General features: G+C 41.8%; 51 protein-coding genes, 3 tRNA genes and 3 rRNA genes (2 of these 57 running past the window's edge). 27 read left to right on the forward strand and 30 right to left on the reverse strand.

Going from position 1 to position 57,671, the window contains the following annotated elements; translation table 11 throughout:
- Nucleotides 1-1,127, forward strand: partial view of an endonuclease gene (locus EVU92_RS03365; protein WP_130050014.1) — the 3' portion only. The gene continues 514 nt to the left of window position 1, outside the view; the window shows 1,127 of its 1,641 coding nt (coding positions 515-1,641); its start codon lies beyond the left edge, outside the window; its stop codon occupies nt 1,125-1,127.
- A gap of 60 nt (nt 1,128-1,187) precedes the next feature.
- On the opposite strand, the gene EVU92_RS03370 is transcribed toward EVU92_RS03365, so the two are convergent.
- The 8 genes from EVU92_RS03370 to nudE form a co-directional block, all read right to left on the reverse strand.
- Nucleotides 1,188-1,502: a hypothetical protein gene (locus EVU92_RS03370; RefSeq protein ID WP_130050015.1), complete on the reverse strand. Its 315-nt coding sequence runs from the start codon at nt 1,500-1,502 to the stop codon at nt 1,188-1,190.
- A gap of 67 nt (nt 1,503-1,569) precedes the next feature.
- Nucleotides 1,570-2,178: a hypothetical protein gene (locus EVU92_RS03375; protein ID WP_130050016.1), complete on the reverse strand. Its 609-nt coding sequence runs from the start codon at nt 2,176-2,178 to the stop codon at nt 1,570-1,572.
- A 145-nt stretch (nt 2,179-2,323) separates the two neighbouring features.
- The gene (locus EVU92_RS03380) at nt 2,324-2,497 is read right to left on the reverse strand and encodes an alpha/beta hydrolase (protein WP_130050017.1); all 174 of its coding nucleotides are present in this window, start codon (nt 2,495-2,497) and stop codon (nt 2,324-2,326) included.
- 461 nt (nt 2,498-2,958) lie between these two features.
- A tRNA-Met gene (locus tag EVU92_RS03385) sits at nt 2,959-3,035 on the reverse strand.
- 63 nt (nt 3,036-3,098) lie between these two features.
- A tRNA-Met gene (locus EVU92_RS03390) sits at nt 3,099-3,175 on the reverse strand.
- Between the two features lie 63 nt (nt 3,176-3,238).
- Nucleotides 3,239-3,315, reverse strand: a tRNA-Met gene (locus tag EVU92_RS03395).
- A gap of 138 nt (nt 3,316-3,453) precedes the next feature.
- Nucleotides 3,454-4,251, reverse strand: coding sequence for a 3'(2'),5'-bisphosphate nucleotidase CysQ (cysQ, locus tag EVU92_RS03400; protein WP_130050018.1), 798 nt, complete (start codon nt 4,249-4,251; stop codon nt 3,454-3,456).
- Nucleotides 4,244-4,816, reverse strand: coding sequence for an ADP compounds hydrolase NudE (gene nudE, locus EVU92_RS03405; RefSeq protein WP_205987937.1), 573 nt, complete (start codon nt 4,814-4,816; stop codon nt 4,244-4,246). Before nudE ends, cysQ begins: the two co-directional genes overlap by 8 nt.
- A gap of 61 nt (nt 4,817-4,877) precedes the next feature.
- Here nudE and yrfG point away from each other — a divergent pair, with 61 nt between their 5' ends.
- Nucleotides 4,878-5,537: a GMP/IMP nucleotidase gene (yrfG, locus tag EVU92_RS03410; RefSeq protein WP_130050020.1), complete on the forward strand. Its 660-nt coding sequence runs from the start codon at nt 4,878-4,880 to the stop codon at nt 5,535-5,537.
- 12 nt (nt 5,538-5,549) lie between these two features.
- On the opposite strand, the gene EVU92_RS03415 is transcribed toward yrfG, so the two are convergent.
- On the reverse strand, nt 5,550-6,170 hold the full coding sequence (locus EVU92_RS03415; RefSeq protein ID WP_055199370.1) for a dUTP diphosphatase: 621 nt from the start codon (nt 6,168-6,170) through the stop codon (nt 5,550-5,552).
- A 111-nt stretch (nt 6,171-6,281) separates the two neighbouring features.
- Between EVU92_RS03415 and EVU92_RS03420 the strand changes: the two genes are divergently transcribed.
- Nucleotides 6,282-6,911 carry a peroxiredoxin-like family protein gene (locus tag EVU92_RS03420; protein WP_130050021.1) on the forward strand — a complete coding sequence of 210 codons (630 nt, stop codon included), beginning with the start codon at nt 6,282-6,284 and terminating at the stop codon, nt 6,909-6,911.
- Nucleotides 6,912-6,943: 32 nt separating this feature from the next.
- Here EVU92_RS03420 and EVU92_RS03425 read toward each other — a convergent pair whose 3' ends face one another.
- Nucleotides 6,944-7,312 (reverse strand): YacL family protein, encoded by a 369-nt coding sequence (locus EVU92_RS03425; protein WP_130050022.1) that lies wholly within the window; start codon nt 7,310-7,312, stop codon nt 6,944-6,946.
- Nucleotides 7,313-7,433: 121 nt separating this feature from the next.
- The gene (locus EVU92_RS03430) at nt 7,434-7,658 is read right to left on the reverse strand and encodes a hypothetical protein (protein ID WP_054554878.1); all 225 of its coding nucleotides are present in this window, start codon (nt 7,656-7,658) and stop codon (nt 7,434-7,436) included.
- Between the two features lie 258 nt (nt 7,659-7,916).
- Between EVU92_RS03430 and uvrD the strand changes: the two genes are divergently transcribed.
- The 4 genes from uvrD to EVU92_RS03450 all read left to right on the forward strand — a co-directional run bounded on the left by uvrD (nt 7,917) and on the right by EVU92_RS03450 (nt 14,132).
- The gene (uvrD, locus tag EVU92_RS03435; protein WP_054563945.1) at nt 7,917-10,082 is read left to right on the forward strand and encodes a DNA helicase II; all 2,166 of its coding nucleotides are present in this window, start codon (nt 7,917-7,919) and stop codon (nt 10,080-10,082) included.
- Nucleotides 10,060-12,129, forward strand: a complete 2,070-nt coding sequence (locus EVU92_RS03440; protein ID WP_130050023.1) for a GNAT family N-acetyltransferase — start codon at nt 10,060-10,062, stop codon at nt 12,127-12,129. The genes uvrD and EVU92_RS03440 overlap by 23 nt, the downstream gene beginning before the upstream one ends.
- The gene (locus tag EVU92_RS03445) at nt 12,092-13,216 is read left to right on the forward strand and encodes an ABC transporter substrate-binding protein (RefSeq protein WP_130050024.1); all 1,125 of its coding nucleotides are present in this window, start codon (nt 12,092-12,094) and stop codon (nt 13,214-13,216) included. Before EVU92_RS03440 ends, EVU92_RS03445 begins: the two co-directional genes overlap by 38 nt.
- A gap of 67 nt (nt 13,217-13,283) precedes the next feature.
- Nucleotides 13,284-14,132 carry a CZB domain-containing protein gene (locus EVU92_RS03450; protein ID WP_130050025.1) on the forward strand — a complete coding sequence of 283 codons (849 nt, stop codon included), beginning with the start codon at nt 13,284-13,286 and terminating at the stop codon, nt 14,130-14,132.
- Nucleotides 14,133-14,400: 268 nt separating this feature from the next.
- Here EVU92_RS03450 and rrf read toward each other — a convergent pair.
- The 5 genes from rrf to rhlB form a co-directional block, all read right to left on the reverse strand.
- Nucleotides 14,401-14,515, reverse strand: a 5S ribosomal RNA gene (rrf, locus tag EVU92_RS03455).
- A 124-nt stretch (nt 14,516-14,639) separates the two neighbouring features.
- Nucleotides 14,640-17,522, reverse strand: a 23S ribosomal RNA gene (locus EVU92_RS03460).
- A 278-nt stretch (nt 17,523-17,800) separates the two neighbouring features.
- Nucleotides 17,801-19,341, reverse strand: a 16S ribosomal RNA gene (locus tag EVU92_RS03465).
- The 16S, 23S and 5S rRNA genes sit together here, the layout of an rRNA operon.
- A gap of 519 nt (nt 19,342-19,860) precedes the next feature.
- On the reverse strand, nt 19,861-21,354 hold the full coding sequence (gene gppA / locus EVU92_RS03470; RefSeq protein ID WP_130050026.1) for a guanosine-5'-triphosphate,3'-diphosphate diphosphatase: 1,494 nt from the start codon (nt 21,352-21,354) through the stop codon (nt 19,861-19,863).
- Between the two features lie 45 nt (nt 21,355-21,399).
- Nucleotides 21,400-22,677 (reverse strand): ATP-dependent RNA helicase RhlB, encoded by a 1,278-nt coding sequence (gene rhlB / locus EVU92_RS03475; RefSeq protein WP_130050027.1) that lies wholly within the window; start codon nt 22,675-22,677, stop codon nt 21,400-21,402.
- Nucleotides 22,678-22,767: 90 nt separating this feature from the next.
- Here rhlB and trxA point away from each other — a divergent pair, with 90 nt between their 5' ends.
- The 3 genes from trxA to EVU92_RS03490 all read left to right on the forward strand — a co-directional run bounded on the left by trxA (nt 22,768) and on the right by EVU92_RS03490 (nt 25,948).
- Nucleotides 22,768-23,094 (forward strand): thioredoxin TrxA, encoded by a 327-nt coding sequence (gene trxA, locus EVU92_RS03480; protein ID WP_054554679.1) that lies wholly within the window; start codon nt 22,768-22,770, stop codon nt 23,092-23,094.
- Between the two features lie 181 nt (nt 23,095-23,275).
- Nucleotides 23,276-24,535 carry a transcription termination factor Rho gene (rho, locus tag EVU92_RS03485; RefSeq protein ID WP_062566226.1) on the forward strand — a complete coding sequence of 420 codons (1,260 nt, stop codon included), beginning with the start codon at nt 23,276-23,278 and terminating at the stop codon, nt 24,533-24,535.
- A 162-nt stretch (nt 24,536-24,697) separates the two neighbouring features.
- Nucleotides 24,698-25,948, forward strand: coding sequence for a methyl-accepting chemotaxis protein (locus EVU92_RS03490; protein ID WP_130050028.1), 1,251 nt, complete (start codon nt 24,698-24,700; stop codon nt 25,946-25,948).
- Here the strand turns inward: EVU92_RS03490 and EVU92_RS03495 are convergent.
- Nucleotides 25,921-28,755, reverse strand: a complete 2,835-nt coding sequence (locus EVU92_RS03495; protein ID WP_130050029.1) for a tetratricopeptide repeat protein — start codon at nt 28,753-28,755, stop codon at nt 25,921-25,923. The two genes, EVU92_RS03490 and EVU92_RS03495, sit on opposite strands and share 28 nt — an antisense overlap.
- A 158-nt stretch (nt 28,756-28,913) precedes the next feature.
- On the opposite strand from EVU92_RS03495, the gene EVU92_RS03500 reads away from it, so the two are divergent.
- Entirely contained in the window at nt 28,914-29,495 is a 582-nt protein-coding gene (locus EVU92_RS03500) for a DNA-J related domain-containing protein (RefSeq protein WP_130050030.1), read from the forward strand.
- A 9-nt stretch (nt 29,496-29,504) separates the two neighbouring features.
- Here the strand turns inward: EVU92_RS03500 and dbpA are convergent, their stop codons facing one another.
- Entirely contained in the window at nt 29,505-30,893 is a 1,389-nt protein-coding gene (dbpA, locus tag EVU92_RS03505; RefSeq protein ID WP_130050031.1) for an ATP-dependent RNA helicase DbpA, read from the reverse strand.
- Nucleotides 30,894-31,080: 187 nt separating this feature from the next.
- On the opposite strand from dbpA, the gene EVU92_RS03510 reads away from it, so the two are divergent.
- The gene (locus EVU92_RS03510) at nt 31,081-32,037 is read left to right on the forward strand and encodes a tetratricopeptide repeat protein (RefSeq protein ID WP_130050032.1); all 957 of its coding nucleotides are present in this window, start codon (nt 31,081-31,083) and stop codon (nt 32,035-32,037) included.
- Nucleotides 32,038-32,352: 315 nt separating this feature from the next.
- Here EVU92_RS03510 and EVU92_RS03515 read toward each other — a convergent pair whose 3' ends face one another.
- Nucleotides 32,353-34,311, reverse strand: coding sequence for a S9 family peptidase (locus tag EVU92_RS03515; protein ID WP_130050033.1), 1,959 nt, complete (start codon nt 34,309-34,311; stop codon nt 32,353-32,355).
- A gap of 108 nt (nt 34,312-34,419) precedes the next feature.
- Nucleotides 34,420-35,325, reverse strand: a complete 906-nt coding sequence (locus EVU92_RS03520) for a DUF808 domain-containing protein (RefSeq protein ID WP_130050034.1) — start codon at nt 35,323-35,325, stop codon at nt 34,420-34,422.
- A 113-nt stretch (nt 35,326-35,438) separates the two neighbouring features.
- On the opposite strand from EVU92_RS03520, the gene EVU92_RS03525 reads away from it, so the two are divergent.
- The 4 genes from EVU92_RS03525 (at nt 35,439) to EVU92_RS03540 (ending at nt 38,641) form a co-directional block, all read left to right on the forward strand.
- Entirely contained in the window at nt 35,439-35,729 is a 291-nt protein-coding gene (locus EVU92_RS03525) for an MliC family protein (protein ID WP_130050035.1), read from the forward strand.
- 82 nt (nt 35,730-35,811) lie between these two features.
- Nucleotides 35,812-37,278, forward strand: coding sequence for a 4-hydroxy-3-polyprenylbenzoate decarboxylase (gene ubiD, locus EVU92_RS03530; protein ID WP_130050036.1), 1,467 nt, complete (start codon nt 35,812-35,814; stop codon nt 37,276-37,278).
- 87 nt (nt 37,279-37,365) lie between these two features.
- Nucleotides 37,366-38,079: an NAD(P)H-flavin reductase gene (gene fre / locus EVU92_RS03535; RefSeq protein ID WP_130050037.1), complete on the forward strand. Its 714-nt coding sequence runs from the start codon at nt 37,366-37,368 to the stop codon at nt 38,077-38,079.
- 145 nt (nt 38,080-38,224) lie between these two features.
- Entirely contained in the window at nt 38,225-38,641 is a 417-nt protein-coding gene (locus tag EVU92_RS03540) for a CBS domain-containing protein (protein WP_054563674.1), read from the forward strand.
- A gap of 9 nt (nt 38,642-38,650) precedes the next feature.
- On the opposite strand, the gene add is transcribed toward EVU92_RS03540, so the two are convergent.
- The 8 genes from add to cyaY form a co-directional block, all read right to left on the reverse strand.
- A complete protein-coding gene (add, locus tag EVU92_RS03545) occupies nt 38,651-39,652 on the reverse strand; it encodes an adenosine deaminase (protein ID WP_130050038.1) in 1,002 nt (333 codons plus the stop codon).
- Between the two features lie 103 nt (nt 39,653-39,755).
- Complete coding sequence (locus tag EVU92_RS03550) at nt 39,756-42,452, reverse strand: ATP-binding protein (RefSeq protein WP_130050039.1); 2,697 nt, start codon at nt 42,450-42,452, stop codon at nt 39,756-39,758.
- 30 nt (nt 42,453-42,482) lie between these two features.
- Entirely contained in the window at nt 42,483-43,592 is a 1,110-nt protein-coding gene (locus tag EVU92_RS03555) for a heme biosynthesis HemY N-terminal domain-containing protein (protein WP_130050040.1), read from the reverse strand.
- Entirely contained in the window at nt 43,589-45,409 is a 1,821-nt protein-coding gene (locus EVU92_RS03560) for a uroporphyrinogen-III synthase (protein WP_130050041.1), read from the reverse strand. The genes EVU92_RS03555 and EVU92_RS03560 overlap by 4 nt, the downstream gene beginning before the upstream one ends.
- 1 nt (nt 45,410) lies before the next feature.
- Nucleotides 45,411-46,349, reverse strand: a complete 939-nt coding sequence (gene hemC / locus EVU92_RS03565) for a hydroxymethylbilane synthase (RefSeq protein WP_130050042.1) — start codon at nt 46,347-46,349, stop codon at nt 45,411-45,413.
- 36 nt (nt 46,350-46,385) lie between these two features.
- Nucleotides 46,386-47,276, reverse strand: coding sequence for a DUF2914 domain-containing protein (locus EVU92_RS03570; protein ID WP_130050043.1), 891 nt, complete (start codon nt 47,274-47,276; stop codon nt 46,386-46,388).
- A 21-nt stretch (nt 47,277-47,297) separates the two neighbouring features.
- A complete protein-coding gene (locus EVU92_RS03575; RefSeq protein WP_130050044.1) occupies nt 47,298-47,954 on the reverse strand; it encodes an alpha/beta fold hydrolase in 657 nt (218 codons plus the stop codon).
- Nucleotides 47,951-48,274 carry an iron donor protein CyaY gene (gene cyaY, locus EVU92_RS03580; RefSeq protein ID WP_036974421.1) on the reverse strand — a complete coding sequence of 108 codons (324 nt, stop codon included), beginning with the start codon at nt 48,272-48,274 and terminating at the stop codon, nt 47,951-47,953. The genes EVU92_RS03575 and cyaY overlap by 4 nt, the downstream gene beginning before the upstream one ends.
- Nucleotides 48,275-48,422: 148 nt before the next feature.
- Between cyaY and EVU92_RS03585 the strand changes: the two genes are divergently transcribed.
- From EVU92_RS03585 to EVU92_RS03620, 8 genes are all read left to right on the forward strand, one after another.
- Nucleotides 48,423-48,602: a lipoprotein gene (locus EVU92_RS03585; RefSeq protein ID WP_130050045.1), complete on the forward strand. Its 180-nt coding sequence runs from the start codon at nt 48,423-48,425 to the stop codon at nt 48,600-48,602.
- Nucleotides 48,603-49,856 carry a diaminopimelate decarboxylase gene (lysA, locus tag EVU92_RS03590; RefSeq protein WP_130050046.1) on the forward strand — a complete coding sequence of 418 codons (1,254 nt, stop codon included), beginning with the start codon at nt 48,603-48,605 and terminating at the stop codon, nt 49,854-49,856.
- Nucleotides 49,857-49,920: 64 nt separating this feature from the next.
- The gene (dapF, locus tag EVU92_RS03595) at nt 49,921-50,751 is read left to right on the forward strand and encodes a diaminopimelate epimerase (protein WP_130050047.1); all 831 of its coding nucleotides are present in this window, start codon (nt 49,921-49,923) and stop codon (nt 50,749-50,751) included.
- Nucleotides 50,748-51,359, forward strand: a complete 612-nt coding sequence (locus tag EVU92_RS03600; RefSeq protein ID WP_130050048.1) for a DUF484 family protein — start codon at nt 50,748-50,750, stop codon at nt 51,357-51,359. The genes dapF and EVU92_RS03600 overlap by 4 nt, the downstream gene beginning before the upstream one ends.
- Entirely contained in the window at nt 51,356-52,309 is a 954-nt protein-coding gene (locus tag EVU92_RS03605) for a tyrosine recombinase XerC (RefSeq protein WP_130050049.1), read from the forward strand. Before EVU92_RS03600 ends, EVU92_RS03605 begins: the two co-directional genes overlap by 4 nt.
- Nucleotides 52,310-52,321: 12 nt before the next feature.
- Nucleotides 52,322-53,032, forward strand: coding sequence for an HAD-IA family hydrolase (locus tag EVU92_RS03610; protein ID WP_130050050.1), 711 nt, complete (start codon nt 52,322-52,324; stop codon nt 53,030-53,032).
- Between the two features lie 68 nt (nt 53,033-53,100).
- On the forward strand, nt 53,101-54,213 hold the full coding sequence (locus tag EVU92_RS03615) for a retropepsin-like aspartic protease (RefSeq protein ID WP_130050051.1): 1,113 nt from the start codon (nt 53,101-53,103) through the stop codon (nt 54,211-54,213).
- Nucleotides 54,214-54,222: 9 nt separating this feature from the next.
- Nucleotides 54,223-54,582 carry a HopJ type III effector protein gene (locus EVU92_RS03620; protein WP_130050052.1) on the forward strand — a complete coding sequence of 120 codons (360 nt, stop codon included), beginning with the start codon at nt 54,223-54,225 and terminating at the stop codon, nt 54,580-54,582.
- Nucleotides 54,583-54,596: 14 nt separating this feature from the next.
- Here the strand turns inward: EVU92_RS03620 and EVU92_RS03625 are convergent, their stop codons facing one another.
- Nucleotides 54,597-55,004, reverse strand: coding sequence for a GNAT family N-acetyltransferase (locus tag EVU92_RS03625; protein WP_130050053.1), 408 nt, complete (start codon nt 55,002-55,004; stop codon nt 54,597-54,599).
- Nucleotides 55,005-55,051: 47 nt separating this feature from the next.
- On the reverse strand, nt 55,052-55,357 hold the full coding sequence (locus EVU92_RS03630) for a DUF6482 family protein (protein WP_063700650.1): 306 nt from the start codon (nt 55,355-55,357) through the stop codon (nt 55,052-55,054).
- Nucleotides 55,358-55,438: 81 nt separating this feature from the next.
- On the opposite strand from EVU92_RS03630, the gene EVU92_RS03635 reads away from it, so the two are divergent.
- The 3 genes from EVU92_RS03635 to EVU92_RS03645 form a co-directional block, all read left to right on the forward strand.
- Nucleotides 55,439-56,125: a pseudouridine synthase gene (locus tag EVU92_RS03635; RefSeq protein ID WP_130052216.1), complete on the forward strand. Its 687-nt coding sequence runs from the start codon at nt 55,439-55,441 to the stop codon at nt 56,123-56,125.
- Between the two features lie 69 nt (nt 56,126-56,194).
- Nucleotides 56,195-56,569, forward strand: a complete 375-nt coding sequence (locus EVU92_RS03640) for a BlaI/MecI/CopY family transcriptional regulator (protein WP_054554650.1) — start codon at nt 56,195-56,197, stop codon at nt 56,567-56,569.
- A 9-nt stretch (nt 56,570-56,578) separates the two neighbouring features.
- On the forward strand, nt 56,579-57,671 hold the 5' portion of the coding sequence (locus EVU92_RS03645) for a M56 family metallopeptidase (protein ID WP_130050054.1). 113 nt of this gene lie beyond the right edge of the window; only the first 1,093 of its 1,206 coding nucleotides appear in the window; it begins with the start codon at nt 56,579-56,581; its stop codon lies off the right edge, out of view.

Raw genomic sequence — 57,671 nt, forward strand, 5'->3', positions numbered from 1 at the left:
CTCCTATGGGCAGCTGCGCAGATAACCAAGTATCTTTGACCCTCACTACCGATAACTATGGGGAAGAAACCAGCTGGCAAATCACTAATAGCCAAGGTAGTGCAGTGGCAGCAGGCGGCAGCTATGCAGCAAATACTCAGTACAGTGAGCAAGCATGTTTAACTGATGGTGACTATACCTTTACTATTTTTGATAGTTATGGTGATGGCATATGTTGCTCTTACGGTAACGGTAGCTATAGCCTTTCGTCAGGTCAAACAGTACTTGCTAGTGGTGCAAGCTTCCAAAGCTCAGAAGCTACGCCGTTTAGTTTAGGTGATAGCTCAGGCGGCGGTGACGGTGGTGGTACGACACCAACTGAGCCAACTGGATACTATGTTACAACGCAAGGCCTTAGTGGTTATGCACTGAAAACAGAGTTATACAACATCATTAAAGGTCACAACTCGCAGGGCTATTCAGCAATTTGGAGTTTTTACGATGTTGCTTCACGCGATAAGTATTTTGAAAATGACAACTCAATTTTAGACCGTTATTCAGAAAACCCGGCAGGCCAAGACAGCTACAACTATGTTGCTGTGAGCGATCAATGTGGTACATACAACAGCGAAGCAGATTGCTATAACCGTGAGCATTCTTTCCCGAAAAGTTGGTTTGGTGGAACAGTTGAACCAATGAATTCAGACGTACATCACATTTTTGCCACTGATGGTTATGTCAACTCAAAACGTAGTAACTACCCATTTGGTGAAGTAGCTAGTGCAAGCTATACCTCTAGTAACGGCAGCAAATTAGGCAGCGCTGCTAGCTCATTAAATTACTCAGGAACGGTTTTTGAACCTATTGATGAATTTAAAGGTGACTTTGCAAGAGCGTATTTCTATATGGCAACACGCTATGAAAACGTGATTGGCTCATGGCAAAACAACACAACCTACAGTAACGCTGTACTGAATGGTTCATCAAATCAGGTATTTGAGAGCTGGGTCGTTGCTATGTTATTAAAATGGCATAATGAGGATCCTGTTAGCCAATTAGAGCTTGACCGTAACCAAGCTGCTTATGAACATCAAGGTAACCGCAACCCATTTGTGGATCACCCAGAATTTGTAGAAATGATTTGGTAACTTCGTTAAGCCAAGGCGCTTAGTTTCGGCTAAGTGCCTTTTTAAACGACAAAACATGACCTAACCCTCGAATACGTTTAACTGCTCGACGAGACGAATGTCATGTAACAAATGGTTATGCCTTACCGACAAAGTGTTTTCTGGTGTTGGCTGTATTTTGTAACCGAGGTGCTGTAAAACCAGTGTAAATAGCGCTTTCTGCTGGTAACCCATAGGTTGCCCATTTAATTGAAACTCTTCGATTACATTCTGCGCATAACTAGAATTATTTTGTAATGACTGCCAAATGTGCTTTTGCACTTGATAAACCTGTATCACTGACGTGTGATAGCAATTGATCTGTAGGCTTAATAAATAGTTTTCTAGTGAGCTCATAGGGATATCCATAACAAAAAAAATCACTTTAAAAGCTCAAGTTAAGTTGAGGTAAAGTGTTTTGTTATTATTTTTTACCCCATTTATTCATAATTTGTTTAAATAGTTTTGCTTCTTTATCTTCACAGGGTCTTGGGGATCCGCTTGGCACTCCAGATTTACCAAACACCGAATTAAGGTCAATGTCATAGCACTGACCATTAAGCATCTCGGTACGCTTGCTGCCATCGCCACTTTGCCAAACGACGGTTGCTTTATCAGAGACGGTTAATTGCGCAGGCACTGTAACCCTGCCTACAGACGAATTATTATGTGCGGCTTCAACCTGTCCAAATGCAGAGGCACTAGTAGCGCTATTTTCAAAATTAAGCTGTGGAATTGGCGCATAAGGGTTGAGCTTTTTAAAGGGTATCGCAGCTGTTTTTGAGTTTTCAGTGCTCACTTGTCTCTGCTCACTAACCAAGCTTTCAAGTGCTTTAGCATCTTTTACCTGTTCAGAGCCATTCTTCGGTATACCTTCTTTTTGCGGCACAGCCTTAGCCTCATCTGGCATTATTTGTGGCTGTTCTGGTGAAGGTTTTTCTTGGGTTTTCTTAACACTCGGTAACGCAGTTAAATCAACACTCACATAAGCGTTGATTACTTTTGGTGGCTCGGCAACTGAAGGCCGTTTCACAAATTTGCCATGTTGAATAAATAGCAGCAATAACAAAACATGCAGCGTAATTGAAATGATCCATGCTTTATAATTCCTTTTTAACACCCAAGCGCTCCGTTTTTGTTTATAAGAGTGACAAATGAACGAATAAGTTCATCGGAAATTAAACGGTAAGCGGTAAGCGGTAAGCGGTAAGCGGTAAGCGGTAAGCGGTAAGCGGTAAGCGGTAAGCGGTAAGCGGTAAGCGGTAAGCGGTAAGCGGTAAGCGGTAAGCGGTAAGCGGTAAAAAACTAACTAATAACAAACTTGAGTCAAGTGTTCTCTGTCTAAAACCCACCCATTCGATCTGCTTAAAGCTTAGGGCTTAGGGCTTAAAACTTTTTCAAGCATAAAAAACACGCTTTCGCGTGCCTGATTACTATAAATTTTAATTTCAGTTGCTTGCAGGAGCTGTGGCTAATGAGAGCGAACCGACGACCTTCGGCTCATGGCACCTAAATTTTAGGCATAAAAAAACACGCTTTCGCGTGCCTGATTACTATAAATTTTAATTTCAGTTGGTTGCGGGAGCTGTGGCTAATGAGAGCGAACCGACGACCTTCGGCGCATGGCTCCTAAATATCAGGCATAAAAAAACACGCTTTCGCGTGCCTGATTACTATAAATTTTAATTTCAGTTGCTTGCGGGAGCTGTGGCTAATGAGAGCGAACCGACGACCTTCGGCTCATGGCTCCTAAATTTCAGGCATAAAAAAACACGCTTTCGCGTGCCTGATTACTATAAATTTTAATTTCAGTTGGTTGCGGGAGCCGGATTTGAACCGACGACCTTCGGGTTATGAGCCCGACGAGCTACCAGGCTGCTCCATCCCGCGCCTGAAATTGTAGATTTATTTAAAGTTGCTTTACATGACAACTTGGCTTCCAATTCAGAAAATTGGTTGCGGGAGCCGGATTTGAACCGACGACCTTCGGGTTATGAGCCCGACGAGCTACCAGGCTGCTCCATCCCGCGCCTGTAATTATTAAGTTTATTTTACTTCTCACTTAATTTAAGAAGTCAGCCAATTCAGAAAATTGGTTGCGGGAGCCGGATTTGAACCGACGACCTTCGGGTTATGAGCCCGACGAGCTACCAGGCTGCTCCATCCCGCGCCTGTAATCTCTAAGTAACGTTAACATGTTAACCATGCCTTGTTCCGAAGAGAGCGCTATAATATAGCAATTAAATTAGAAATCAAGCGTTATAATTGAAATAGAGCCTCAACCGAACAAAAAGCACACAAAACTACACTAAAATCCGCGCTGATGAGGACTAATCATTTTTTGCCATTCCCAATCAGGGTGCCCCATGACGATAAAGTCTGGATTCTCGGTACTTTCACGTTGATTATAAGTGAGTGGGTTAAATTCAGCATCCGTAATACATCCTCCGGCTTCTTCAACAATCACTTGCGAAGCGCCGGTATCCCACTCACCTGTTGGCCCTATTCGTAAAAAACAATCGGCTTTACCTTCTGCTATGATACAAGCTTTTAGTGAACATGAGCCTAATGCCACAGTCGCAAACTGAGTATTTAGATACTGGCTTACAGCTTCAATTTTTTGTCTGCGGCTTACAGCTAAGGTTAAATTATCGGGTGTTGCTACTGAAATTTGCTGATCTTGGCCATTTTCACGTTTAAATGCACCATTTTGGTAACTTGCAAAATAAGTTATTTGTTTCGCTGGCCAATGAATAACGCCAAGAACTGGACGATTATTTTCAACTAAAGCGATATTTACTGCAAAATCACCACTTTCGAGAATAAACTCACCCGTACCATCCATTGGATCAAGTAACCAATAACGATGCCAATCTTTTCTGTCTGCAAGTGCTGGAATGGGTGTTTCTTCTGACATAATTGGAATATCAGGTGCTATAGCCTTTAAACCTGCCATTAATACATCGTTAGATGCTAAATCGGCCTTGGTGACCGGAGTATGATCTGACTTTTGCTCAGCACCAATATCATCCTGCTGATAAATTGCCATAATGGCATCGCCCGCTTGCTCAGCTAACCGAATGCACGGTTCTAAAAAATCATTCATTGCCCGCTCCCGACTCTAAGTACTTTGTTAATAATAGCAAAGCTGCGACACTTCGTGCTTCAGTAAAGTCTTCTTGTTGCAATAATGATTGCCAATCACTCATTGGCCATTTCACCACAACAAGCGGTTCTGGCTCATCACCAGGCAAGGTTTCAGGGTAAAGATCTTCGGCATACAAAATATGCATAGTGGCATTAAAGTAACTAGGTGCCATACTGACTTTTTTAAGTTCAGCGAAATGCTTAGCACCAAAGCCAACCTCTTCTTTGAGCTCGCGGTCGGCAGCTTGCTCAGGTGTTTCACCTGGGTCAATTAAACCTTTTGGAAAACCCAACTGATAATCATTGGTACCCGCACAATACTCTCGCACTAATAACAGTTCGTTATCGGCCGTTACAGGTACAATCATAACGGCACCTCTGCCACCGCCACGAATTCTTTCGTATTGCCTTTGCTCGTCATTTGAGAACTTCAATTCGAGAGATTCAACAGTAAATAGTCGGCTTTTAGCGACAACTTCATTAGACAAAATTTGCGGTGGTGTAGGATGCTTTTTCTGTGTCATTGGCATTAATTTGCTATCATGGCAGTTATGCTCATCATAAATCTTTTAAAGTGAATTGCCTATGTTAAATTGGTCAAAAATCGATACTGTGTTGTTAGATATGGATGGCACCCTACTCGATTTGCATTTTGATAATTACTTTTGGCTTACTGTTATTCCCGAGCAATATGCGCATAAACATAAAATCAGTTTAGACGAAGCAAAAGCTGACATTTTGCACCGTTATCAACAAGTTCACGGACAAATTAATTGGTACTGCTTAGATTATTGGCAACAGCAACTTGACTTACCAATTATGGCGTTAAAACGTGACATTCAACATTTAATCAGAATTCGTGAAGATGTTCCGCCATTTCTAACGGAACTAAGAAAAGCAGGCAAGCAATTGATCATGCTCACTAACGCACACCCAGATTGTGCCATGTTAAAGTTTGAACTAACTGCGATTGATAACTACTTAGATGGCGTGATCTCAACTCACCAATATGGCGTGAGTAAAGAGCATCAACCATTATGGCAACAAGTACACCAAGAATGGCAGTTTGATAAGGAACGGACTTTATTTGTGGATGACAGCCCGGCAGTACTCGATGCGGCAAAAGAGTTTGGTATTGGTCATATTCTTGCGGTTGCCAACCCAGATAGTCAGCAACCGCACAAGCAGTTCGATGGCTTTTTATCGACCATCGATTTTCGAGAGTTTATGCCCGTTATAAAATGAGCATAAACACGTTTATTTAGGGTAACGCTGCTCTAAGCCTTGGTATACAAGCTTTGCGAAATCCGCGTGCTCTGTATCTAGGCTTTTTACCACTTCAACTAGGTGCTCATTATCTTCTTGACCGTTCCACACTTTGATATAACTACCGTCTTTGTAGCCATGATCTTGGCGGAAAAAATTCAAAGTGTTTTTACCTACGTAACCACGGTATAAATCGTCGATATCCATACCGATTTGTGCCATACAACCAGCAAATGCAGCAGCATTAAAGCTCTTTTCAGCGACAGCTGAAGCAGCTAATAATTCGAGTGTTTGTTTAAAGTCATCAGCTTGAACTGGCGCACTTAACTCTGCTTCAAGTTGTGCTGCTAACTGCTCATAGCTGGTTTCACCATCGATACGTAAAGATAAACCGAAATGGAAAATATCAACTAACTCTAAAATAACTTGTTCAGTATCTGGAGTTTGTTTCTTCCACCACTTCCAACCATAGTGATCAAGCATTTCAGCACACTCAACCCAAATTGCACGATACCATTCAAAACCTTGGCTAAACCATTGCTCATGTACTTTGGTATTCATCGCATTTTGCATCTCGAGCATGACAACGAGTTTTTGTAAATTAGCAGACATTTTTTATCCCAACTTGCATTTTTTATTTGCCTATATATTACAGTAAAGATGAAATAAATACCGCAACAATCAGGTCATCTTTGCAGTTGATAAAAATAACCGAGGAAGCCCATGTTTAAATCTCTACTTATTAGCGCACTGTTTGTGCTATCAAGCCAAGTTGTTGCTGCAACTGCCTCTAATATTGCCGAATCTGCAGAGCAAGTCAGTCCATTATTACCAGGATTAGCGGTGCCAAATGTTGAATTAAAAGACCAATACGGCAAAACCGTCTCATTAAGTGAGCGCTTTAAAGAAAAAACCACAGTGCTGATTGTTTATCGTGGTGGCTGGTGTCCATATTGTTCAAAACAATTGGCCAGCGTACAAAAAATAGAGAAAGAATTAGCTAATTTAGATGCGCAATTAATTGCCGTTTCGCCAGACAGTCCTGAAAAACTTGCTGAAACAAAAATTACAGCTCCTAGCTATCAATTGCTTTCTGACGACAGCCTCACTTTGGCGCAAACGTTAGGTTTAGCATTTTACTTAGATGACAAAACAGCAAAGATTTACCGCAATAAGCTTGGGGTTAACTTTGTGTCGCTGGATGGTGAAGCGAAAGTAGCGTTACCAGTACCTGCAGTGTTTGTAATCGACACAAATGGGTTAGTTCATTTTCAATATGCTAACCCAAATTACAAAGTACGTTTAACAGAGGATTTATTACTAGCAGCTGTTAAATCAGTGAGCGAACAATAAATTAGCAAGGGATAAGCAGAACATGCTTCTGCTTATCGGCCTTGTGTAAATTCTTGCCAAGATTCAATTAAATCAACAAAGTCTTCAAAGCCGCAGCCACTGCACAGGCCTTCTTCTTCAAGCATTAAATCATCATCTTGGTAGGCAACTAAGTCTTCATTATCTTGATGTAATGCATGTGCTTCGAATAATGCTTCGTCTTTACTTAAGATCAAATCAATTTCTTGACCTTGTAAGGTTAAAGGCTCATGGCAGCTGTTAACCGCAGCGATCAAAGCTTGCACCATCGCTATTTTTTCTTTACCAACTTCTTCGTTTAGCCAACGGCCTATGATGGCATGTTCAGAAGAAATTTTAATGCGTAAACCGCTAATAGGGTCGCGGATAAATTGATATTCCATGGAGGGTACTCATAATACATTATCTGCTAATTATACCGTTTGCAGCTAAACGTGGCGAGTTTTGCAACCTTAAAACAACACGAGCGCCTAAGTGGCGCTCGTGTTTGTGCTATTTAAATAGCTAGAGTCGCGATTTGAAGCGTGCAGCATCAATAATCGCCCATAGGTATACGATTGGCAGTAAAATAAAACCAACTGCCACATAAATTAGTGCACCACTAATAACCCATGCTAAAAAGAATGCAATAGCCGCCATTAAACGACCTTGTACCAATTGCCCTAAACCAGGAAAAAAGATATTACATATTGCTGCGATTACATTACCGCCAGAACCTTGCTCTGCCATACTAACCTCTATAGTTTTTAATGATTATACTTTTAGTAAACATACTTTATGCCAACTTATTATGGCTTACAAATCAAAGCGTTAAAAAATAGCGTTTTTTTGATTTTAGTTCTTTTTGCTAAAAATCGGTCAAATTCACAATTTTTATTTACAATTTTAATGACTTGCCAAAATAGCTGTTTATAAAAACAGTATTTTATTTAGCCTTGCATAAACACCTGTTATACTCCACTCATTATAGATTGAAAAGGCGTAACGATGGACGTTTCTGAATTACTCGATGGCTTAAATGACAAACAACGGGATGCAGTCGCAGCCCCATTGCAAAACATGCTAGTACTTGCAGGTGCGGGTTCTGGTAAAACTCGAGTACTTGTTCATCGCATCGCATGGCTTATGCAAGTTGAGCAAGCTTCTGCATATAGCATCTTTGCGGTAACGTTCACTAACAAAGCCGCGAAAGAAATGCGCACCCGTGTAGAAGAAACGTTAAAAGCACCGGTTGGTGGTATGTGGATTGGTACTTTCCATGGCTTATCTCATCGTATTTTGCGCGCCCATCACCGTGAAGCGAACTTGCCTGAAAGCTTTCAAATCTTAGATTCTGATGATCAACAACGTATGATCAAACGCTTGCTTAAAGCGATGAACATCGATGACAAAAAGTGGCCTGCAAAACAGTTTGGCTGGTATATCAGTGCGAAAAAAGATGAAGGCCTACGTCCTAAAGACATTCAAGCCTACGATATTAACGAGCAAATGATGTTGAAAGTCTATGCTGCGTATCAAGAGGCTTGTGACCGCGCTGGTTTAGTCGACTTTGCAGAAATACTGCTACGCTGCTACGAAGTACTTAAGAATCATCCGACACTTTTACGTCACTATCAACAGCGTTTTGCCCACATGCTGGTAGACGAGTTTCAGGATACCAATACTATTCAATATGCTTGGCTAAAATTACTCGCGGGTAATACGAATAGTATTATGATCGTAGGTGATGATGACCAAAGTATTTATGGCTGGCGTGGCGCAAAAATTGAGAATATCAAACGCTTTTTAACTGACTTCGAAGCCGAAACCATTCGCCTTGAACAAAATTACCGCTCAACAGCAACCATTTTGAAAGCGTCAAATGCGCTGATCAAAAACAATGCTGAACGCATGGGCAAAAGCCTTTGGACAGACGGCAATGATGGTGAGCCTATTTCTGTTTATGCCGCTTTTAATGAATTAGACGAAGCACGCTTTGTTAGCAGTAAGCTACGTAGCTGGCTAAATGCAGGTAATGCATTACAAGACGCCGCCATTTTATACCGTAACAACGCGCAATCTCGTGTACTCGAGGAAGCAATGTTGCAAGAAGGCTTAAAATACCGCATATACGGTGGTATGCGCTTCTTCGAACGCCAAGAGATCAAAGATGCACTTTCGTATTTACGTTTAGTCGGTAACCGCCAAGATGATGCCGCTTTCGAGCGTGTTATTAACACCCCAGCACGCGGCATTGGTGATAAAACGTTAAGCCACATTCGTGATTGCGCGCGGAATGAGTCACTGCCGCTTTGGTATGCCGCAAAAGCAATTGTAGAGCAACAGCACTTATCTGGCCGAGCAGCGAGTGCAGTCACTAAGTTCTTAGAACTTGTTGAACATATCGAAGATAAAATCAGCGATCTGACCTTAGAAGAGCAAGCTAAATACGCCATTCAAACTTCTGGGTTAATGGCTATGTATCAAGCTGAAAAAGGTGAAAAAGGCCGTGCTCGCGTAGAAAACTTAGAAGAGCTTATTAGTGCGTGTGGCCAATATGAACTACCGGAAGATGAAGAATTCAGCTCGCCACTACAGGGCTTTTTGGCTTATACCTCACTAGAATCAGGCGAGGGCCAAGCCGATGAGCACGAAGACGCGGTTCAAATGATGACCCTGCACTCAGCAAAAGGCTTAGAGTTCCCGCTGGTATTTATGGTCGGTGTTGAAGAAGGCATGTTCCCGTCACAGCAAAGTAATGAAGAATCTGGCCGTTTAGAAGAAGAACGCCGCTTGTGCTATGTAGGTATGACTCGCGCAATGGAAAAACTATACATTAGCCACGCGGAAAGTCGCCGTTTATACGGACAAGAAAAATACCATAGTCCATCACGCTTTTTACGTGAAATGCCTGAAGACTGTATCGAAGAAATTCGTATTAAAACCCAGGTCTCAAGGCCACCTGCGGCAGGTCGCTTTAGTCCATCAGTGACGCATGCAGCATTTGAAGATAGCGGCTTTAACTTAGGACAACGTGTATTGCACGCCAAGTTTGGTGCAGGGACCGTACTCAATTACGAGGGTAGCGGCGCACAGTCACGTATTCAAGTGAACTTTGATGACTTAGGCAGCAAATGGCTTGTAACACAGTATGCAAGACTTCAAGCCTTATAATGAGTATATAACAGCACTGTGCAACGAGCTGACGATTGCAAAGCATCGCCAGCTTGTCATAGTGCAAGGAAGCGAAACTTGGTGCTATCAGTTTGCTAGCCAACTAGTGCTTAAAAATAGCTATGTTTTCAGCAGTAGCTCACAATTAGTGAGTAGTGAGTTTCCAAAACATGCTCACCAAATTCTTGGCCAAGAGTTTCAGCACGCAATTTTTGATGGTTTTAGCGGCTTATATGTCGATAAACTAGCAGCGCTTGCAGGTACCGTAAAAGCAGGTGGTGTACTGATATTATTACTGCCCAATGACAGTCATTGGCAAGACCCTGCACTAAGGAGTATTACCTCCTATGGCGAAGAGATTACACACAGTTTTTTTAATCAGCGTTTTTTCGCCAAGCTAAAGTTGCAGCCACATTATTTAACTCAGCATTCTCTCCCAGCTTACCAGCCGGTATCGCCAGCAACTGCTGAGATAAACTATCAGCAACAACAGCTATGTGTAGAGCAAATAATTAAAACCGCGACAGGGCGCGCTAATCGACCTTTAGTTATTAGTGCAGATCGAGGTCGTGGTAAGTCAGCCGCTTTAGGGCTTGCAGCAGCAAATCTTCAAGATAAGAAAATCCTTATTTGTGCAACACAAGCTAAAGCCGTACAAACAAGCTTTAAACATTTAGCCGCTAAGCTTGGTATCAGCAAAGAACAAAACTGTAAACAACTAGCTAACCTCAGCTATGTTGCGCCAGATACACTGTTAAACGAAAAACCAGACTGTGATCTGCTATTTGTCGATGAAGCTGCCGCTATTCCTGTACCAATGTTATTGCAGATCCTGAAAAATTACCCACGAATCGTATTTGCTAGCACTATGATTGGTTATGAAGGGAATGGGCGTGGTTACACGTTACGCTTTTTACATTATTTACGTAGCCAATTTAAATCACTAAAGACAATTACTTTGGGCGAACCAATTCGTTTTGCCAACCATGATCCGCTAGAAAATATCATACGTGAACTATTACTACTCGATGCAAAGTACCTAGACACACAAAGTAGTGAAGCATACAAATTTGAAAATATAAGCAAAGAACAACTTATTGATGATGAGCAGCTACTTAGCCAAATTATGGCGCTATTGGCGTTGGCTCATTACCAAACCACGGTTAACGACTTACGCCAATTGCTTGATGCCCCTGAGTTACAGCTATCTATCTGTAAACAAGAAAATGCGTTAAAAGCCGTTTGCTTAATTGCTATTGAGGGTGGCTTAACAGCAGAAATCGCAGAGCAAGTAATAAAAGGAAAACGTCGACCACATGGTCATTTAATGGCGCAAACTCTGACTCAATTGAGCCGAAATACAGAAGATTTGTGTAAACGCTCAGCGAGAGTGGTAAGAATAGCGGTCGCACCAGAGTCCCATCAACAAGGTATAGGTTCAGCCCTATTAAACTTTTGTGAGAACCAATTAAAAGATTGTAGTTATTTCGGAGCCAGCTTTGGGGCAAACGCTGCTTTAGTTAAGTTTTGGCAAAGTAATGGCTTTAATGTTGTTAAACTTGGATTTAGTCACGATAAAGCGACCGCGGAACATGCTGCCTTAGTGATGAAAACTTTAGATGAGCAAAGCAAAGATAGAGCTGCACAATTCATTGAAGAATTTAAACAAGACCTCTCTTTGCAACTACTCAGCCATTTTAGCTCACTTCCTTGGCAGCTTATTATGGAACTATTTAAAGGCCTCCCTAGAAGTGACTGTCCTGAAGGCTTAAATGAAAGAGCAGAACGGCTCTTAACAAGCGATATTAACCACTTTCAAGTACAGCCATTGCTATGGCAAATGATTTGGTGCACACCAATTAGTCTAAATTTATTAGATGAAAATACAAAATTCATCCTAATTCGACTAGTATTACAGCAAACCTCTGTAAATAGCTTGATCGAAGAAGCCGGTTTTACAGGTAAAAAAGACTTAGACTTAAAGTTCAAAACCGCAGTGCAAGGTTGGTATGCTCACTATAAATCTCTTCAAAATAACAGCCATTAAGTGTTTCTGTATATATACCTTACTGCTATCTCAGTTCGCTTTCGCTGAGCTTAAACAACCAACTATTAAACTTGGCATGTCTACAGCACTGACTGGACCTGCTAAGCAAATAGGCGAACAACTAGCGCTTGGCAGTAATATTTACTTCAATAAAATTAACAAAGAAAACGGTATTAATGGGCAAAGTATCGATCTAATATTAGCTGATGATGGCTATGAGCCAAAAAATGCCGTAGTGAATACCCGCGAGTTTTTATTTGACCAAAAGATCCATGCAATTTTTGGCTCAATGGGAACACCGACAGCCCATGCAATTAAACCCCTGCTAGATAGGCACCGCATTCCATTTCTAATGCCATTTACGGGCGCTGACTTTTTACATAACAGTTCAATGCCAAATGTATTTAACCTCCGTGCCAGCTACCAAGATGAAGCGATTGAGCAAATTAACTATTTAATCAAAGAGCAAAAGCATGAAAAAATTGGGCTAATGATCCAGGCTGATGAATTTGGTTATATGGTTGAGAGCAACCTGGTTAACGCACTAAAAATACATGGAATTAAGCCAGTAGAAGTTGCTCGATTTAAGCGTAATAGTCAGGATATCTCTAAGGCATTAACTCTGTTAAAGGAAAGTAATGCAACCGCAATTTGTTTAGTTGGCACCTACGAGCCTCTCGCTGAATTTATTAATGCAGCAAACAAACAAGGCTTCAACCCTGACTATACTTCTGTGTCTTTCGTTTCCAGTCATGATTTATACAAGCGTGTCAAACAACCCGCCAACATTATGGTCACCGAAGTGGTTCCCGACCCAAATAACTGTAAAAACTCTTGGTGTAAGCAGTTTATTGAAGATATCGAGCCATATCACACTAGTGCAAATAGAATTATTTTTGAAGGTTATTTGAATGCCGTTGCATTGGTTAGCGCTGCCAAGAAATGTCCAACACCATTAAACAATCAATGCTTACTTACCGAATTAAATCGTTTGTTTACTGACACGTCTGATTTCGCTGATTTATTTAACACCCACTCCGCAGGAAATAACAAAAAAATCTACCGCTCATATTTTAAAAGTAATTAGGTTAAACTACGACTAAAATACAATAATGTTCTATGCTATAGAGACTTAACAAGGCTTTGAGGGAAATATGGATCTGATTAATTTTCGAGTTGGGCAAAAGACCATTTCACTAAAAATTCTCGATATTCTTCTAACTGAGCGTTACGAAGGAAATCTCACGTCTTTGCCAAATGAAAATAAAAGCTTCATTGGGGTTAAAGATTACATGGAAACTCCTACGCCTATTTTTGATTTAGGAATTGTATTAAACAATCACTCCACCAAAGAAACCAATGCCGAGTTATCTGACCTTTTAGTTGAAAGAGAAAAAGACCACTTAGATTGGCTAGATGCCTTAGAAAATAGCTTAGTTACTGGCGCGCCTTTTACAAAAGCCACTGATCCAGATAAATGTGCTTTTGGTCGTTGGTATAATAACTTCGAAACAGATAATGAAGACTTAAAAAGTATATTAGCTAAGTTCGATAAGCCACACCGCGAATTACATGCCATGGCTGGTGAGTTATTAGAATTGCAAAAAAGCCAACCTCACGACAAAGTCATTAGCTTATTTGCAGAGAAAAAGCGCCAAACATTCAATCAGCTTATTAGACTATTTGAATCGGCACGTGAACAGATCATTCTTGATTATAAGCCAATAATCATCTTCACTACTAAAGATGGCGTTACGCCACATATAGGCTTATTAGTCGACAAAGTAGAAGACAGCATCAACGTTAAGAAAGAAGACATTAAACCGCTAGATCAATTAACCTCTGTTGGTTTTGATGTTGACCCGCAAACTAAAAACATGATGCGCGGACTAATTAAAATGAAGCATAAACACAGCTTATTATTAGACCCAAGCGCCATCTTCCGTCCAGAACACCTAATGCGCCACGAGGCAGAAGAAACCGAAGAGTATGGGCTTTTTTAGTTAGCAAGTTGCGAGTGTAAAGTCATAAAGGCTCTAGGCTCTAGGCTCTAGGCAAAGTGTAGTTGTAGGAATGGCTTTAGCCATGAATGTGTTGGTTAAGGTCTAGATACGGCACTGACGTGCCTCCTACAAGGTTTTGTTGCTGAGGGAGACTCTTCACTAAACACCCCCACCGCTCAGCTGACATCTATTATCTGACGGCTGAAAGCTGACAGCTCCAAACGCAAAAAAGCCCGACTCTTTCGAATCGGGCTTTCTTTAATTTGGAGCCTGGCAATGTCCTACTTTCACATGGCAAATGCCACACTATCATCGGCGCTGTTTCGTTTCACTACTGAGTTCGGCATGGGGTCAGGTGGGTCCAAAACGCTATTGTCACCAAGCAAATTTGGGTCGTTAATCGCTTTAGCAATCAACTAAAATCTGGAATTCTGATATCAAGTAAATGTCTACTTTAGTTTCTTAACTTCTGTCTGTTACGCTGTCACAAAACGCGTTTGGCGTTGTATGGTTAAGCCTCACGGGTAATTAGTACAGGTTAGCTTAATGGCTCGCACCACTTCCACATCCTGCCTATCAACGTTGTAGTCTTCAACGGCCCTTCAGAGACTTTAAAAGTCTAGTGAGAACTCATCTCGAGGCCTGCTTCGCGCTTAGATGCTTTCAGCGCTTATCAGTTCCGAACGTAGCTACCGGGCAGTGCCATTGGCATGACAACCCGAACACCAGCGGTTCGTTCACTCCGGTCCTCTCGTACTAGGAGCAACCCCTCTCAATTCTCAAACGCCCACGGCAGATAGGGACCGAACTGTCTCACGACGTTCTAAACCCAGCTCGCGTACCACTTTAAATGGCGAACAGCCATACCCTTGGGACCGACTTCAGCCCCAGGATGTGATGAGCCGACATCGAGGTGCCAAACACCGCCGTCGATATGAACTCTTGGGCGGTATCAGCCTGTTATCCCCGGAGTACCTTTTATCCGTTGAGCGATGGCCCTTCCATTCAGAACCACCGGATCACTATGACCTACTTTCGTACCTGCTCGACGTGTCTGTCTCGCAGTTAAGCTGGCTTCTACCATTACACTAACCGTACGATGTCCGACCGTACTTAGCCAACCTTCGTGCTCCTCCGTTACTCTTTGGGAGGAGACCGCCCCAGTCAAACTACCCACCAGGCACTGTCCGTAACCCCGATTAGGGGCCAACGTTAGAACATCAAAACTACAAGGGTGGTATTTCAAGGACGGCTCCACAAAGACTAGCGTCTCTGCTTCAAAGCCTCCCACCTATCCTACACATGTAGGTTCAATGTTCAGTGCCAAGCTGTAGTAAAGGTTCACGGGGTCTTTCCGTCTAGCCGCGGGTACACAGCATCTTCACTGCGATTTCAATTTCACTGAGTCTCGGGTGGAGACAGCGTGGCCATGGTTACACCATTCGTGCAGGTCGGAACTTACCCGACAAGGAATTTCGCTACCTTAGGACCGTTATAGTTACGGCCGCCGTTTACCGGGGCTTCGATCAAGAGCTTCGTCCGAAAACTAACCCCATCAATTAACCTTCCGGCACCGGGCAGGTGTCACACCGTATACGTCATCTTGCGATTTTGCACAGTGCTGTGTTTTTAATAAACAGTCCCAGCCACCTGGTCACTGCGGCTCCCGTCCGCTTAGAGAGCAAGTCTCATCACAGATAGGAGCGTACCTTCTCCCGAAGTTACGGTACGATTTTGCCTAGTTCCTTCACCCGAGTTCTCTCAAGCGCCTTAGTATTCTCTACCTGACCACCTGTGTCGGTTTGGGGTACGATTCGGTATAATCTGAAGCTTAGAGGCTTTTCCTGGAAGTATGGCATCAACAACTTCACACCCTTGGGTGCTCGTCTCGTGTCTCAGTCTTAAGAGTCCGGATTTTCCTAAACTCTCAACCTACTCACTTTCACATGGACAACCAACGCCATGCTTGTTTAGCCTGCTCCGTCCCCCCATCGCAATTATACCAAGTACGGGAATATTAACCCGTTTCCCATCGACTACGCCTTTCGGCCTCGCCTTAGGGGTCGACTTACCCTACCCTGATTAACATGGGATAGGAACCCTTGGTCTTCCGGCGTGCGGGTTTTTCACCCGCATTATCGTTACTCATGTCAGCATTCGCACTTCTGATACCTCCAGCATACCTCCCGGTACACCTTCAACGGCTTACAGAACGCTCCCCTACCACTCAAACAAAGTTTGAATCCGCAGCTTCGGTGCATAGTTTAGCCCCGTTACATCTTCCGCGCAGACCGACTCGACCAGTGAGCTATTACGCTTTCTTTAAAGGATGGCTGCTTCTAAGCCAACCTCCTGGCTGTCTGGGCCTTTCCACATCGTTTCCCACTTAACTATGACTTTGGGACCTTAGCTGGCGGTCTGGGTTGTTTCCCTCTTCACGACGGACGTTAGCACCCGCCGTGTGTCTCCCGGATAGTACTTTACGGTATTCGGAGTTTGCAAAGGGTTGGTAAGTCGGGATGACCCCCTAGCCTTAACAGTGCTCTACCCCCGTAAGTATTCGTCCGAGGCTCTACCTAAATAGATTTCGGGGAGAACCAGCTATCTCCCGGTTTGATTAGCCTTTCACTCCTAGCCACAGGTCATCCCCTAACTTTTCAACGTTAGTGGGTTCGGTCCTCCAGTTGATGTTACTCAACCTTCAACCTGCCCATGGCTAGATCACCGGGTTTCGGGTCTATACCTTGCAACTAAACGCGCAGTTAACGCTCGCTTTCACTACGGCTACCCTAATCGGTTAACCTCGCTACAAAATATAAGTCGCTGACCCATTATACAAAAGGTACGCAGTCACCCTCGAAGGGCTCCTACTGCTTGTACGTACACGGTTTCAGGTTCTATTTCACTCCCCTCACAGGGGTTCTTTTCGCCTTTCCCTCACGGTACTGGTTCACTATCGGTCAGTTGGGAGTATTTAGCCTTAGATGATGGTCCACCTATATTCAGTCAAAGTTTCACGTGCTCCGACCTACTCGATTTCACTTAAGATGCATTTTCGTGTACGGGACTATCACCCTGTATCGTCAAACTTTCCAGAATGTTTCACTAACACATAATAAGCTTAAGGGCTGGTCCGGTTTCGCTCGCCGCTACTTCCGGAATCTCGGTTGATTTCTGTTCCTACGGGTACTTAGATGTTTCAGTTCTCCGCGTTCGCCTCGTTAACCTATGTATTCAGTTAACGATACCTGCAAGCAGGTGGGTTTCCCCATTCGGAAATCCTAGTCTCAAGCGCTTTTTACTAGCTTGACTAGGCTTATCGCAAGTTAATACGTCCTTCATCGCCTCCAACTGCCAAGGCATCCACCGTGTACGCTTAGTCACTTAACCATACAACCCAAACGGGTCTTTGTTAGTGACAGCTGTTAACTTCGCCAGAAGTTAATTCATCAAATAATGATGAGAATACTAAAGTAGATACCAATTAATCTTTCGATTAATGGCATATTTTTTACTTTTGAAAACTCTTTATAGATACGAATATCTATAAGAATTTTAATATCAGCTTTCCAAATTTTTAAAGAGCATATTAATTAGTTAAACCAAGCGGTTTAGCTAACTAACAATCATCTGTGTGGACACTACGAACAAATAAGTTCTAAATCGTATAAGGAGGTGATCCAGCCCCAGGTTCCCCTAGGGCTACCTTGTTACGACTTCACCCCAGTCATGAATCACTCCGTGGTGAACGTCCTCCCGAAGGTTAGACTATCCACTTCTGGAGCAACCCACTCCCATGGTGTGACGGGCGGTGTGTACAAGGCCCGGGAACGTATTCACCGCATCATTCTGATATGCGATTACTAGCGATTCCGACTTCATGGAGTCGAGTTGCAGACTCCAATCCGGACTACGACGCACTTTAAGTGATTCGCTTACCCTCGCAGGTTCGCAGCACTCTGTATGCGCCATTGTAGCACGTGTGTAGCCCTACACGTAAGGGCCATGATGACTTGACGTCGTCCCCACCTTCCTCCGGTTTATCACCGGCAGTCTCCTTAGAGTTCCCGACCGAATCGCTGGCAACTAAGGATAGGGGTTGCGCTCGTTGCGGGACTTAACCCAACATCTCACAACACGAGCTGACGACAGCCATGCAGCACCTGTATCAGAGTTCCCGAAGGCACCAAACCATCTCTGGTAAGTTCTCTGTATGTCAAGTGTAGGTAAGGTTCTTCGCGTTGCATCGAATTAAACCACATGCTCCACCGCTTGTGCGGGCCCCCGTCAATTCATTTGAGTTTTAACCTTGCGGCCGTACTCCCCAGGCGGTCTACTTAATGCGTTAGCTTTGAAAAACAAGTCCGAAGACCCGAACTTCTAGTAGACATCGTTTACGGCGTGGACTACCAGGGTATCTAATCCTGTTTGCTCCCCACGCTTTCGTACATGAGCGTCAGTGTTGACCCAGGTGGCTGCCTTCGCCATCGGTATTCCTTCAGATCTCTACGCATTTCACCGCTACACCTGAAATTCTACCACCCTCTATCACACTCTAGTTTGCCAGTTCGAAATGCAGTTCCCAGGTTGAGCCCGGGGCTTTCACATCTCGCTTAACAAACCGCCTGCGTACGCTTTACGCCCAGTAATTCCGATTAACGCTCGCACCCTCCGTATTACCGCGGCTGCTGGCACGGAGTTAGCCGGTGCTTCTTCTGTAAGTAACGTCACAGCTAAGTGCTATTAACACTTAACCTTTCCTCCTTACTGAAAGTGCTTTACAACCCGAAGGCCTTCTTCACACACGCGGCATGGCTGCATCAGGCTTGCGCCCATTGTGCAATATTCCCCACTGCTGCCTCCCGTAGGAGTCTGGGCCGTGTCTCAGTCCCAGTGTGGCTGATCATCCTCTCAAACCAGCTAGGGATCGTCGCCTTGGTGAGCCCTTACCTCACCAACTAGCTAATCCCACTTGGGCTAATCTTATGGCGTGAGGCCCGAAGGTCCCCCACTTTGGTCCGTAGACATCATGCGGTATTAGCAGTCGTTTCCAACTGTTGTCCCCCACCATAAGGCATATTCCCAAGCATTACTCACCCGTCCGCCGCTCGACGCCAGAGGTGCAAGCACCTCTTCGTTTCCGCTCGACTTGCATGTGTTAGGCCTGCCGCCAGCGTTCAATCTGAGCCATGATCAAACTCTTCAATTAAAAGTTTTTTCTGTCCCGAAGGACATGCTCAATGAATTCTGAATTTTGATATCTTTCGATATCGAATTGACTGTGCTGAAACAAGTAAACTTGTTTCCGTTGGTCACTCAGTTCAATTGAGACTCTAAATTTGTTTGCGTCATCTAGCGAACTAGAATCGGCTGTTAGAACTCAATCTGTACGAGTGCCCACACAGATGATTGCTTTATATTGTTAAAGAACGTTTGAGATACTTTCGCGTCTCAAGGGCTGTGCATTCTACGCAAGCCGTTATTTTTGTCAACACTTAATTTTGAGAAAAGTTTATTTTTTCAAAACTCAGTCTTACTTGACTCAACCAACTCGTTGTTTTGCTTTTTTGTAAGCAGTCCGCCGTGTCGGTGGATGCGCATTATAGGGAGATCCGAATTCAGATCAACTGTTTTTTGCAGTTTTTATTAAAAAAATGACTGTTCGCGCAAAATACGAACGAAACGCGTAAAAACAATACTAAAAAAGGCCCCAGAGGGCCTTTTGACGTTATTTTACTATGAGCTTCCAACCTACTTTTGCTTGTAGCTTGGACTCTAGTTGCAGCTCACTGGCCATTAATGGGTGATATTTTAACCAATCACCATCAAATGTCAGTGTGAGGGTGTTTTCATTAACACTGAGATCGATTGCTGGCAGTACATCATCTTGGCGGCGCATTGATAAGATTACTGCAATCCGCAAGACTCTTGTTAAACATTCAGCTAACTGCTGATGGCAACCTAAATGAGCAAAGCTGTTTTTTAGCAGATCAGCACGATGTTCATTGGCAACAGCCGTTATCAATTTATGTTCAGATTGTGAGAAACCTGGCAAATCGGTGTTTTCTATAATGTAAGCTGTGTGCTTATGATAAAGCTTATACTCTATTAACAAGCCAATCTCATGCAGTTTTGCTACCGTTCTTAATAATGCTATTGCGTTATCATCGATTGATTGCCATTGCTGCGCTACATTTTTTGCCAGTTGCTCTGCAAGTTGCGCAACGCGACAGGCTTGTTTTTGATCAACATGATAGCGATTCATTAAACCATCAACAGTACGCTTACGAATATCGTGGTTATGAAGTTCTGGCACCATGCTGTATAAAACACCTTCACGCAAGGCACCGCGTGCAAGACCCATTTGCTTAATACCTAGCGATTCAAACAATGCGATTAAAATAGCGAGGCCAGATACAAACACCAAACGGCGCTCTTCACTCAACCCTGGAAGCTCAAGATCAGCAATTGTTGCAAATTGCACTGATTGTTCTTTAATGGCGAGTAGTTTATCGAGAGTTAATAGCTCATCTTGATTTTGTGCAACCATGATCTCTTGAATCGCTTGCACAGTACCCGATGCACCACTCGCTATTTGCCACCCGCTCGCTTGGTATTCATCAACAATTTCTGAAACGACTTCACTGGCAGCTTTAATTGCAGCTGCAAAGTTTTCGTTGCTGAGTTTTTGATCTTTGAAATAGCGCTCTAAAAAGGTGACACAACCCATATGCAGGCTTTTATAGTGCAATGCATCAAAACCCTTACCGATAACGACTTCGGTACTTGCCCCACCGATATCAATAACGAGTTGTTTTCCGCTACAGGCAGAGGTATGCGCCACACCTTTATAAATTGTCTTAGCTTCTAACTCACCGCTGATAACATTGATTTTATGACCAAGGATCTGTTCAGCTTTTTCCTTGAATACATCAGCATTGATAGCAAGACGTAAAGTTGCGGTCGCAACAATTGTGATGTTTTTCTGTGGTATGTCTTGCAAACGTTCAGCGAACAAGGCTAAGCATTCCCAGCCTCGTTGCATGGCTTCTGTGCTTAGGACGTTATTTTCATCAAGCCCTGCAGCAAGCCTTACTTTACGTTTAACTCGACCGATCGTTTGTAGACCGCCAGCAATCGATTTAGCGATCAGCATATGAAAGCTATTTGATCCTAAGTCGATTACTGCATACACATTTTTTTGCGGTTGAAGTTGCCCCACCGTTCAAAAACCTCTAGTTACTACTAAGTCTTCAATAACGGTCGTTTATTGCGACCGCGATTTCTGGTAACTATTATTTGGTCGACGTCCGTTGTTATTACGATTACGTGGGCCTGTAGAATAGTTCCGCTTTTTCTGAATAGTAGGCTTAGTTAAATCATCAAGCAATGCACTTTTATCATAATGTGATAATGGAATGCTGTGTTCTATATATTGCTCAATTTCGTGGAGATTATAGGCATACTGCTCACAGGCAAAGCTAATAGCGTGTCCTGATGCACCAGCACGTCCAGTACGGCCAATACGGTGTACATAGTCTTCACAATCATCTGGCAAATCAAAATTAAATACATGACTTACTTCTGGGATATGTAAACCACGGGCAGCAACATCTGTTGCAACTAAGAAATCTAAATCACCTTTGGTAAATTGAGCCAAAATTGATTGACGCTTTTTCTGGTTTACATCACCGGTTAATAAACCAACTCGGTGACCATCTGCTTTCATCCATGCATAAACATTCTCACAACTGTGTTTCGTGTTTGCAAACACAATTGCTTTATCTGGCCATTCTTCTTCAATCAATGTTAACAGTAACTTAATTTTGTCATCTTGTGATGGATGGAATAGCTCTTCTTGAATTCGCTTACCTGTTTTTACATCAGGTTCAACTTGAACATGCTCTGGGTTAGTCATATGTTCAAATGCTAATTCCTGAACACGATAAGACAAGGTTGCTGAGAATAGTAGATTTAAACGCTCAGACGCTTCTGGCATACGTCTAAACATATAACGGATATCTTTTATGAAGCCTAAATCGAACATTCGATCTGCCTCATCAAGCACCACAACTTCAATTTCGTTCAGGGTATAGCAGCCCTGTTTATATAAATCGATAAGGCGTCCAGTGGTACCAATTAAAATATCAACACCTTTTTCTAGTTGTGCACGTTGTTTTTCGTAATCTTCGCCACCATATACTAAACCTAAGTTAAGATTACAGTGTGGCGCTAAAATTTTTGCATCTTTGTGTATCTGAATCGCCAGCTCCCTTGTTGGGGCCATGATCAGGGCTCTTGGATGTTTACTAGGTGCTTTGCTAGATTGTAATAACCGATGGCACGTGGCAGTTAAAAACGCCAACGTTTTGCCCGTACCTGTTTGTGCCTGGCCCGCAATATCGCGGCCTTCACAAATAAAAGGTAGGCATTTCGCTTGAATGGGTGTGCAATATTCAAACCCATTTTCGGTTAAACCGGCAACCACTTCCGGTGCGATAGCAAAGTCTGAAAACTTTTTATCGGTCAAATGTGTCTTAGTCATAGCGTTTAAGCATAACGTTTAAACTTGCAATAAGAAACAAGAGTGTTTAAATACGCATTAAATATTTCGCCTAACTAATCGGAGATCGCAATGAGCGAGAAAATTATTCAATTAACTGACGATAGCTTTGAAGCTGACGTACTACAATCAGACAAACCTGTACTTGTTGATTTTTGGGCTGAATGGTGCGGACCTTGTAAAATGATCGCCCCTATTCTTGACGAAGTAGCTGGCGAGTTTGATGGCCGTGTTACCGTTGGTAAACTTAACATCGATCAAAACGCAGGCACACCACCTAAATTTGGTATTCGTGGTATCCCTACGTTACTTCTTTTCAAAGATGGTCAGGTTGCAGCAACCAAAGTTGGTGCACTTTCTAAGACTCAATTAGTAGAGTTTTTAGAAAACAACATCTAATGAAAATATAAAAAAAGGGCTTTTTGCCCTTTTTTTAGCTTTATTTTGTTTAAAGACTGGACGCCTTGCTAGTGACCTGCTAGTTTATAAAGCCAACTAATCCTTAGTTATACCAACAAACCTCACTCATGTATCAAACGATGATTTTGAGTATGACAATTGTAATAAAGAACCCACCAATATGCATTTACGCGAATTAAAAGACAAGTCTATTAAAGAGCTTGTAAACTTAGCTGAGTCCATGGGGCTCGAAAACGTAGCCCGTTTAAGAAAACAAGATATTATTTTCGCCATCCTAAAAGCGCATGCTAAAAGCGGTGAAAACATCTACGGCGGCGGTGTACTAGAGATCTTACAAGATGGTTTTGGTTTCTTAAGATCATCAGAAGCATCTTACTTAGCCGGCCCAGATGATATTTATGTATCACCGAGTCAAATCCGTCGATTCAGCATGCGTACTGGTGACTCAATTTCAGGCCTTATTCGCCCACCTAAAGACGGTGAGCGTTACTTCGCACTATTAAAAGTAAATGAAGTAAACTTCGACAAACCTGAAAATTCTCGCACTAAAATCCTATTTGAAAACCTTACCCCACTTCACGCTAACGAACGTTTACGTATGGAGCGTGGTAATGGTAGTACTGAAGACATCACGGCTCGTGTACTAGATTTAGCATCACCAATTGGTAAAGGCCAACGTGCACTCATCGTTGCTCCACCAAAAGCGGGTAAAACGATGCTACTGCAAAACATTGCGCAGTCAATCAGCTACAACCAGCCTGATTGTGAGCTAATGGTGCTTCTAATTGACGAACGTCCAGAAGAAGTTACAGAGATGCAGCGCCTTGTTAAAGGTGAAGTAATTGCCTCAACGTTCGATGAGCCAGCAAGCCGTCACGTTCAAGTTGCTGAAATGGTAATTGAAAAAGCGAAGCGTCTTGTTGAACACAAGAAAGATGTAGTTATCTTACTTGACTCAATTACACGCCTTGCTCGTGCCTATAATACTGTTATCCCATCATCAGGTAAGGTATTAACCGGTGGTGTTGATGCGAATGCATTACACAAGCCAAAACGTTTCTTTGGTGCGGCTCGTAACGTAGAAGAAGGCGGTAGCTTAACAATTATCGCAACAGCGCTTATCGACACTGGTTCGAAGATGGATGAAGTTATCTACGAAGAGTTCAAAGGCACAGGTAATATGGAATTACACTTAAATCGTAAGATTGCTGAAAAGCGTGTATTCCCAGCGATTGACTTTAACCGTTCAGGTACCCGTCGTGAAGAATTACTAACTAAACCTGATGAACTACAAAAAATGTGGATCTTACGAAAAATCGTTCATGAGATGTCAGAAATTGACGCAATGGAGTTCTTAATTGATAAGCTCTCAATGAGCAAAACCAATGATGAATTCTTTGACTCAATGAAACGTCAGTAAAAATTACTTTGTTTTTACAAATGCCTGTCTAATACAGGCATTTTTTTTATGTAAAACTAGGACATAACTCTTTAAAAGTTATACTTTTAAAGTGTTAGTTTATTGGTAATTTATAGAAATTTGTTCTATATATTAAAGGATTAAACGCTAAGGATTTCCTCAATGACTCGCATTAGAGTAGTTGTAGCTCTATTTATAATAAGCTTACTTAGTTGTATTGCTAGTTTTGCCATATTTGATTTTTCTATCACTGCTATGGCTGTACTTATGCTTGTTGTCGTAATCCCATGGCTTGTTCTAATTAGCTTTATTTATACAACTGATCAAAAGCAACAAGATTATTTAAGCTACTTTATTACGCATACCGCTTCTGAAAAGGGGATCGATTTTACTTTTCGCTTTGACGAAAATGACACCCAATTACCAAAAGAGTGTCATGCACTTAACGCAGGTTTAACAATGGCTGAGCATATGATAAGTGAAATATATGTATCATCAGCCCGCTTGTTACCAATGGCCGATGCATTACGTGATACTTATGCGTCAATGACTCAAAAAGCGACAATTCAAGATGCCCATGGCATTGACCTAGCAAACACAATTAATCGTATGATTGAGGTATCTAAAGAACTGGATAGAAGTCTTGAACAAATATTAAGCTCGGTATCAGATGCGACTAAATCAGTTCAACAAACTCGTTTAGACACTGATAAAAGCCAAGCAAGTCTCATAAAACTTGCCGATAATATCAACCTCACCAGTGAACAGATTATTTTACTTAAACAAGATAGTGATGCGATAGGCTCAGTCATTGATGTAATTAACAGTATTGCAGAGCAAACTAACTTACTTGCGCTAAACGCTGCAATCGAAGCCGCTCGAGCTGGTGAACAAGGCCGCGGTTTTGCAGTGGTTGCTGATGAGGTACGAAACCTAGCTGCTCGTACTAGTAAGTCGACACAAGAAGTGCGTGAGATGGTATCTAAAATTCAACATAGTACTGAACAAGCAAACCTATTAATGCAAACAGCACTTAAAGAAACGGAGCGCACGGTTGAGCTTTCTGAGGCTTCTACTAAAGAAACCAATAAAATTGAGCAAGCAATGCTAGAAATTAATGCGTTTTCTGAGAGTGTCCATGAGCAGGTAGCTATGCAAAGCCAGATGTCAGATGAAGCACAAGTTAGTATAGATGCAATGGTTGAGCTTAACTCTGATGCACTTTCAAGTTCACAAATACAAGCGGTGTCGAGTAAAGACTTAGTGCGCCTTGCACACTCTCTGGACGAAAAACTGTCAATGTTTCTTATCACTCCAACAGAAACCGATCAAGAGCAGCGTATTGATCATTCTAGGTTTGAAATGACTCAAGAGGTTGAACAAGTTCAAGACGGTGATATTGAGCTGTTTTGATCAACCGAAGCGTTGTGTAGATGCTCTAGTAATTGAGCAACCAAACTAGTTAAGTCAGCAGTTTTATCTTGCTTCAATGCCGATTCAAGTGCCATAGCACTATCCGCGATACCATCCAGTGCAAACATTTTCGCAGCACCACCGATTCGGTGAGCATCCTGTTGTAAATTAAATAGCTCATGGGCTGCAAAGTGCTGCTGTATCAACGCGCTTTCATGCTCAAAGCTATTAATAAAGCTTGCAACCAAATCACTCATATCTTGCTGAGATTTAGCTACTGCGCTGTCCTTTTTACAATGCTTAGCAAGTTGCGTATAAAATACTTTCTTATCAATTGGTTTAGCAAGGTAACCGGTGAACCCTGCTTGAAGATAACTGTCGATTTCGTGGCTAATAGCATTAGCCGTTAACGCATATACTGGCTGTGTAAAGCCGCACTCTTGTAATAACTTGAGCGCTTTTAAACCATCAAGTACTGGCATTTGAATATCCAGCAGTACCACATCAGGAAATTCCTTAAGGCACTGCTCTACAGCTTGCTCACCATTTTCTACCGCAATTACTTCAAGGCCCATAGATTCTAAATAACGAGAAATTAAACGGCGATTATCAGGGTGATCTTCAGCGAGTAGAACTTTCCCAGATAAACCTTTTACAACTGGCTGTACAAACTTTTCAGACTCTATCACATCAGAGCTTGGAGTACGTTCTTTACATGGTAAGTAAAACGAAAATATGCTGCCTTTATTTAGCTCACTTTCAACACTAATATAACCCCCCATCATCATTGCAAGCTGTTGCGATAAGCTTAACCCAAGCCCTGTCCCCCCAAAGCGTCGGCTAATACTGTTATCTCCTTGCCTAAAACACTCAAATATTTGTTTTAGTTGCTCGGTATTCATACCAATACCGGTATCAGTTACACGAAACCACACGCCTTGCTCTACTTTAGAGACTTTTAACTCTACTTCGCCTTGGTTAGTGAATTTAATTGCATTTGCACATAGGTTGATGAGTATCTGTTTTATGCGGGTAAAATCTAGCTGACAGTAAAACTGCTCGCCAAGCACATTATGAAAAGTAAAGTTAAGGCCTTTATCTTTAGCCTGACCACTGAGCATCGAGTGGACGTCGGTGAGTAATCGAACTAAATCACCTTCTTTTAGGCTTAACTCAAGCTTGTTAGCCTCGATTTTACTAATATCGAGAACGTCGTTAATCAGCTCTTTTAAATGATCGCTTTGTTTTTGAATCACGGCAAGCTCATCGTTTAACTGCTCTGGTTTATAATAACCATTCATTAAATTATCGGTTTGGCCCAATATTGCGGTTAAAGGAGTACGAATTTCATGACTAATATTTGCTAAAAACTGACTTTTAATTTCGTTAGCACTACGTAGTTGCTCTGCCGTTTCTTCAAGCTCCTTGGTCCGCTTAGCAACCATTAACGAAAGTTGCTCTTTTGCACCTTTTTCAATACTGCGACGGTAAATAGTAATACCCGTTACCACTATCATCACAAATAAGATAAACAACATAATGCCCAACTGACGCTGTTTTGACATTTCGAGCTCTTGTACATGCTGTAGCTGCTTCAACTCAACAATTTCTTGACTGAGCTGACTTGCTTGGATTTGGCTTTGTAGCTCGCTCATTGACTTTAATAATCTGATGCTTTGCTCACTTTTAAATGAACGAACAAACTCATCAAAACTAGCAACAGCTCCGGCATAATCTCCTTTTCCGGATTTAATCAGGGCCATCATTCCGGCGCCATCTTGCACTCTAAGATCGTCTTTATATTGTTTAGCCATAGAAACAGAGGTGGTGAGAGTTGCTTCAGCTTTATTTAGCTTACCTTGTAATAACTCGATTTTTGCCTGTGACAATAAGCCTGCAAGCTCTAAGGTTTTATTATCAATACTTTTTGCAAATTCAACTGCTTTTTCTGCATGACTTAAGGCAAGCTCTAAATCACCGGTGCGTAAATATACATTGGCGATATTAGCGTGGCGAGATGAGAGAAAGTAAGCATTATTCGTTTCTTGGTAGTATCTCAAGGCTCGCTGATAGTAGTGCAAAGAAAGTTGATACTGACCAAGTTCAGAATACGCAACCCCCATATTGCCATAAGACTGAGCTATGCCATCTTCATCGCCTAACTTTTGGAAAATCTCTAGCGTTTCTCGATACATTTCTAATGCAGTATCATAACTAGATAAACGAATATAAATACCTGCAATGTTGTGTAATATATCGGCTTTATCTTGTGCATTACCATGTTCTTCGTAAATATCTTTCGCTTCTTTGTAATATTTCAGCGCTTGCTCCATATTGAACATATCAAAGTAGGCAAGGCCAATGTTACTTAGCAAATTAGCCTCAGCAATTGGTTCAGGTAGCTTTTTGGCAATACTTAATGCTCTGCTGTAAGCAATTACCGCTTGCTGCATCAAGCCTTGATAATAATAAGTTACGCCCTGCATTTTTAGGGCAAGGAAATAGCGCTTTGGGGTCGCAGCAAAACTAGTTGCTTGCTCTGCCAATTGGTAATTTTTTACGGCCGCTGAGAAATTACCTTTAGCTAGAGCAAAGTCCCCAAGCTGCATGTATATATCGAGGCTTTGTTCTTGATTTGTTGTATTTTGATTAAGCAGTTTTTTGGCAAGCTGTTGCTTTTCTTGCCATTGCTCGGATTGGCTAAATTGCTCAAGTAATGAAGTGGATGCAAAGCTAGACTGCGAAAAAAACAAACTACAACTGAACATTAAAGCAGTGAGCAAGCTAACACGCAGTGATGTGAACATATGGCGAAATCCCTTAATATCAACTTAGCCTGAAAATGAGGTTATTTAAGCTCGGCTAAATGCATTCCCTAGTATCTAAAAACATTAGCGTAGTTTCAAAAAAGCAGCTGTGATAGCGTATACCACTGTAGATTACACTAAAGATAGGCTTGCGAACAATGGTTAACCCACTGATTGATGAGATTTTTTACCTTCTTTTGGAACAACCTGTTTGGAAGGTTCATACGCTTACCAGCGCACTTAGCGAATCAGGAAAAATTGAGCAATTAGATAATGACCCACAAAAAGATCTGTTTAAGCGCAACTTTTTAGTTATGAATGCTCTATATCAGCTGCAAACACAACTTGCACCAGAGCAACAGCTACAAATTGCCTCATTACATATTGAGCTTGTTAATGAGCAGATAAGTAACGCATTAGAAAATCACGATCCGCTGCGAGATTATTATTTAGATTGGCAAAACTATGATACAACGAGCGATGAGATTGATGCGATGTTAACTGATTTTTGGCAGCGCTTTTCATCATATAGTCCAAAAAGGGTCATTCTCTCGCTATCTCAGCAGCAGCTGTTGGAATTACAACAGGCGTGGCAGCTACCTACTGATTTTTCGGAAAAACAGTTACAAAAGCGTTGGCGACAACTGGCGCTAAAACACCACCCAGACCGCCAAGGCTGTGCAATTGAGTTTAAGAAAATACAACTTGAATATGAGCAACTTAAAGCTAGCTGCTCATAACTCAACAATTTATCTGCTCAAACGTCGCGCACGAATTTTACGCTTTTTAATATTACCTTCAGTCAATTTACGTAATGCAGGTTTTGCAGCAGCTCGCTCCACAGCAATAAAAGCCACATTATCAAGTACGTTAATTTTACCTACCTGATGACCTGCAATCCCTTCTTTGCCTGTTAATGCACCTAAAATATCACCGGCACGAATTTTTTGCTTTTTACCAGCATCAATCATAATCGTTGCCATAGTAGGCTTATAAGCGGGTTTTTCGAGCAAGCTAAATGGAGGAATCGGTTCTGGGTCAAAATCACGCTCATAGTGGTCACCTATTTGTGCCACTTTAAATTGCTCAGCTTCACCATAAATAGAACATGCTATGCCCTTTTTACCTGCTCGACCAGTACGGCCAACACGGTGAACATGGGTTTGTGGGTCATGTGCTAGATGATAGTTCACTACCATGTCCATGTCATTGATATCTAAGCCTCGTGCTGCAACATCCGTTGCCACCAAAATACAGGCACTTTTATTAGCAAAGCGGATTAAGGTACGTTCACGTTCACGTTGATCTAAATCACCGTGTAAGGCAACCGCACTAAACCCTTCAGCATAAAGGTCATCACAAATCTGTTGTGTTTCAACCTTGGTGTTACAAAAAACCACACAGCTTTCTGGCTGGAACTTCAATAACAACAGCTTCAATGTATTAAAGCGCTGTTTGTTGTTATCTAGCTTGTAAAAGTATTGTTTGATTGTGCTTTTGGTTTGCTCTTCTTCTACCTTAATCATTTCAGGATTGCTAAGTACTCTCTCAGCAACAGCTGCTATTGATTTTGGATAAGTCGCACTAAACAATAACGTTTGACGTTGATTTGGAATGCACTCAACAATAGCATCAAGGGTATCTTGAAAGCCCATATCTAACATTTGGTCAGCTTCGTCTAACACTAAGGTTTCGACATCATCTAAGCGTAATGTGCCTTTGCGAATGTGGTCGTCAACACGACCAGGGGTACCGACAATAATATGTGCGCCATGTTCTAGCGAACCAATTTGTGGACCAATAGAGACACCACCACATAAAGTTAAAACTTTAATATTATGGATACCACGTGCAAGCTTACGCACTTCTTCAGCTACCTGCTCTGCTAGCTCTCGAGTAGGGCACAAAATTAGAGACTGAATTCGAAACCGTTTCACATTTAACTTAGCCAACACACCTAAACTAAATGCAGCCGTTTTACCCGACCCCGTTTTTGCTTGGGCAATAATATCTTTGCCTTGTAAGATCACTGGCAAACTTTGCGCTTGTACTGGCGTCATTTGCGTATAACCTAAAGTTGATAAGTTATCGGTTAACTCTCGCGGCAAAGCCAAAGATGAAAAAGCAGTAGCAGTCACAGTAATATTCCAAACTTGATAATTGAGGGACATCCTCGAAGATGCTGTGGATCATAGCAGAGAATGTGCTGTTTCTCTAAACGAAAACACCGTTCGACATGTTTAATTCATATTTGCTTACAGTTTGCCGCTTTCTAACTCTCTGCATTTGTTCTAGTTTATTGATAGCAATCTTCAGGAAGAAACTATGCTTCTATTTAATACCGCTGCAGCTGATGTTGTTTATAAAAAACAAAAAACGTGCCCTCACTGCCATAGCGAACATTATTCTTTAAGCAATCATAGTAAAGTTTTACGCTTTACTATTTTGCCCATCATCCCACTATCTATTAATTATCAAAGACAATGTGATGACTGTGGCTATGTTACTCCTGCACCTTGGTATTCATTGCCAGCCTTAGAATTAGTGTCGTTTATAAAATACTTTATTGGTCTATTCTTCATCGTTTACCTATTAACAAATGCATTTATCGGTGCGAATGAACAAACTGAAAATGAGCAAACTTACTTAAACGAGCCAAAGTTATTTGATACCTATTTTGTCTATTCAGATAAATTTACTGGCAAACCAAAACGTATTAACAACTTAAAAGTAGCTCAGCTCGTTGAATTTGATGATAAAAACATGACTTTTAGAGTTGCTAACTACACTTACAAGTACAATAAAGACATCGAAATTGCCATGCGTACCAGCATGCTAGTTCAAGATGATTACTTTTCTAGTAAAACCCTGACTTTCAGTAAGTCACAAATAAAGCAGCTTTATGATGAAGGCAGCATTTATAAAATTATGCGACCTGAACTTTATAGTTTATTTGGTGGTTTTGTTATGCACCCGCCTAGACCTAAGCCTTTATATACGGGCGTTAAGCTCGATAAACATAATCAGGAAGGGATTACTTACTTCAAAGATGGCCTATACGAGGAAGCGTTGAAAAGTTTTACGCTGTCTGCGGAAGATGGTTATGCATGGGGGCAATTAAACTTGGGTCAGATGTATCGTGATGGCCAAGGGACAGAAGTGAATAACGAAAAAGCAGCTTACTGGCTCAACAAAGCTACCTTACAAGGGAATCCTAAAGCAAAGATTGAGCTCGCAGAGCTATGCTTGAGTTACGATTGTAGTAAATTGAATACTCAATAATCTATTACCCATAAACATCACTCAGCAGAAACCATCCTAATAACATGACACTCGCTATTTACTTTTAATTTGTTATGTTATAACGTTTTTATGTGCCGCAGTATTTATACTCTTTTGTTGGTGTTTATAATTACTTGTTAGCAAAAGCAGAGTCACTCTCTCTGCTCTGTTTTAGAGAGTACAGCTGGGTAGTATTGCCTGATAAACGAATCGTCTTTTGAGTTTGTTTAACTTGAAGGAAGACCTTGCACACTAGCACGCTTACGTTCCCGTGCTAAATCCTTGCCGGCGAGCTTGCTCGCCGGCATTTTTCTTTTAAAGCTTTAAATGTTCATCTAAGAAGGCCAATACTTTTTTGTAGTATAAAGCACGGTGCTCTTCTTTATAAAAACCGTGACCTTCATCATCAAGAATAGTTATTTCATATGGATGCTTAGCTTTTTTCAAAGCTGCTTCTAATGATTCAGCTTGCTCAATGGGCGCACGTTCATCTTCACCACCATGTACAATAAGAACAGGTGCTTTTAGCTTATCGACATTATAAGCAGGCGAGAATGCTTTTAGTTCTGCCTCATCAGTACCAATCACTGTTTTTAGGTAATTAAGTCCATGACTGCGCGCTTGCGTGTCACCCTCTTCATACATAAGAGGCAAGTCGTAAACCCCCATCAGGCCTATTGCACACTTGAACATATCTGGTTCGATTATCGCGCTTTGTAGAGCAGAGTAACCACCAAAGCTGGCACCCATAATACAAATGTTATCTTTATCAACCGTGCCATCTTTTATTAATAGTTTTACACCATCAATAATATCGTGCTGAACATTTTGTCCCCACTGGCGATAACCGGCTTCTTGGAAGTTCATACCAAACCCCTCTGAACCACGGAAGTTAACCTTGAGCACTGCCATACCTTTATTCGCTAACATTTGTACTTCTGGGTCGTAACCCCAGTAATCACGAGCGATTGGGCCACCATGCGGCATAACAACTAAAGGTAAGTTTTTCTCAGCTTTGCCATTTGGCACAGTTAAATAAGCAAGAATTGTTAAACCATCGCGGCTTTTAAAACGCAGTGGTGTGGTTTGCGCCATTTCATCTTGATTTATCCAGCCTCGCGCAGAGAAAAGCGCTCTTAACTTATTGGTATTCGCATCATAAAGATAATATTGCCCAGGGTTTATATCGCTCGATGCGAAAATAATATTTTTTGAGTCGTCTTCTGTACTACTAACTAGCTGTACTTGACTGCCTGGCAGTGCGCCCAATAAATCTTTAAGGCGCTGTGATTTAGGCGAATTACTATCAACAAACGCATAGCTTGGGTAGTCAGCCTCAGTTTCTATTGCAAATAACTCTTTAGAGATTTCATCAACCCAAATATGCGACGGCGAAACATGCTTATCTTGGAAGATTTTGGTGACTTCTTTGGTTTTTAGGTTAATTTTAATAAGGCTTTCTGCTTCTCCACCTTTTGATGCAGTGGCATAGACAGACTCACCAGATTTATCAAACGCCTTTAATGAGATATCGGTGTAATTAATACCTTCTAAATCAAGCTCTTTCCAAAAACCACCTTCAGGCTCTCGAACATGAATTGTCGCATTGAGGTAATCGTCACTTGATACAGCGATACGAACATTGCCATCATGGTCTGTTAAAAAACGTCCCATAGGTGCAGGTGATCGCGTAATTAGGGTGCGCAGACCGCGATAAACATCGACTTCATATACAACGGTAGTTGGTTCATTGGTTGCAGTCCATGGGTAAGTGACAACCAAAACTTTTTTATCATCATGCAGTAAAGGATCTAAAAGGTATGAGGTTCCTTGGACTGGAGTTTGTTTTTTTAATCGAGTACCCGTTTGCTGCTCACCATGATAACCAATTACATATGCGCCACGGCTACCATCAACATTCACAGCAAATAACTCACCATAATAAATAGGGGTATCTTGCCAGCCTTTTAAATACTCTTTTTCAAGAATAACACGCTCATTGTTTACCCAGTGGTATTCGCCAACCTGTGCATTACCCGGAAAAGCAACCGCGTGAGTTACTGCAAACTTGCTTGTATCAACAATGATGAGTGAATTTTTACCTTCGTGCTTTTTAATAGCAGCGACGTAATTGCCATCAGGAGAGATGGTTACACGACTAAAGTCATTACCTTTACTAAAATCTTCTACCGATAATTTTGCAGATTTAGCGAAACTGGTAAATGACAGCGTAAATAACGCGAGCCCCAGCATAAAAGTGAGGTATCGAGACATAATTAACTCCATTTAACGATTTAATTGTTATATTTAGCTGAGCAATAATAAAGCAAAGCCCCTATTTTATATACAAAAAATCAACAAAAATGGTTAATTTGATACTTTCTAATGACGAGTTTTATGCCAAAATTCAACCACTAACACAACGATAATTCCGGCAACAACGCCCAATAAACCATCAAATATAATTGGCGTAGCCAACTCACCTGTTTTACCAAGTAAACCTGTTACAAACTCAGCGCTACCCTGTTGGGCGTGATGCAAAACGGGGATCCCATGTACCAATATGCCTCCGCCAACTAAAAACATAGCTACCGTTCCTGCAAAGGCTAAAAAGCGCATTAACTTAGGTGCTGACGCAAGTAAAAACTTACCCACTAGCTCTTTAAATTTACCACCACTTTGCTGCGCTTTTTGCAGTAGATACAAACCAGCATCATCAAGTTTAACAATCCCTGCAACTAACCCATACACACCAATGGTCATAATAATTGCAATTACACTTAGCACTAAAGCTTGATTAACCAGCGTTGCACCAGTAACTGTACCTAAAGTTATCACGATAATTTCTGCAGAGAGGATAAAATCGGTGCGGATCGCCCCTTTCACTTTTTGCTTTTCGTATTCTTGTAAGTCCAGTTGTTCAGCCAAAGTTTCATCTTCTTGTTGAGCATGACCAAACAGCTTTTCGATAATTTTCTCTGCACCTTCAAAGCACAAAAACAGCCCGCCAACCATTAACAGCGGAGTGATTAACCAAGGTAACCAAACACTAATCAATAACGCTGCCGGCACTAAGATGGCTTTGTTGATAAACGAGCCTTTTGCTACAGCCCAAACCACGGGCAACTCTCTATCGGCGGTTACCCCAGTGACTTGCTGAGCATTCAGAGCGAGGTCATCACCTAACACCCCTGCTGTTTTTTTTGTTGCGACTTTACTCATCGTCGCAATATCGTCTAAAAGTGTTGTAATATCATCAAGTAAGGTTAGTAAATTAGTGCCTGCCATGGTGGTTCCTTGCCCATTAAATACATTATCAACATAACTTATCCTGTCATTTTCACCAACGGTTAATTTTTCTTTGTTAGGCTTATAGCTCATTCAAAAATAAAGGTGTTTCTATGATTAAACCACTTCTCTCGGGGCTCGCTTTAGTTACCTTGTGCGCGTGTGCTGAGCAAAGTGCACCAAGCAATTATCTGTGCGATGGGACCCTTAGTGCCAGTATTGTTGAAAACAATGATGAGGAAGCAAGATTGACATTTAAGGACAATGAATTTTTACTCAATCGCCAAGTAAGTGGCTCAGGAGTTAAATACAGTGCCGATAATGTGCTGTTTTGGTCTAAAGGCGATGAAGCTATGCTGATTTTAAAAGGTAAAAAGTACCAATGTAGCTTAATTCAGCAATAGCAAAACCTATCGCGGCTAAATTAGCTTAATCAGTGGTTTTGAGTATAATAGCGACAGTTTATTCAGCGTTTAAGCGGCTATAATGAAATACAAAGATCTTCGCGAATTTATCGAGTTATTAGAACAAAAAGGTGAACTAAAACGGATCAAACAAGAAATTGATCCTTACCTTGAAATGACCGAAATTGCCGACCGCACGTTACGTGCCGAAGGCCCAGCTCTGTTATTCGAAAACCCTAAAGGCCACACTATTCCCGTTCTTGCCAACCTTTTTGGTACACCCAAACGCGTTGCCATGGGTATGGGACAAGATGATGTTAGTGAACTGCGCGAAGTCGGTAAGTTATTAGCTTTTCTAAAAGAGCCTGAGCCACCTAAAGGCATTAAAGAGGCATTAGGGCAAATCCCAGTATTCAAACAAGTATTGAATATGCCTGCAAAAGAAGTAAAAAAAGCGCCTTGTCAGCAAGTCATACTTGAAGGTGATAATGTCGACTTAACCAAGCTGCCTATTCAACATTGCTGGCCGGGTGATGCAGCCCCATTGATTACATGGGGCTTAACGGTTACCAAAGGGCCTTATAAAAAGCGTCAAAACTTAGGTATTTACCGTCAGCAGCTACTGGGTAAAAACAAAATTATTATGCGTTGGTTATCGCATCGCGGTGGCGCATTAGATTTTCGTGAATGGTGTAAAGAGCACCCTGGTGAACCCTACCCTGTGTCTGTGGCATTAGGTGCCGATCCTGCGACAATCTTAGGCGCTGTAACACCCGTCCCTGATACCCTAAGTGAATATGCGTTTGCTGGTTTACTACGCGGTAGTAAAACTGAAGTTGTTAAATCGATTTCAAATGACCTACAAGTGCCAGCTACCGCAGAGTTCGTGCTTGAAGGTTATATTATGCCGGGTGAAACAGCCCCTGAGGGCCCTTATGGCGATCACACAGGATACTACAACGAAGTAGACGAGTTTCCGGTGATGACGGTCACTCACATTACACATCGTGAAAATCCAATTTATCACAGCACTTACACTGGCCGCCCACCAGATGAGCCAGCAGTACTTGGGGTTGCATTGAACGAAGTGTTCGTGCCAATTCTGCAAAAGCAGTTCCCTGAAATTGTAGATTTTTATCTACCGCCTGAAGGCTGCTCTTATCGCATGGCTGTGGTCACGATGAAGAAACAATACCCAGGTCATGCCAAGCGCGTAATGATGGGTGTGTGGTCTTTCTTGCGTCAATTTATGTATACCAAGTTCGTGATCGTTTGCGATGATGATGTAAATGCACGCGACTGGAACGACGTGATATGGGCAATCACCACACGTATGGACCCTGCTCGTGATACGACAATGATCGAAAACACACCAATTGATTATTTAGATTTTGCATCGCCAGTATCTGGCCTTGGCTCAAAGATGGGCATGGATGCGACTAATAAATGGCCTGGTGAAACAGACCGCGAATGGGGTGAACCCATTGTCATGGACCCAAAAATCAAAGAACGTGTTGATGAATTATGGGACAGCTTAGATATTCTCTAGGCTGTGTCTATGTTAAACTGCTCAAAATTTAACGGTTATGAGTGCGATTCATAACCGAATTTGCTTCTGTGCTTATAAAGGTAAACTATGCAAACATTACTCGCTGACGTGGTTGCGATCAGCCCGCTTACAGACCACGTACATAAGGTCATTTTGAAACCACAGCAACCTGTGTCATTCGAGGCAGGCCAATATATGCAACTAGTATTAGGCGAAAAAGATAAGCGTGCCTTTTCTATTGCAAGCCGCCCGTCGCAAACTGACCAAATTGAACTACACATTGGTGCCGCGGGTGCTGATTCGTATGCAATGCAAGCGCTTGATCATTTACGTCAAGCACATACAGAGCAACAGCAAGTTAATGTTGAAGTGGGCTTAGGTATATCACAGTTGCGAGTTGAGGGTGAGCGCCCAATTATTCTACTTGCTGGCGGTACTGGTTTTTCTTATGCCAAATCAATGGCTGATCACCTTGCTGAAATTGGCTGTGAGCGTCCTGTATTATTTTACTGGGGTGTACGTGAGCAAGCTGCACTTTATGCACATGATGAAATGCAAGCATGGGCAAACAGCAACCCACATTTCCAATATATTCCTGTGGTTGAAAATGCACCGCAAAGCTGGACAGGCAAAACCGGTTACGTCCACAAAGCCGTTATGGAAGATATCGTGTCTTTAGAACCATACGATATTTACATGGCAGGCCGCTTCGACATGATTGGCGTGGTTCGCGATGATTTTATCAATCATGGTGCGCTACGTGAGAACATGTACGCCGATGCATTTGCATTCATTAAATAACTAACTCATACAGGTTATTGTTAAGGCATCCAATTGGATGCCTTTTTTATTTGTTTTACCTATCGCCTTAATCCATCTAAACGATTTCACAAACTGCATTTCCTTGACCATACTTTGTTTAGAATAATGATGGGGAGAGACCCAAATGCTAAATACAAAAGTACAAGACTTTATGCAACGTAAGTTGCCACACATTACGCCTGAAACTGAAATGACCACCGCGATTAGCGAGCTGCAAAAGTTTAAACTACTAGGCGCACCAGTATTCGATGACAACAAAAGCCTAGTTGGCTTTATTTCTGAACAAGAGCTGCTACAACCGCTTATGCAAAACAGTTATTTCTGCGATGGCGTGGTAAAGGTAAAACAACTAATGCGCACCGATGTTGTCACGGTGAGTAGCGATCAAAACATCATTGAGCTGGCAGATGGTATGCAAACTGGTAAGCCAAAAAATTACCCGGTTATTGAGGATGGTAAGGTTGTTGGCATGATCAGCCGAGGAGATGTGCTCAAGGCATTGTATGAAAACTATGTCTCATGCCAAGAGCACCAAGTATAAGTTAGCTGCTTAACGATTAGCAGCTAACTGTTTTAAAGCAGCTTTATCTGCATCGCTTAAATAAGCAATTTCAAGTGCATTAGCTTGTGCTTTTTCCATATCGGCTTGGCTTAAACCTGCCGCAGGTGCTGCTACTTGATACTCATACGCTATTTCAATACCTTCAACTGCTGGATCATCAGTATTAATTGATGCCAAAATACCATGGTCTAAGAAGGTTTTTAACGGGTGCTTTGCAAGCTCAGCAACAGTACTGGTTTGAATGTTACTGGTTAAGCAAGACTCAATACCAATGCGCTTATCACGTAAGTAATCCATTAGCGCAGCATCTTCAATCGCTTTTACACCATGACCAATACGCGTTGCACCAAGCTCGTTAATTGCCTGCCAAATGCTTTCGCTACCTCGCGCTTCACCAGCGTGAATAGTGGCAGCTAAGTATGCATCATGAACTTGCTTAAAGTGATCAACAAATAACTCACCAGGAAAACCAATTTCATCGCCAGCTAAATCAACAGCCACTAAATCATTTTTAAAAGCAAGCAGAGCATCAAGCTCTTGCTGACAAATTTTAGTACCATAAGTACGCGACATAATGCCAATTAGGTTGGCTTTAATTGGTGCGTTTTGACACGCACTTTTAACACCATCAACTACCGCTTCGACAACACCTTGCGGGTGTAGACCTTGGCTTTGTGCCATATAATATGGACTAAAACGAAGCTCTACGTAATCGAGGTTTTGGGCAATAGCATCTTCAACGTTCTCGATAGCAATACGACGACATGCATCGTAATCACCCAATACTTTTACACCCCAATCTAACTTTTGCAAAAATGCCATTAGATTAGGTTCAGGGTCGATAACCTGTACGTGTGGAATAAGCGCTTCAATGTTATCAGCTGGTAATTCTAGGTTGAACTGACGACCAAGTTCTAAGATCGTTTGTGGGCGAACATTACCATCTAGATGACGGTGAATATCAAGCAATGGAAGTTTGTTATTGATCATAATTAGCACTCAGGTTCAGTAAATTTGCGCGGATCATACGTACCCACGACGATATTTCAAGTTTAGATGATTTTATTTACTTTTTTGAGGTCAAATGTCTGCTTTAATGACCGCTATCATTATGCAAGAAATGCCACAAAGTTTTAAAAAGTTTATCAGCATCAATTGGCTTCGTTAAATAACCATTCATACCACTGGCTAAGCCTTTCTTTTGGTCATCATCTTGGGCATTTGCCGATAAGCCAATGATCGGTAAATCAGTGATCAGCAACTCATTGCGAATAACTTTGGTTGCTTCTAAGCCATCCATATTCGGCATTTGAATATCCATGAGCACAAGGTCATAGCTTTTTTCACTGATCATCTTAATAGCCTCGCGGCCATCTTTAGCAATATCAGGTTGGCAGCCTTTGGTTTTTAAAATAGAACTCGCCACATGTTGATTCAATGGGTTATCTTCAACCAATAGAATTGCATCATCGGCAAATGAAACAGTAGTCACATCGATATCAGCTAACTCATCATCACTATGAACCACCTCTTCAAGAGGAGACTCAAATGGCAGCGAAATTGTAAATGTTGAGCCTTGTCCCTCAGTACTACTGAGGCTTATCTCGCCTCCCATCATAACAATGAGTTTTTGGCAAATACTCAAGCCTAAACCTGTACCACCGAAGCGACGAGAGGTTGAGCTATCAGCTTGTGAGAATGGTTTAAACAGGCGCTGCTGGGCCTCTTTACTGATGCCAATACCTGTATCAATAACACTAAAGTAAGTAAATTCACCCTGCTGCCAAATCCGCACTGTAATCGTTCCCTCTTGAGTGAACTTCACCGCATTATTTAGCAGATTCAATAATATTTGTTTTAAACGGATTGGATCGGTATGGATCAGTAGGTGTTCAGAAGCATCAAACTCAACTCTAAATTCTAAAGAGCGAGAGTTAAGTTCAAACTGCAGTAAGTTCGTTAATTCACTCACAAGCGCATTCACATCAATAGGCTCTTGATGTAACTCCAGACGCCCTGCTTCAATTTTAGAAAAATCTAAAACATCATTTATCACCCGTAATAGAACATTCAATGCACCGTCTGCTTGATCGATATAACTACGCGCTTGTTGCCAATCTTGCTCTTGCATTGCTAAGTAATGCAGCCCCTTAATACCATTAATAGGCGTGCGTATTTCGTGACTCATATTAGCTAAGAACTCACTTTTAATTTGGCTAGCTTTATCGGCTTTTTGTTTTTCTTCGCGAAGGCTTTGGGTTTGCTTTGCTACTTGCTGACGAATTTGAATATTAGTGCCTGTTACCGATATCAAAAAGGTAATTAATAACCACACAAACAGCATTCCGACTATTTGCGCAAGCCAATAAGACAGCCAAGATGACTGGGCTACTGATTCCCATAGTTTCACCTGCCAAACACGCTCACCAATAATAAAATTAAAGCTTGCGATTGCTGTAGTGCCAACACGATGAGGGCTGTAAATTTCAACAGGGTTAGTACCATCGGTAACATCAAAAAAACTGGCATCAATCTCGGTGTTTTGATTAAAGTTAAGTGTTCGCGCCAACACTTCCAGATTGACCACAGCAACAACATAACCTCTAAAACCTACTTGATGGTTAATGTCTGAATAAACAGGGTTAAAGAACAAAACGCCCTTTTCGCTGCCATCTCCTTGCATAAGGGTGATTGGTTCACTCACAGTGACATTTTTAATTAACCGAGAGTCTGTAAGCGCTTGTTTACGTAATTCGTTTGAGGCCAAATCAAAACCTTGAGCGGGTTGGTTGCCCTCTAAAGGGTGAACATATTGCACCGGAAAATACACCGCTCGCTTACTCACCGGCTGCCATTGCCCTGCAGCATTTTTTTCTTTCACGTAATAGTGGGTGCCTAGTTCATCACGCAGTAGATTTTGATAATTAGTTAGTTGCGAGTGAATAACCTTTGGCGCCCATTCAAAGGCAAGTATCTCTTCACTGTATTGCAATTGACGTGCTGTAAAGCGCTTAAATTCATCAAAATCAACTGCATCGCTACTAGCAAAAAAGGTCGCTAATAAAGCTAAGTGTGACTTAATTTCATCAACTTGGTGCTCAAGATTAGTATGAATCGCACTGACTTTGGCTTGCTGGCGCTGTAAGTCTTTATCTTTTTTTACACTGGCTGCGCCATAAAAACTGACACAAATAACCATATAGATTAATAGCGACGGCACAATTATTTGTAGCCGCTGGCGAGTATGATGGTAACTAAATGCAGCTAAAACTAATGGCGTGAAAATCAGCACCCCAATACTGTCACCAATCCACCATGCAATAAAATTATTAAGTGCCGCATAACTCGGAATAACATTATTTATGACCAGTAAACCTGTGCCAATTGATGCCGCAATCAAGCTACACAAAGGGCCGCCAATCATTAAGCCAAGCACACTTTGTTTTAATGACGATAATTCAATCGGGCGCTTAGCTACATGAATAATTATGTAATAGGCGAGCCAAGCTTGGAATGTTGATGCTGTTGTTACACCAATAGCCTGCAGCATCATTTGCCAATGGAAAATATCAGTGGCTTTATCAAGGTGAATGAGGTTTACAAAGAACGCCCCTAGCAAAACTCCTGGTAGGGCACGATTTCGAAATAGCAAGATACTGGCAAGAGCAATACCTGAAGGCGGCCATGCAGCAACCGCATAACCATCAATCGCCAGCAAAGAATTACTTAAATACCCTGTAAGAAAGTAAGCAAGTGCGATACTTATGGTCAGTGTAAATAAGTTCTTCAAGCCATCGCTCCTTTGCTGGCTGGAGTAAAATTATTGATAGAGTACCAATGCTTTTTCTGGCTGGGCACTTTTACTATAACTGAGTACAGCTTGCTGCAAATAGGCATTACGATTATCAGCATTAAGTGCTTTATCAAACACCCGCGCAGCTAAATCGTACTCACCATGAGCATTCGCTAAACATGCTAGGGCTAGAAGTAAATCTGTATTCTCGGTGTCTTTTTTCAATACATCTTGCAAACTTGCTTGCAGCTTGAGTGCATCGCCAGGGCCACTGGTACGTAAAATACGTGCTAAATCTTTATGCTGCAGCGGTTTTTTAACCATTTTAATTAAGCTTAACTCTATTTTATTTAATTCGCCTGCCTTTGCCATCGCTGCCAAATAACTTACTTCAGCGTGTGGTTTAAGGTTTTTCGCTAATTGCTCATAGCACGCAGTTAAATCCTCGCTTGACTGCGCTGCAAAGTAGCGATCAAACAGTTGCTGCCATTCCTGCTCTGAAAGTGCTTTTTTGCGTAATAAGCGAGGCATGAAGTCATTAAGTGCAGCCCATTTTTGCTCTTGCACTAAAACATGGGCATACATTTTGAGCTCTAAACGAGTAGCTTTTTTGCGTTCAGCTGAGGCTTTTAGATCAGCAAAAATAGTGCTGGTTTCACCGCTGGCAATCCATAACTTAGCCACTTTTAGTTGATTATTTTGACTTATGTTATCAAGGTAGCTAATCGCCTTTTCGTTCTCATTACTCGCTAATGCCGCTTTAGCAAGAAGCGCATAACGTATATCGGTCCACTGGTCTGCAACACTGTTATTATCAAGGGCTAGCTCCAGCTCTGCATAATCGTTATTTATTAAGCTCCATACACCTTGCTCAATAGCCGCTTGTTTACGTTCTTCACTACGAGCAAAAAAGCGATGGCGTGTGTGGCTATACAAAGACCATAAATAACGAACTAGTTTATAAAGCACATATATTGCAGTAAGTGCTAACAGTAAGAGTGCTGTAACGCCCCAAATAGTGCCTTCAATGGTTGTTTTATTAAAGGCAATTAATACATAACCCTTTTGATCAATAAAAAAGGGGGCAATTCCCAAACAGACGGCTATCGCAATAATGATTAATAAAAAGCGGATCATTGTGCCCACTCCTTCACCTGCTCAGTACTTTGCAGTGACACTTTTGGGCTGAAATCAAGTTGCTCTTTTGAAAGCTCAGCGAGGCTTTTTAATGCCGCTTTTGTTTGCGCATCATCTTGCTTAAAGTAATCTTTTACCAAGCTATGTGCAGCATCAACAGCGCTAAAATACACACTGCTTTGTTTACTTAATACAGCATCTTGCGCTTGAGCTAAGTATAAGCTTAAGCGCTGTTTAACTAAGTGGCGCTCTTGCTCACTTAAAAATGGTGCGATAACCATATCTTCACGTGTGCGTACTTCTACAAAGAAGTCTTTAAACTGCTGCCATGATTTCGCAAGGTTCTGACGCCATTCACTGACATTTTCGCTCAATTGATTTGGATCTTCTTTGACGACTTCTTCAGGTAGTGAAATAGCATTAAATACTAGTTCATCAACTTTTTGATTAATGCCATGCAGTTTTAAATAAATTGCTTCAACAGCAACAGGCTCTATGGCATTCAAGGTTTGCAAGTCTTGGTGAATTGCTTGGCGAATAGCTCCTGTACCCGGGTGTTCTGCTAGCAAGCTATCTAAGCGAGATAGCACAGCGGCAGCTCCTTGGTAATCGTGCTCTGCCCACAATTTAAACTCGGCCATACGTTGCAGGCTTGTAACCTCTTGCGGATTAAGCGTGAAAGTTTGCTGCTCAGCGCGCTTTAAAGCCGCTTGTAATTGCTGCTGAGTTTGCTCAGCACTTTCATTTAGCGCCTCAGAGACTTTTTGTTCACTGTTATAAAGCGAATGTTGTAATGTTTGCTGCGCACTTTTTAATGCATCAATCTGCTGTTGTAAGCGTTGGTTTTCATCTGTCAGCTCAGTAAATGCAACAGCTGATTGCTGATCACTATTTAATTTGTGATAAAACTCATAGCCAACAGTAGAAGCCACTAAAAGTGAAATAAGTAACGCTAAGCTACCTGATTTGCTGATACCTTTTTTTGCTTGCACAGGCGCTTTCGTCCCAGTATTTACCGTTTGCGCTTTTTTATCTGGCTGTGCAGTCACTGGCTTTGCGGGTTGTTTTGATTCTGCTTCACTCATTTTGCTACCTTGCTGATTAATGCAGGTGAACATAGCGCTATCGCTCGCCCCTGCAGCAATATGTATCTGTGTTCTTGCGACCTTTTGTTGCTTTAAATAGTCAGCGATACGCTCACTAGCAACGAAAAATTGTCGCTCTTTCAACCATGTAAGCTGAGGCTCATTTAAGCCATTAAAAATGGCATCCACCGCTGCATTACTAGTAATGACTATACCTTCTACATCAACTGTTTGCCAGTGGTCCATCCACTTACCAGGCTCGCTCTCAATTGCGCTACGCTTGTAAACAACCAACTGATTCAATAAAGCACCACGTTGTTTTAAGGTTTTCGCTATCGTCGTGCGCCCGCCTACACCTTTCACTAATACAATGTTACTCAGCTCTACATCTTGCAGCGTTTTTAGCTCGAGCAGACCTTCTGAATCATGTTTTTTTGGCACAGCAGCTCGACGTCCAAACGCTTCATAAACCGCATCAGCAGTTTGCTGACCAACCGCATAAAGTTGGGCTGCTTTGTTAATTGTTGGTGTGAGTTTTAACAAGGCATGTACGGCATCTTGCGAGATAAAAATAACTTTATCGGCATTTTCTAGCGGCGCAAGCTCACTACTATTAACCGTGAGGTAATCTAAGGTAAGGACTGGACATTGGGTTGTTTGATAACCCGCCTGCTGAAGCTCAAGAGCAAGCTCAGTGCCTTTTCCTTCTGGACGAGTTATCAAAATATGCATATTAAGCGTCTCTATATACTTCAGCTAAAATTTTATCGGCACCTTGCTCAAGTAGCTTTTCAGCAAGTGTAATACCTAACTGCTCTGCGTCAGCCACTGGACCTGTCACTTCATCACGCAGCATTTGGCTGCCATCAATAGCGCCCACTAAACCACGTAAATGCACTTGCTCACCCTCAACTAGTGCAAATGCACCAATTGGTACCTGACAGCCACCTTCTAAATGGCGGTTCATCGCACGCTCGGCATTTACACGAATGCGTGTTTCATTATGCTCAAGCGGAGCTAGTAGCGCTTTTGTAACTTCATCGTCAATACGACATTCAATACCTACTGCGCCTTGACCATTTGCAGGTAATGATACTTCAGGCTCAATAAAGGCAGTGATGCGTTCTGGCATTTCTAAACGAATTAATCCCGCAGCAGCTAGGATAATTGCATCATATTGACCATCATCTAGTTTTGCTAAACGGGTGTTAACATTACCGCGTAAATCACGAATATCTAAATCAGGACGCGCTTCGCGAATTTGGCATTGGCGGCGTAAGCTTGACGTACCAACAATAGCACCTTGTGGTAACTCATCTAAGCTTTTGTAGTTGTTAGATACAAATGCATCACGAGGGTCTTCACGCTCACAAATTGTGTTTAAGGCTAAGCCTTCAGGAAACTCAACAGGTACATCTTTCATTGAATGCACCGCAATATCTGCGCGGCCATCAAGCATGGCTTGTTCAAGCTCTTTTACGAATAAACCCTTACCACCAATCTTTGCCAGTGGCGTATCAAGGATAATATCGCCTTGCGTCGACATAGGAACCAACTCTACCGTCACGTCGTCATGGAAGTGCTCTAATTGAGCTTTAACAAATTCTGCCTGCCATAAAGCAAGCGCACTTTTACGGGTAGCGATACGAACTAGTTTTGTTGTCTGTGTCATGAAAAATCCAATTAATTATCAGGCTGATACTAAATGTTACTCAGCTAAAATTCTAAACTCTTTTTGGGCCAGCAAGTTGCCATCTGCGTCAATAACCTCAACACGCCAATCACCGAGCTGCTCTGGCATGATGTTTTTTGTTGAATAAGTACGAAAACGCGGGCTACTTACAGCTAATTCAATAGAAGCAAGCTGCTGGCCTTGGTAATACCATTGATGACGAACAGTTTGCCCCTGCATATTTCTAAGCTCACTAAAAAAGCTTAAGCTATTACTAATTTGCGCTAATTTTACATCGTTTTTTAGAACATTAACTGGTTCTCGATCAACAACATCGGTTGTTAATACTGCGCGACTTACTTTATCTGTATCTATTTTAGCGCCAATTGCAACACTGGCAATATGTGCTGAGTGTGAAAACTGCTGCTGAACATCGGGTACTGCAGCAACCTCTATTTGCTCTTCAGTTTGCAGTGGTTCTTCATCGGGAGTGACAGCTGATGTTTCAGGCAGCTGTTGCCCATCAAAAACCGGCTCACTCACGATCTCTGTATCTACTGTATTTGCTTCAGGTTCAGCTACGTCTGCGATAACGACCTCTGTAATAGCACTTTGTTTACTATCAGTAACCGCTGGTTGCTCATTCACTGGTGATGCAGTCACTTCTTTTGGTTCTTCTTGTTTGGCATCATTTAAAGGAGCTTGTAACTCAACACTTGCAAGCTCCGATTGCGGCTCATCCTGTGCTGATTGCTCAGCATTTACAGCCCCAATAAAGCTATACACTAATATAGCCAGTGCAACTAAGATGACACTGCTGACCATAAAAATACGTCGCCAATGCCATTGATAAGTGACCGCCGTAGAAGTTGAATTAACTGCTTCAACAGTATTCATATTTGCTGTAATTACAAGTTTCTTTGTCATGTTGGCCTCTAAAACCAAAAATTAACTCAAGCGAGCAATTAACCACTCACGAATAGCGATTAGTTCTTCACCACAAACTTGGTGCGCCATCGGGTAATCTTGCCAGCTTACTTCCATGTTGTTAGCGCTAAGCACATCAAATGCCTGCCTACCTGCATTATGTGGTACCACATCGTCAAATCGACCATGGGCCATAAAGATGTTTAAGCCTTGCTGCTTGATTTCATCGGCTAATTTATCTGGCACGCACATATAGGTTGATAGTGCCATTACACCCGCTAATTTATAGTCGAGTCGTGGCGCTAAGTGTAGCGATACCACACCACCTTGAGAAAAACCTGCAAGAATAATTTTGTTAGCAGCAATCCCTTTTGCAATTTCTTGATCAATAATCGCAGCCACTTTTGCAGCGGATTCACGAACCCCTTGCTCATCGGCACGCTTATCTAAATCCATTGATTTAATATCGTACCAAGAGCGCATCGCCATACCACCATTAATGGTGACTGGTTGCACAGGAGCATGAGGAAACACAAAACGCACTCCAAGCTCTGCTGGTAGTGCTAGTTGTGGTGCCACTGGCGCAAAACCATCGCCTGAATCACCTAACCCGTGTAACCAAATGACTGTTGCTTTATGTTCACTCTGTGCTGGATATTCAACAAACTCTAAACTCATAGTTCTGAGCGCCACTCGATAGGTTGCCCCGCTTGACGTGTTGCTGCATCACACATAAATTGCCAAAACTCAGCACCCGAGCGGTTATCAATCCACTTATCATCGCGTAGTTCAAAATGGTGACCATTAAATTTCGTCGCAACCCAAACTTGATGAAGTGGTGCTTGCTTGTTGATCACTATTTTACTGCGATCTGGGAAGATGATTTCTAAAATACCTGACGCTGATTCATAATCTAAGTCGGCATCACATTCATCGATTTGCTCTTCAATAGTTAGCATTAATGCATCGGCTAGTGTGTGGTATTCATGATCAGTCATTTTAATGTCCTTTAACTGGCTTTAAGCCTAGATCTGGAGGCAGATTGTGTACATCAAGTGTAACAGGAATAAATTCATCCGCGAATAGCTGCATTTTTTAAATATTCTGTTACTCTGCGATTATAAAGCCAGCAATCGTATTAATCTAATGAAAGAGACTCATAGCCAAAAATTAAAAACAATCTTACCACTTAGCGCCCTACTTCTAACCCTCGCCGGTTGCGGACAAAGTGGTGCTCTTTATCTACCAGATGATACTGCACAGCCTAAAGAATCTCAGCCGCAGGCTGATCCATCCGAACAACCAGAGCAAAAACAGGACCAATAGATGGACTTTTTTAACTACAATAATAATCAGCTGTTCGCTGAAGACATCGCTGTCAAAGAGCTGGCAGAGCAATACGGTACACCGTGTTATATCTATTCGCGTAAAACCTTTGAGCGCCATTACCATGCCTTTGCTGATGCAGCAAAATCGCATAAAAGTTTGGTGTGCTATGCCGTAAAAGCCAACTCTAATATTGCAGTGCTCAATATTTTAGCGCGGCTTGGTTCAGGTTTTGACATCGTCTCAAAGGGTGAGCTTGCTCGTGTAATCCAAGCTGGAGGGGACGCCAGTAAAGTGGTATTTTCTGGCGTTGCAAAAACAGCCGATGAAATTGCGTATGCACTTGAATTGGGGATCAAATGTTTTAACGTTGAGTCAGTGGCTGAGCTTGAGCGTATTTCAGAAGTGGCTACTTCTCTTAACCATGTAGCGCCTATTTCGATTCGTGTAAACCCAGATATTGATGCTAAAACGCATCCTTATATCTCAACAGGTTTAAAAGAGAATAAATTTGGTATTGATATTCAAACTGCGGTGACAGTATATCAACACGCTGCATCTCTGCCTGGTTTAAAAATTACCGGTGTAGATTGCCACATTGGTTCGCAGCTAACAGAAATTAAACCTTTCTTAGCTGCACTTGAAAAAGTGCTAACACTTATCGAAGAGTTAAAAGCCGCTGGCATAACACTTTCACACCTCGATATTGGTGGCGGACTGGGTGTGCCATATAACGGCGAAACACCACCTCATCCAAGTGAATATGTTGATAAAATTACCGCTCGATTAGCAGATTACCAAGATTTAGAGCTGATTTTTGAGCCTGGTCGTGCAATTGCTGCAAACGCAGGCATTTTAGTCACCAAAGTTGAGTTTATTAAACAAAACCAAGATAAGTTCTTTGCTATTGTTGATGCGGGTATGAACGATATGTTACGTCCATCGCTATATCAAGCTTGGCAAAATATTGTGCCGGTTGAACCTCGCGTAGATGATACGCCTACTCACAACTACGACATTGTAGGCCCTGTTTGTGAAACCGGTGACTTTTTGGGTAAAGACCGCGAACTAGCGCTACAAGCCGGTGACCTTTTAGCGCAGCGCAGCGCTGGTGCGTATGGTTTTACCATGAGCTCTAACTACAACTCGCGCCCTCGTGTTGCAGAGATTATGGTGGATGGTCAGCAAAGTCATTTAATTCGTCAACGTGAAACCTTAGAAAGCCTATGGCAAGGCGAGAAAATTTTACCATAAACGTTTTTATAACCGGGCAGCTCTGTGGCATGATTAGCTCAGAGCAATCCTGAATTAGAGCGTTATGTTAGTTAATTTCTCAAAAATGCACGGCCTAGGTAATGACTTTGTTGTTATTGATAACATTACTCAAAATGTTTTCTTATCTCGTGACCAAATAAAAAAGCTGGCAGATCGCCATTTCGGCATTGGCTTCGATCAACTACTTATGGTTGAAGCCCCTTACTCTCCTGATCTAGATTTCCATTATCGTATTTTTAATGCCGATGGTAACGAAGTTGAACAGTGTGGCAATGGTGCGCGTTGTTTCGCCCGCTTTGTTCGTATGAAAGGTCTTACCAATAAGCATAAGATTTCAGTTTCAACAAAATCTGGCAACCTCACTCTTTATATTGAAAAAGATGGCCAAGTTACGGTGAATATGGGCCACCCAAATTTTGAGCCGAACAAAATCCCATTTAAAGCCAGCAAGCGTGAGCTAACTTATATTCTTCGCACTGAAGAACATACTGTATTTAGCGGCGCAGTTTCAATGGGTAATCCACATTGCGTTTTAGAAGTTGATGACATTCATACAGCAGAAGTTACCACTCTAGGACCACTGCTTGAAAATCATGAACGTTTTCCACAACGCGCAAATGTTGGTTTTATGCAGGTAATTTCACAAGATCACATTAAACTTAGAGTGTGGGAGCGTGGCGTAAGTGAAACATTAGCATGTGGTACAGGTGCCTGTGCCGCAGTCGTGGTTGGACAAATTCAAAGTAAACTCGCAAGTACCGTACAAGTCGACTTACCAGGCGGGAGTTTGCAAGTACGCTGGCAAGGCGAAGGCCATCCTGTTCGGATGACTGGCCCTGCTGAGCATGTATTTGATGGACAAGTGGCATTATGAGCAAACTAACAGAACAACAAATTGCTGAATATTTAAAAGCACACCCTGATTTTTTTATTAAAAATCCTGATGTACTCGCTGAAGTTGAACTACAACAGCAAACAGCTGGTGCAACGTCTTTGGTGCATATTCAACAGCGCCAATTACGTGAACACAATACGTTATTAAAAAATAAGATTGAGCAGCTCGTTGAACAAGCAAAAGAAAACGAGTTAATTTACCGCTTATTTAGCGACTGTCATCGTCAGTTATGGACTAACTATGACTTTACGACACTGGCTAGCAACTTGCGCAATATTATCTGCACAAATCCATCCATTAACGAATGCCACTTAGTTAAGTACGATAAAAAGTTTGATGAGTTAATTGCTCACCGCCTGCAAAACGACGGCATTTACTTGGGCCGAGTAAGTCAGCAAGAAAGAGACTTACTATTCTCAGACACGACTCAATCGACTGCTTTATATCTAATTGGTAACACGAAACACCCTGTCGCAATTTTGGCGTTTGGTAGCGATGACGTAAGTCACTTTGAACCGGCAAAAGACAGCTTTTTTGTCCTTGAGTTTGTGCGCTCATTACAACTGCGCTTATTGGAACTTGCATGAGCGATGTGAAGACGCCAGACATTGATGAATTAAGTGATGCTTGGCGAACACCCATCCAACTTTTTGCAGACTACTTACGCTACGAAAAACAATACTCAGCGCACACAGTTAACCAATACACGAGCCAACTAGGCTTTGCAGCGTTGTACTTTAGTAAACTCTGTGAAAACTGGTTTGCGGTACAAGGTGAGCATATTCGTCGTTACAGCATGCAAATGCGTAGCAAACAATTAAGCGGCCGCACAATCAGTTTAAAACTGAGCTGTATTCGCAGTTTATATAAATTTTTAAAAGCTAAAAATATTGCCAGTCAGGCACATTATCATAATCCGGCAGAAGCCATTAAAGGGCCTAAATTTTCCAAGCCTTTACCCAAAAATTTAGACGTTGATCAAATGGCTAAACTACTAGAATTGCCAGATGATGATCCTTTAGCTATTCGTGACAAAGCTATGATGGAATTAATGTATTCATCAGGTCTGCGAATTAGCGAGTTAGTTGGCGCTAACATACAGGATATAAACCCTACTGAAGGTGAAATTTTAGTCCGTGGTAAGGGTAACAAAGAACGTTTATTACCTGTTGGCAGTAAAGCACTCAGTGCATTAAAAACATGGTTGAAAATTCGTCCTCAATTTGCGCATCCAGATGAAATAGCGGTATTTGTTAGCAGCCAAAAGAAGCGAATTTCCGTGCGCCAAGTTCGCCTTCGTATGCAAGAATGGGGTATCAAACAAGGGATCAGCTCGCAAGTGCATCCACATAAGTTACGCCACTCTTTTGCTTCACATATCTTAGAGTCGTCAGGAGATCTACGTGCCGTACAAGAATTATTAGGACACAGTAGTTTGTCTGCGACTCAAGTTTATACGCATTTAGATTTTCAACATTTAGCTAAAGTGTACGATAACACCCATCCACGCGCTAAAAAGCGCCCAACATCAGAGTAAACTCTTGTAATTATGATCCGATTTAACCGTGCCTTATCGCCAGTTTCTGTTTTAAGTTTTGATTTAGACGACACACTTTATAACAACCATCCGATCATTAAATCAGCCTTGCAAGCACAAGCTGATTACCTTGAGGCCTTAGAACAATGGCCAGCGGATAGCATGAGCTATTGGTTAGAATGCCGCGATAATGCTTTAAGACAAGATGCGACTCTAATCGATGACGTTACGCGCTGGCGACAAACAGCCTTACACTATGCCATGACCAACCTTGGTTTTTCTGCTGAGCAAGCTAAGTTTCATGCCGAAAATGCATATCAGGCATTCGCTGATGCCCGTAGTAAAATAACCGTATCTGATGAGGTACTTGAATTACTTACTAATCTCAGTAAACACTACCGCCTCATCGCCATCACCAATGGCAATGTCGAGGTAGAAAAGTTTAACCTTCATGGCATTTTTGAGTTAGTACTACAAGCCGGTCCACACGGAAAAGCGAAGCCGCACAGCGCTTTATTTGATAACGCTGCAAAACAGTTAGAGGTTACTCATAATGAAATTTTACATATCGGCGATAGCCTAGATACTGACGTACAAGGTGCAAATAATGCAGGTTGCCAAAGTGTTTGGCTAAACAACCAAGCAACTCAATATCGTTATCTTGGGTTAGCTGATATTGAGATACGCACTATCATGGCACTCAATCATTTAGTTAAAAAGTAACTTCTTTCAAAACTTGCTTTATGCTGAGTAAATAGGCAACGAAGATTTAAAACGGGTGGGCGAAACGGATGAATGCTTTACTTAAATTAATATTACTGTGTTCTCTTAGCTTAAATGGTTACTTCATATGGCAGTTATTTCCCCCTGAAAAACCAGTAATACTAGAGGCAGACGCACCAACGCCTAAAGTAAAGAAAAGCGCTGTTTTACCAGCCCACTTTCAGCAAGCGGTTGTGTTGTTTAGTAACCACTTATTCGACAAAGCTGTTGCTGAATACACGCAACTACTCACCAATGATCCACACTATGCAAAACAACTTAAACAAGCTTGGCAACAGCAACTTGAGTCATGGCTTTCCCATAAAAATTTCACCTTAAGTGAGCTATTTTTAACGGCTTTTTTAAATAGCCACCCATACGATGTCAGCATGCTTGAATTTGATGCTAAGCGTTTAATAGCACAAGGTGATACCCAACAGGGAATTATCAATTTACTGGCTCTTAGCAACCAGTTAGACAGCAATAAAAAGCAACAACTTAGCAAACAAATAGACGAGCTAAGCACATCCTTTATTGGTGAGCTTATAGCGGCACAACAGTGGCAGGTATTACATAGTAGCAGTCAACACTGGCTTGATTACGCCCCAGGTAACGCACATTACCTATATGCCAATGCATTAGCAAACTACCATTTAGAAGATTATGTGGCTAGTCAAATCACCCTAGATCAACTTCCTGAAAATCATGAATTTAAACAGCAAGCTGAGCAATTACGCCAATTGATACAACAAGCCTTAGCAGGTGTTGACGTTATAAAATTAACCGCTCGAGGTTCACACTATCTAATAACCGGCATCATCAATGATGATGTCGAAACCGAGCTAATGATCGACACTGGCGCTAGTTTTACGGTCATAAACCAAACATTATTAAACTCGCTTAATACCCTTCCTAATTACCTTGGCACATTGCAAGTAAACACAGCTAACGGCGTTATTGAAGCTCAGCGTTATCAGCTCGAGTCGTTTCAAATCGGACAACAGCGCATCAGTAATTTTGAAGTGTTGGTAATAGAAAATCATGCTGGTTATGGCTTACTAGGTATGAACTTTTTAGAGAATTTTAAGTTTAATATCAATCAGCAAGTGAATGAGTTAGAGTTAACAAAGAACAATTTTTAAGGACAAGCAATGACTCTTAATGAATTTCTTTCGAAATTAGCAAGCTCACCGCAACAGATTGAGTTTACCGATACAATGGCAGTAATAGACAACAATTATGACTTTATCCCAAGCGGTTTTAACAATCATGGGCTGCTTAGCGAAGCAAATGAAAATAATGGCTCGTGCAAAATTTTTGCCTTTGCAAAACTTAATCAACTAAGTAAGCAAAATACCCTAGATTGTTTTGGCGCATTTTATCGTGAAGAAGTATTAAAGAACCCTGAAGGGCAAGACCACATGAACATTCGTACCTTTATGCTTGCTCCTGAAGCAACCCCTTTCTTAGGAATTACATTTACCGAGCAAGAAGTACTTAAAGCGAAGTAATCTAAGCACAATAATCAAAGGTTTTTTTCCATAAAATAACGGCAACCGTCGAGCGGGTAATTTCTCATTTCATACTTTACTTGGTAGCCGTTTTTTTCGTAGAAAGGTTTGGCTTGAAAATCGAGAGTATCGAGTTGCGCGGTGTTTGCACCAAGCGCTTTAGCCTTACTCTCTAATTCGGCTAACAATCGTGTCGCAAGCCCTTTACCACGCGTCTTATCATCACACCAAAGCCAACTTATTATCAGCCAGTTGCCAAACACTTGGCCGTGAATACCGGCTACAACACTGCTGTTTTTAGCTATGAACTTAAAACCAAGAGGAATACGTTCGGCATTAAAATGCCCAGCATTGTAAGCAACAATATGTTCTCTTAGCTGGTTGTTTAGTTCAGCTGAGTCATCACTTTTTAATTGATACATAGCATACCTTTAAAATGTTATGACTCAGTATACGCTTATATCCTTAATCAGTATAAGTGGTTCTTACCATAAGGAACTTCGAGCATATTACTAGCCAGCTTTTCTGGCTGACCACACATTTCATCATAAGCACTTGTGTGGCGTAATACCATGTCACCATAACTTAAATGATCGAGACGCTTTTGAATGTGCAACGGGCTAATATCGCGGATAAACTCACCTTGCTCATCAGTAACATAATATTCAACGTTATTGATCACCACAGACACCTGATACAGCGCCATTTCCAACGAATGAAGGATAACCTTTTGCAGTGGTTGGTGCGCTGCAAGTTCAGATAACTTAATTGCCATGTCGAACCCCTTTTGTATGGTAGTACTTCTTATACGCGGGTTTGATATACTGTGATCAAATTAATTGTACAAAAATCACTCATGACTGAAAAAGTACGACTTGCCAAATTTATTGCCCATGCAGGTGTTTGCTCTCGAAAACAAGCATCGCGCTTGATAGATCAAGGTGAGGTAACAGTAAATGGCCGTGCTGCAAATCATATAGATCACGTTGATGAACATGATGATGTGATTGTACGTGGCGAAAAAATTTCAGAAAAAGCGCCACTAACCTACTTTGCGTATCACAAACCCGTTGGTATTGATTGCAAATTAAATGCTGACGACCCAACCAGTCTTATTCATAGTCTGCCTAAAACCACTCGCGTTTACCCAATTGGCCGGCTCGACAAAGACTCCCGAGGTTTGTTGATTTTGACCAATGACGGTGAGTTTTGTAATCAACTGATCCACCCTGATTATCATCAACCCAAACGCTATTTAGTTACGGTAGATAAGCCTCTTGATAGCGTCTTCTGTGACAAAATGGCAGATGGCGTACCCGTAGATAAGCAAATAACCCTTCCTTGTGAGGTGACTCAAGTGACCGAAACGCAGTTTTACATCGTCTTAAAACAAGGCTTAAACCGGCAAATACGAAAAATGACACGTTATTGTGGCTACAAAGTCATAGACCTTTACCGCACAGATATCGCAAAGCTTTCACTCACCACGCTGAATTTGCCCGAAGGGCACATAGTCAGTATCAAAAAAAGTGACATTCTCTAACAAAAAAAGTTTGCATTAATTGATTACAAGTGTAATCTTAAAATAAAGATTACATCTGTAGGTATAAAAATGATTGAACTTTCTAAGGCAGAATTCGAAGTATTAGATGCGGTATGGCTTGGCTACCCTGCCACTGCAAGTGAAGTAATTGCGCGTTTAAGTGACGATAAAGAATGGCACGAAAAAACCATTAAAACACTGTTGAGCCGTTTAGTTAAAAAAGGCGCACTAAGCTTCGAAAAACAAGGTCGCCAATATAACTACACCCCTTGCATCGCCCGTGAAGAATACACATTAAAAGAAAGCCAAAGCTTTATTGAACGCTTCTTTAATGGCCGTATTGCGCCATTAGTGAGTGGTTTTGCTAAATCAGAGCAACTCTCGCAACATGATATTGATGAGCTAAAAAAGGTCATTGATGATTGGGAAAAACAGCAAAAGTAAGGCTTTGTTATGTTAGATGCATTTTTTAATTGGCTGTTAGATCAACAGCTTTTGATCTCATCTGCAATTATGTTTTTATTGCTGCTAGAGCGAAAGCTACTAAGTCAGCTGTCGGCACGCTTGGTTTATACACTTTGGGCGCTGTTACCTATTGGTTTATTTTTAGCGAACCTACCAGATCACTTAAAGCCGATACAAAACAACTTTATCAGTAAGCTGACTATCACGCCAAACACAGCAATAATGCCGCAATTTACACCAACTTGGTTCGCTGTTTATGCCCTTGTAACTGCTGCGCTGCTACTCACTGCCGTTTACTTTCATTACCGCTTTTTAGCCAAACTGCAATTAGAGCAGATTACAGTCGACCATCACATTATCCAAAGTCTGTGCTTATATCAAAGTAAACAAATAAGTTCACCTATGGTTGTGGGCGTTATTAACACCAAGTTAGTGCTGCCAACAAATTACCATAGTCACTACGACAACCTTGCTTTAGCACTTATTTTAGAACATGAATCAGTGCACATTAAACGCAAAGACAACCTAATAAACGCCATCGCTTTAAGTGCCACTATTTTGCTGTGGTTTAACCCTCTTGCGTGGCTTGGTTATGCGAGCTTGCGCCGTATACAAGAGCTTTCATGTGATGAGCAAGTGCTCAAAAATAAATCGACAGAACAACGAATTTTATACAGTAAGGCATTAGTGCACTGTGCAAGCTTTAGTAGAGCAGGCTTAATGGCTTATTCACAATACGGAGATAAAAACACCATGTTACAACGTCTAAATCAAATAAAGCAGATCGATAACAGCTCATTTATTGCAAAAACAGCGTTAGTTATTTTTACAGCGGGCATGCTTAGCAGCTTTGCCATTGCAAAACAGCCTATGTCAGTTGAAAAGACAAAAGACTATCAAGCGGTTATGCGCGTAGAGCCGATATACCCAATTCAAGCTGCAGAGCAAGGCATTAGCGGTTCAGTCGTTTTGAAATACGATATTTTACCCAGTGGCGCCACCAGCAATGTTAGTGTGGTAAGTGCGGAGCCTGAAGATGTTTTCAATCGAGAAGCGAAAAGAGCCTTAAAACAATGGCAAT

The organism is Pseudoalteromonas sp. MEBiC 03485, assembly GCF_004195145.1.
GTDB classification, from domain to species: domain Bacteria; phylum Pseudomonadota; class Gammaproteobacteria; order Enterobacterales; family Alteromonadaceae; genus Pseudoalteromonas; species Pseudoalteromonas apostichopi.

What these genes read in the sequence shown, in the direction of transcription:
- EVU92_RS03615 (WP_130050051.1), top strand. Translation starts at nt 53,101, where the DNA reads ATGAATGCTTTACTTAAATTAATATTACTGTGTTCTCTTAGCTTAAAT.
- yrfG (WP_130050020.1), top strand. Translation starts at nt 4,878, where the DNA reads ATGTTAAATTGGTCAAAAATCGATACTGTGTTGTTAGATATGGATGGC.
- EVU92_RS03520 (WP_130050034.1), bottom strand. Translation starts at nt 35,325, where the DNA reads ATGGCAGGCACTAATTTACTAACCTTACTTGATGATATTACAACACTT.
- EVU92_RS03430 (WP_054554878.1), bottom strand. Translation starts at nt 7,658, where the DNA reads ATGGCAGAGCAAGGTTCTGGCGGTAATGTAATCGCAGCAATATGTAAT.
- trxA (WP_054554679.1), top strand. Translation starts at nt 22,768, where the DNA reads ATGAGCGAGAAAATTATTCAATTAACTGACGATAGCTTTGAAGCTGAC.
- ubiD (WP_130050036.1), top strand. Translation starts at nt 35,812, where the DNA reads ATGAAATACAAAGATCTTCGCGAATTTATCGAGTTATTAGAACAAAAA.
- EVU92_RS03510 (WP_130050032.1), top strand. Translation starts at nt 31,081, where the DNA reads ATGCTTCTATTTAATACCGCTGCAGCTGATGTTGTTTATAAAAAACAA.
- EVU92_RS03625 (WP_130050053.1), bottom strand. Translation starts at nt 55,004, where the DNA reads ATGTATCAATTAAAAAGTGATGACTCAGCTGAACTAAACAACCAGCTA.
- EVU92_RS03640 (WP_054554650.1), top strand. Translation starts at nt 56,195, where the DNA reads ATGATTGAACTTTCTAAGGCAGAATTCGAAGTATTAGATGCGGTATGG.
- EVU92_RS03490 (WP_130050028.1), top strand. Translation starts at nt 24,698, where the DNA reads ATGACTCGCATTAGAGTAGTTGTAGCTCTATTTATAATAAGCTTACTT.
- dapF (WP_130050047.1), top strand. Translation starts at nt 49,921, where the DNA reads ATGTTAGTTAATTTCTCAAAAATGCACGGCCTAGGTAATGACTTTGTT.
- EVU92_RS03440 (WP_130050023.1), top strand. Translation starts at nt 10,060, where the DNA reads ATGCAAGACTTCAAGCCTTATAATGAGTATATAACAGCACTGTGCAAC.
- EVU92_RS03450 (WP_130050025.1), top strand. Translation starts at nt 13,284, where the DNA reads ATGGATCTGATTAATTTTCGAGTTGGGCAAAAGACCATTTCACTAAAA.
- EVU92_RS03610 (WP_130050050.1), top strand. Translation starts at nt 52,322, where the DNA reads ATGATCCGATTTAACCGTGCCTTATCGCCAGTTTCTGTTTTAAGTTTT.
- EVU92_RS03560 (WP_130050041.1), bottom strand. Translation starts at nt 45,409, where the DNA reads ATGCATATTTTGATAACTCGTCCAGAAGGAAAAGGCACTGAGCTTGCT.
- EVU92_RS03600 (WP_130050048.1), top strand. Translation starts at nt 50,748, where the DNA reads ATGAGCAAACTAACAGAACAACAAATTGCTGAATATTTAAAAGCACAC.
- EVU92_RS03420 (WP_130050021.1), top strand. Translation starts at nt 6,282, where the DNA reads ATGTTTAAATCTCTACTTATTAGCGCACTGTTTGTGCTATCAAGCCAA.
- cysQ (WP_130050018.1), bottom strand. Translation starts at nt 4,251, where the DNA reads ATGAATGATTTTTTAGAACCGTGCATTCGGTTAGCTGAGCAAGCGGGC.
- rho (WP_062566226.1), top strand. Translation starts at nt 23,276, where the DNA reads ATGCATTTACGCGAATTAAAAGACAAGTCTATTAAAGAGCTTGTAAAC.
- EVU92_RS03415 (WP_055199370.1), bottom strand. Translation starts at nt 6,170, where the DNA reads ATGTCTGCTAATTTACAAAAACTCGTTGTCATGCTCGAGATGCAAAAT.
- EVU92_RS03570 (WP_130050043.1), bottom strand. Translation starts at nt 47,276, where the DNA reads ATGACAAAGAAACTTGTAATTACAGCAAATATGAATACTGTTGAAGCA.
- nudE (WP_205987937.1), bottom strand. Translation starts at nt 4,816, where the DNA reads ATGACACAGAAAAAGCATCCTACACCACCGCAAATTTTGTCTAATGAA.
- uvrD (WP_054563945.1), top strand. Translation starts at nt 7,917, where the DNA reads ATGGACGTTTCTGAATTACTCGATGGCTTAAATGACAAACAACGGGAT.
- EVU92_RS03525 (WP_130050035.1), top strand. Translation starts at nt 35,439, where the DNA reads ATGATTAAACCACTTCTCTCGGGGCTCGCTTTAGTTACCTTGTGCGCG.
- EVU92_RS03575 (WP_130050044.1), bottom strand. Translation starts at nt 47,954, where the DNA reads ATGAGTTTAGAGTTTGTTGAATATCCAGCACAGAGTGAACATAAAGCA.
- EVU92_RS03585 (WP_130050045.1), top strand. Translation starts at nt 48,423, where the DNA reads ATGAAAGAGACTCATAGCCAAAAATTAAAAACAATCTTACCACTTAGC.
- lysA (WP_130050046.1), top strand. Translation starts at nt 48,603, where the DNA reads ATGGACTTTTTTAACTACAATAATAATCAGCTGTTCGCTGAAGACATC.
- rhlB (WP_130050027.1), bottom strand. Translation starts at nt 22,677, where the DNA reads ATGACTAAGACACATTTGACCGATAAAAAGTTTTCAGACTTTGCTATC.
- add (WP_130050038.1), bottom strand. Translation starts at nt 39,652, where the DNA reads ATGATCAATAACAAACTTCCATTGCTTGATATTCACCGTCATCTAGAT.
- EVU92_RS03555 (WP_130050040.1), bottom strand. Translation starts at nt 43,592, where the DNA reads ATGATCCGCTTTTTATTAATCATTATTGCGATAGCCGTCTGTTTGGGA.
- EVU92_RS03630 (WP_063700650.1), bottom strand. Translation starts at nt 55,357, where the DNA reads ATGGCAATTAAGTTATCTGAACTTGCAGCGCACCAACCACTGCAAAAG.
- EVU92_RS03620 (WP_130050052.1), top strand. Translation starts at nt 54,223, where the DNA reads ATGACTCTTAATGAATTTCTTTCGAAATTAGCAAGCTCACCGCAACAG.
- EVU92_RS03445 (WP_130050024.1), top strand. Translation starts at nt 12,092, where the DNA reads ATGCTCACTATAAATCTCTTCAAAATAACAGCCATTAAGTGTTTCTGT.
- EVU92_RS03425 (WP_130050022.1), bottom strand. Translation starts at nt 7,312, where the DNA reads ATGGAATATCAATTTATCCGCGACCCTATTAGCGGTTTACGCATTAAA.
- EVU92_RS03370 (WP_130050015.1), bottom strand. Translation starts at nt 1,502, where the DNA reads ATGAGCTCACTAGAAAACTATTTATTAAGCCTACAGATCAATTGCTAT.
- EVU92_RS03500 (WP_130050030.1), top strand. Translation starts at nt 28,914, where the DNA reads ATGGTTAACCCACTGATTGATGAGATTTTTTACCTTCTTTTGGAACAA.
- hemC (WP_130050042.1), bottom strand. Translation starts at nt 46,349, where the DNA reads ATGACACAGACAACAAAACTAGTTCGTATCGCTACCCGTAAAAGTGCG.
- EVU92_RS03605 (WP_130050049.1), top strand. Translation starts at nt 51,356, where the DNA reads ATGAGCGATGTGAAGACGCCAGACATTGATGAATTAAGTGATGCTTGG.
- EVU92_RS03515 (WP_130050033.1), bottom strand. Translation starts at nt 34,311, where the DNA reads ATGTCTCGATACCTCACTTTTATGCTGGGGCTCGCGTTATTTACGCTG.
- EVU92_RS03495 (WP_130050029.1), bottom strand. Translation starts at nt 28,755, where the DNA reads ATGTTCACATCACTGCGTGTTAGCTTGCTCACTGCTTTAATGTTCAGT.
- fre (WP_130050037.1), top strand. Translation starts at nt 37,366, where the DNA reads ATGCAAACATTACTCGCTGACGTGGTTGCGATCAGCCCGCTTACAGAC.
- EVU92_RS03540 (WP_054563674.1), top strand. Translation starts at nt 38,225, where the DNA reads ATGCTAAATACAAAAGTACAAGACTTTATGCAACGTAAGTTGCCACAC.
- cyaY (WP_036974421.1), bottom strand. Translation starts at nt 48,274, where the DNA reads ATGACTGATCATGAATACCACACACTAGCCGATGCATTAATGCTAACT.
- EVU92_RS03635 (WP_130052216.1), top strand. Translation starts at nt 55,439, where the DNA reads ATGACTGAAAAAGTACGACTTGCCAAATTTATTGCCCATGCAGGTGTT.